Annotated in this window: 56 protein-coding genes and 1 riboswitch (2 of these 57 only partly in view); of the genes, 19 read left to right on the top strand and 37 right to left on the bottom strand. The window is 70.9% G+C overall.

Going from position 1 to position 56,186, the window contains the following annotated elements:
* From ACVGV2_RS05730 to hemW, 15 genes are all read right to left on the bottom strand, one after another.
* On the bottom strand, positions 1 to 652 hold the 5' portion of the coding sequence (locus ACVGV2_RS05730) for an isoprenyl transferase (RefSeq protein ID WP_459165005.1). 230 nt of this gene lie to the left of the window's left edge; only the first 652 of its 882 coding nucleotides appear in the window; its start codon is at positions 650 to 652; its stop codon lies off the left edge, out of view.
* 37 nt (positions 653 to 689) lie between these two features.
* Positions 690 to 1,532 (bottom strand): DNA repair protein RecO, encoded by an 843-nt coding sequence (recO, locus tag ACVGV2_RS05725; RefSeq protein ID WP_459165004.1) that lies wholly within the window; start codon positions 1,530 to 1,532, stop codon positions 690 to 692.
* Between the two features lie 40 nt (positions 1,533 to 1,572).
* Complete coding sequence (locus tag ACVGV2_RS05720; protein ID WP_459165885.1) at positions 1,573 to 1,713, bottom strand: hypothetical protein; 141 nt, start codon at positions 1,711 to 1,713, stop codon at positions 1,573 to 1,575.
* A gap of 109 nt (positions 1,714 to 1,822) precedes the next feature.
* Positions 1,823 to 2,251 carry a DUF2752 domain-containing protein gene (locus tag ACVGV2_RS05715; protein ID WP_459165003.1) on the bottom strand — a complete coding sequence of 143 codons (429 nt, stop codon included), beginning with the start codon at positions 2,249 to 2,251 and terminating at the stop codon, positions 1,823 to 1,825.
* Positions 2,252 to 2,397: 146 nt separating this feature from the next.
* Complete coding sequence (locus ACVGV2_RS05710) at positions 2,398 to 2,871, bottom strand: CD225/dispanin family protein (protein WP_459165002.1); 474 nt, start codon at positions 2,869 to 2,871, stop codon at positions 2,398 to 2,400.
* 116 nt (positions 2,872 to 2,987) lie between these two features.
* A complete protein-coding gene (gene era / locus ACVGV2_RS05705) occupies positions 2,988 to 3,917 on the bottom strand; it encodes a GTPase Era (protein ID WP_459165001.1) in 930 nt (309 codons plus the stop codon).
* Between the two features lie 101 nt (positions 3,918 to 4,018).
* Positions 4,019 to 4,384: a cytidine deaminase gene (locus ACVGV2_RS05700; protein ID WP_459165000.1), complete on the bottom strand. Its 366-nt coding sequence runs from the start codon at positions 4,382 to 4,384 to the stop codon at positions 4,019 to 4,021.
* The gene (locus tag ACVGV2_RS05695; RefSeq protein ID WP_459164999.1) at positions 4,377 to 5,735 is read right to left on the bottom strand and encodes a hemolysin family protein; all 1,359 of its coding nucleotides are present in this window, start codon (positions 5,733 to 5,735) and stop codon (positions 4,377 to 4,379) included. The genes ACVGV2_RS05700 and ACVGV2_RS05695 overlap by 8 nt, the downstream gene beginning before the upstream one ends.
* 71 nt (positions 5,736 to 5,806) lie before the next feature.
* The gene (ybeY, locus tag ACVGV2_RS05690) at positions 5,807 to 6,361 is read right to left on the bottom strand and encodes an rRNA maturation RNase YbeY (protein WP_459164998.1); all 555 of its coding nucleotides are present in this window, start codon (positions 6,359 to 6,361) and stop codon (positions 5,807 to 5,809) included.
* The gene (locus tag ACVGV2_RS05685) at positions 6,358 to 7,431 is read right to left on the bottom strand and encodes a PhoH family protein (RefSeq protein ID WP_459164997.1); all 1,074 of its coding nucleotides are present in this window, start codon (positions 7,429 to 7,431) and stop codon (positions 6,358 to 6,360) included. The genes ybeY and ACVGV2_RS05685 overlap by 4 nt, the downstream gene beginning before the upstream one ends.
* Positions 7,432 to 7,780: 349 nt before the next feature.
* A complete protein-coding gene (locus tag ACVGV2_RS05680) occupies positions 7,781 to 8,146 on the bottom strand; it encodes a histidine triad nucleotide-binding protein (RefSeq protein WP_459164996.1) in 366 nt (121 codons plus the stop codon).
* Between the two features lie 513 nt (positions 8,147 to 8,659).
* The gene (locus tag ACVGV2_RS05675; protein ID WP_459164995.1) at positions 8,660 to 9,400 is read right to left on the bottom strand and encodes a 16S rRNA (uracil(1498)-N(3))-methyltransferase; all 741 of its coding nucleotides are present in this window, start codon (positions 9,398 to 9,400) and stop codon (positions 8,660 to 8,662) included.
* A 3-nt stretch (positions 9,401 to 9,403) separates the two neighbouring features.
* Positions 9,404 to 10,576 carry a molecular chaperone DnaJ gene (dnaJ, locus tag ACVGV2_RS05670; RefSeq protein ID WP_459164994.1) on the bottom strand — a complete coding sequence of 391 codons (1,173 nt, stop codon included), beginning with the start codon at positions 10,574 to 10,576 and terminating at the stop codon, positions 9,404 to 9,406.
* A gap of 105 nt (positions 10,577 to 10,681) precedes the next feature.
* On the bottom strand, positions 10,682 to 11,725 hold the full coding sequence (gene hrcA / locus ACVGV2_RS05665) for a heat-inducible transcriptional repressor HrcA (RefSeq protein ID WP_459164993.1): 1,044 nt from the start codon (positions 11,723 to 11,725) through the stop codon (positions 10,682 to 10,684).
* Positions 11,726 to 12,075: 350 nt separating this feature from the next.
* On the bottom strand, positions 12,076 to 13,305 hold the full coding sequence (hemW, locus tag ACVGV2_RS05660; RefSeq protein ID WP_459164992.1) for a radical SAM family heme chaperone HemW: 1,230 nt from the start codon (positions 13,303 to 13,305) through the stop codon (positions 12,076 to 12,078).
* Positions 13,306 to 13,371: 66 nt separating this feature from the next.
* Between hemW and ACVGV2_RS05655 the strand changes: the two genes are divergently transcribed.
* The 9 genes from ACVGV2_RS05655 to ACVGV2_RS05615 all read left to right on the top strand — a co-directional run bounded on the left by ACVGV2_RS05655 (position 13,372) and on the right by ACVGV2_RS05615 (position 25,669).
* Positions 13,372 to 13,470, top strand: a complete 99-nt coding sequence (locus ACVGV2_RS05655; protein WP_459164991.1) for a putative leader peptide — start codon at positions 13,372 to 13,374, stop codon at positions 13,468 to 13,470.
* 187 nt (positions 13,471 to 13,657) lie between these two features.
* Positions 13,658 to 15,355, top strand: coding sequence for a nitrite/sulfite reductase (locus tag ACVGV2_RS05650; RefSeq protein WP_459164990.1), 1,698 nt, complete (start codon positions 13,658 to 13,660; stop codon positions 15,353 to 15,355).
* Complete coding sequence (locus ACVGV2_RS05645; RefSeq protein WP_459164989.1) at positions 15,352 to 15,543, top strand: hypothetical protein; 192 nt, start codon at positions 15,352 to 15,354, stop codon at positions 15,541 to 15,543. The genes ACVGV2_RS05650 and ACVGV2_RS05645 overlap by 4 nt, the downstream gene beginning before the upstream one ends.
* Positions 15,540 to 16,271: a phosphoadenylyl-sulfate reductase gene (locus ACVGV2_RS05640; RefSeq protein ID WP_459164988.1), complete on the top strand. Its 732-nt coding sequence runs from the start codon at positions 15,540 to 15,542 to the stop codon at positions 16,269 to 16,271. Before ACVGV2_RS05645 ends, ACVGV2_RS05640 begins: the two co-directional genes overlap by 4 nt.
* A gap of 41 nt (positions 16,272 to 16,312) precedes the next feature.
* The gene (cysD, locus tag ACVGV2_RS05635; protein ID WP_459164987.1) at positions 16,313 to 17,263 is read left to right on the top strand and encodes a sulfate adenylyltransferase subunit CysD; all 951 of its coding nucleotides are present in this window, start codon (positions 16,313 to 16,315) and stop codon (positions 17,261 to 17,263) included.
* 35 nt (positions 17,264 to 17,298) lie between these two features.
* Positions 17,299 to 18,639, top strand: coding sequence for a sulfate adenylyltransferase subunit 1 (locus ACVGV2_RS05630; RefSeq protein ID WP_459164986.1), 1,341 nt, complete (start codon positions 17,299 to 17,301; stop codon positions 18,637 to 18,639).
* 5 nt (positions 18,640 to 18,644) lie between these two features.
* Positions 18,645 to 19,415: a sirohydrochlorin chelatase gene (locus ACVGV2_RS05625; protein ID WP_459164985.1), complete on the top strand. Its 771-nt coding sequence runs from the start codon at positions 18,645 to 18,647 to the stop codon at positions 19,413 to 19,415.
* 214 nt (positions 19,416 to 19,629) lie between these two features.
* The gene (locus ACVGV2_RS05620; RefSeq protein WP_459164984.1) at positions 19,630 to 24,747 is read left to right on the top strand and encodes a type VII secretion system-associated protein; all 5,118 of its coding nucleotides are present in this window, start codon (positions 19,630 to 19,632) and stop codon (positions 24,745 to 24,747) included.
* Positions 24,748 to 24,889: 142 nt separating this feature from the next.
* Positions 24,890 to 25,669 (top strand): enoyl-CoA hydratase-related protein, encoded by a 780-nt coding sequence (locus ACVGV2_RS05615; protein WP_459164983.1) that lies wholly within the window; start codon positions 24,890 to 24,892, stop codon positions 25,667 to 25,669.
* 70 nt (positions 25,670 to 25,739) lie between these two features.
* On the opposite strand, the gene ACVGV2_RS05610 is transcribed toward ACVGV2_RS05615, so the two are convergent.
* The 6 genes from ACVGV2_RS05610 to ACVGV2_RS05585 form a co-directional block, all read right to left on the bottom strand.
* Positions 25,740 to 26,147 carry a barstar family protein gene (locus tag ACVGV2_RS05610; RefSeq protein ID WP_459164982.1) on the bottom strand — a complete coding sequence of 136 codons (408 nt, stop codon included), beginning with the start codon at positions 26,145 to 26,147 and terminating at the stop codon, positions 25,740 to 25,742.
* A 241-nt stretch (positions 26,148 to 26,388) separates the two neighbouring features.
* Entirely contained in the window at positions 26,389 to 26,610 is a 222-nt protein-coding gene (locus ACVGV2_RS05605; protein WP_459164981.1) for a hypothetical protein, read from the bottom strand.
* 71 nt (positions 26,611 to 26,681) lie between these two features.
* Positions 26,682 to 27,569 carry a 3-hydroxyisobutyrate dehydrogenase gene (gene mmsB / locus ACVGV2_RS05600; RefSeq protein ID WP_459164980.1) on the bottom strand — a complete coding sequence of 296 codons (888 nt, stop codon included), beginning with the start codon at positions 27,567 to 27,569 and terminating at the stop codon, positions 26,682 to 26,684.
* Positions 27,570 to 27,720: 151 nt separating this feature from the next.
* A complete protein-coding gene (locus tag ACVGV2_RS05595) occupies positions 27,721 to 28,752 on the bottom strand; it encodes an enoyl-CoA hydratase/isomerase family protein (RefSeq protein WP_459164979.1) in 1,032 nt (343 codons plus the stop codon).
* A complete protein-coding gene (locus ACVGV2_RS05590; protein ID WP_459164978.1) occupies positions 28,749 to 29,942 on the bottom strand; it encodes an acyl-CoA dehydrogenase family protein in 1,194 nt (397 codons plus the stop codon). Before ACVGV2_RS05590 ends, ACVGV2_RS05595 begins: the two co-directional genes overlap by 4 nt.
* A gap of 524 nt (positions 29,943 to 30,466) precedes the next feature.
* Complete coding sequence (locus ACVGV2_RS05585) at positions 30,467 to 31,960, bottom strand: CoA-acylating methylmalonate-semialdehyde dehydrogenase (RefSeq protein WP_459164977.1); 1,494 nt, start codon at positions 31,958 to 31,960, stop codon at positions 30,467 to 30,469.
* 223 nt (positions 31,961 to 32,183) lie between these two features.
* Between ACVGV2_RS05585 and ACVGV2_RS05580 the strand changes: the two genes are divergently transcribed.
* The 3 genes from ACVGV2_RS05580 to ACVGV2_RS05570 are packed head-to-tail and all read left to right on the top strand — an operon-like array spanning position 32,184 to position 34,110.
* Positions 32,184 to 33,221, top strand: a complete 1,038-nt coding sequence (locus tag ACVGV2_RS05580) for a methyltransferase (RefSeq protein ID WP_459164976.1) — start codon at positions 32,184 to 32,186, stop codon at positions 33,219 to 33,221.
* A gap of 14 nt (positions 33,222 to 33,235) precedes the next feature.
* Positions 33,236 to 33,556 (top strand): hypothetical protein, encoded by a 321-nt coding sequence (locus ACVGV2_RS05575; protein WP_459164975.1) that lies wholly within the window; start codon positions 33,236 to 33,238, stop codon positions 33,554 to 33,556.
* The gene (locus ACVGV2_RS05570; RefSeq protein WP_459164974.1) at positions 33,556 to 34,110 is read left to right on the top strand and encodes a hypothetical protein; all 555 of its coding nucleotides are present in this window, start codon (positions 33,556 to 33,558) and stop codon (positions 34,108 to 34,110) included. Before ACVGV2_RS05575 ends, ACVGV2_RS05570 begins: the two co-directional genes overlap by 1 nt.
* A 263-nt stretch (positions 34,111 to 34,373) precedes the next feature.
* On the opposite strand, the gene aceA is transcribed toward ACVGV2_RS05570, so the two are convergent.
* Positions 34,374 to 35,690 (bottom strand): isocitrate lyase, encoded by a 1,317-nt coding sequence (gene aceA, locus ACVGV2_RS05565; protein WP_459164973.1) that lies wholly within the window; start codon positions 35,688 to 35,690, stop codon positions 34,374 to 34,376.
* A gap of 116 nt (positions 35,691 to 35,806) precedes the next feature.
* On the opposite strand from aceA, the gene ACVGV2_RS05560 reads away from it, so the two are divergent.
* Positions 35,807 to 37,273: a helix-turn-helix domain-containing protein gene (locus tag ACVGV2_RS05560; RefSeq protein ID WP_459164972.1), complete on the top strand. Its 1,467-nt coding sequence runs from the start codon at positions 35,807 to 35,809 to the stop codon at positions 37,271 to 37,273.
* A 40-nt stretch (positions 37,274 to 37,313) separates the two neighbouring features.
* On the opposite strand, the gene ACVGV2_RS05555 is transcribed toward ACVGV2_RS05560, so the two are convergent.
* The 4 genes from ACVGV2_RS05555 to ACVGV2_RS05540 form a co-directional block, all read right to left on the bottom strand.
* Complete coding sequence (locus ACVGV2_RS05555) at positions 37,314 to 37,721, bottom strand: type II toxin-antitoxin system death-on-curing family toxin (protein ID WP_459164971.1); 408 nt, start codon at positions 37,719 to 37,721, stop codon at positions 37,314 to 37,316.
* Between the two features lie 13 nt (positions 37,722 to 37,734).
* The gene (locus ACVGV2_RS05550) at positions 37,735 to 37,917 is read right to left on the bottom strand and encodes a hypothetical protein (RefSeq protein ID WP_459164970.1); all 183 of its coding nucleotides are present in this window, start codon (positions 37,915 to 37,917) and stop codon (positions 37,735 to 37,737) included.
* 94 nt (positions 37,918 to 38,011) lie between these two features.
* On the bottom strand, positions 38,012 to 39,874 hold the full coding sequence (gene lepA / locus ACVGV2_RS05545) for a translation elongation factor 4 (RefSeq protein ID WP_459164969.1): 1,863 nt from the start codon (positions 39,872 to 39,874) through the stop codon (positions 38,012 to 38,014).
* Positions 39,875 to 40,145: 271 nt separating this feature from the next.
* Entirely contained in the window at positions 40,146 to 40,535 is a 390-nt protein-coding gene (locus tag ACVGV2_RS05540; RefSeq protein WP_459164968.1) for a VOC family protein, read from the bottom strand.
* 342 nt (positions 40,536 to 40,877) lie between these two features.
* On the opposite strand from ACVGV2_RS05540, the gene rpsT reads away from it, so the two are divergent.
* On the top strand, positions 40,878 to 41,138 hold the full coding sequence (gene rpsT, locus ACVGV2_RS05535; protein WP_459164967.1) for a 30S ribosomal protein S20: 261 nt from the start codon (positions 40,878 to 40,880) through the stop codon (positions 41,136 to 41,138).
* 129 nt (positions 41,139 to 41,267) lie between these two features.
* Here the strand turns inward: rpsT and holA are convergent, their stop codons facing one another.
* On the bottom strand, positions 41,268 to 42,251 hold the full coding sequence (gene holA / locus ACVGV2_RS05530) for a DNA polymerase III subunit delta (RefSeq protein ID WP_459164966.1): 984 nt from the start codon (positions 42,249 to 42,251) through the stop codon (positions 41,268 to 41,270).
* A gap of 101 nt (positions 42,252 to 42,352) precedes the next feature.
* A riboswitch (SAM riboswitch) is annotated at positions 42,353 to 42,479 on the top strand.
* A gap of 12 nt (positions 42,480 to 42,491) precedes the next feature.
* On the opposite strand from holA, the gene thrC reads away from it, so the two are divergent.
* Positions 42,492 to 43,760, top strand: coding sequence for a threonine synthase (gene thrC, locus ACVGV2_RS05525; RefSeq protein WP_459164965.1), 1,269 nt, complete (start codon positions 42,492 to 42,494; stop codon positions 43,758 to 43,760).
* 66 nt (positions 43,761 to 43,826) lie between these two features.
* Here thrC and ACVGV2_RS05520 read toward each other — a convergent pair whose 3' ends face one another.
* From ACVGV2_RS05520 to rsfS, 5 genes are all read right to left on the bottom strand, one after another.
* Positions 43,827 to 46,160, bottom strand: coding sequence for a DNA internalization-related competence protein ComEC/Rec2 (locus tag ACVGV2_RS05520; protein WP_459165884.1), 2,334 nt, complete (start codon positions 46,158 to 46,160; stop codon positions 43,827 to 43,829).
* A 53-nt stretch (positions 46,161 to 46,213) separates the two neighbouring features.
* Positions 46,214 to 47,215, bottom strand: coding sequence for a helix-hairpin-helix domain-containing protein (locus ACVGV2_RS05515; protein WP_459164964.1), 1,002 nt, complete (start codon positions 47,213 to 47,215; stop codon positions 46,214 to 46,216).
* A 115-nt stretch (positions 47,216 to 47,330) separates the two neighbouring features.
* Positions 47,331 to 48,230, bottom strand: coding sequence for a DegV family protein (locus tag ACVGV2_RS05510; RefSeq protein ID WP_459164963.1), 900 nt, complete (start codon positions 48,228 to 48,230; stop codon positions 47,331 to 47,333).
* A gap of 68 nt (positions 48,231 to 48,298) precedes the next feature.
* Positions 48,299 to 48,916, bottom strand: a complete 618-nt coding sequence (locus ACVGV2_RS05505; RefSeq protein ID WP_459164962.1) for a histidine phosphatase family protein — start codon at positions 48,914 to 48,916, stop codon at positions 48,299 to 48,301.
* Complete coding sequence (gene rsfS, locus ACVGV2_RS05500; protein ID WP_459164961.1) at positions 48,913 to 49,314, bottom strand: ribosome silencing factor; 402 nt, start codon at positions 49,312 to 49,314, stop codon at positions 48,913 to 48,915. The genes ACVGV2_RS05505 and rsfS overlap by 4 nt, the downstream gene beginning before the upstream one ends.
* A 239-nt stretch (positions 49,315 to 49,553) precedes the next feature.
* Between rsfS and ACVGV2_RS05495 the strand changes: the two genes are divergently transcribed.
* Positions 49,554 to 50,021 (top strand): cupin domain-containing protein, encoded by a 468-nt coding sequence (locus ACVGV2_RS05495; protein ID WP_459164960.1) that lies wholly within the window; start codon positions 49,554 to 49,556, stop codon positions 50,019 to 50,021.
* 126 nt (positions 50,022 to 50,147) lie between these two features.
* Here ACVGV2_RS05495 and ACVGV2_RS05490 read toward each other — a convergent pair whose 3' ends face one another.
* Both ACVGV2_RS05490 and ACVGV2_RS05485 read right to left on the bottom strand, forming a co-directional pair.
* Positions 50,148 to 50,792: an NUDIX hydrolase gene (locus ACVGV2_RS05490; protein ID WP_459164959.1), complete on the bottom strand. Its 645-nt coding sequence runs from the start codon at positions 50,790 to 50,792 to the stop codon at positions 50,148 to 50,150.
* A 129-nt stretch (positions 50,793 to 50,921) separates the two neighbouring features.
* A complete protein-coding gene (locus tag ACVGV2_RS05485; protein ID WP_459165883.1) occupies positions 50,922 to 51,377 on the bottom strand; it encodes a nitroreductase family deazaflavin-dependent oxidoreductase in 456 nt (151 codons plus the stop codon).
* A gap of 29 nt (positions 51,378 to 51,406) precedes the next feature.
* On the opposite strand from ACVGV2_RS05485, the gene ACVGV2_RS05480 reads away from it, so the two are divergent.
* Positions 51,407 to 51,880, top strand: coding sequence for a GNAT family N-acetyltransferase (locus tag ACVGV2_RS05480; protein WP_459164958.1), 474 nt, complete (start codon positions 51,407 to 51,409; stop codon positions 51,878 to 51,880).
* 143 nt (positions 51,881 to 52,023) lie between these two features.
* On the opposite strand, the gene ACVGV2_RS05475 is transcribed toward ACVGV2_RS05480, so the two are convergent.
* Complete coding sequence (locus ACVGV2_RS05475; protein ID WP_459164957.1) at positions 52,024 to 53,271, bottom strand: FAD-binding oxidoreductase; 1,248 nt, start codon at positions 53,269 to 53,271, stop codon at positions 52,024 to 52,026.
* Between the two features lie 173 nt (positions 53,272 to 53,444).
* Between ACVGV2_RS05475 and ACVGV2_RS05470 the strand changes: the two genes are divergently transcribed.
* Positions 53,445 to 54,452, top strand: a complete 1,008-nt coding sequence (locus ACVGV2_RS05470) for a helix-turn-helix transcriptional regulator (protein WP_459164956.1) — start codon at positions 53,445 to 53,447, stop codon at positions 54,450 to 54,452.
* A gap of 85 nt (positions 54,453 to 54,537) precedes the next feature.
* Complete coding sequence (locus tag ACVGV2_RS05465) at positions 54,538 to 55,068, top strand: GNAT family N-acetyltransferase (protein ID WP_459164955.1); 531 nt, start codon at positions 54,538 to 54,540, stop codon at positions 55,066 to 55,068.
* Between the two features lie 88 nt (positions 55,069 to 55,156).
* On the opposite strand, the gene ACVGV2_RS05460 is transcribed toward ACVGV2_RS05465, so the two are convergent.
* Entirely contained in the window at positions 55,157 to 55,675 is a 519-nt protein-coding gene (locus ACVGV2_RS05460; RefSeq protein ID WP_459164954.1) for a class IV adenylate cyclase, read from the bottom strand.
* A gap of 258 nt (positions 55,676 to 55,933) precedes the next feature.
* A protein-coding gene (gene nadD, locus ACVGV2_RS05455) for a nicotinate-nucleotide adenylyltransferase (RefSeq protein WP_459164953.1) crosses the window boundary here: on the bottom strand, positions 55,934 to 56,186 show its final stretch. 371 nt of this gene lie beyond the right edge of the window; 253 of the gene's 624 nt are visible here — the last part of the coding sequence; the start codon falls outside the window, past its right edge; the stop codon is at positions 55,934 to 55,936.

Below are 56,186 nucleotides of genomic sequence, written 5' to 3'. Positions count from 1 at the left end.
TGCGCTGCTCCCCCGAGGGCCGGATGAACAGGTCCACGTCGGGCATCCGCGGCTGGTACAGGTGCTTGGCCACGGTGCGTTCGTCCACCCGGTTCGGGTTGATCTTCCCCTCGGCAGCCAGCTGCGCGATCCGCCGGGCGGCGTCGCCGACCTCGGCGCGGCCGCCGTAGTTCACGCACATCGTCAGGTTGAGCCGGTCGTTGTCCCTGGTGCGTTCCTCGGCCGACTGCAACTCGTTGATGACGCTGCGCCACAGCTTGGGCTTGCGCCCGGACCACCGGACCCGCACGCCCAGTCCGTCGAGCTCGTCGACGCGGCGCCGGATCACGTCGCGGTTGAACCCGAGCAGGAACCGCACCTCCTCCGGGCTGCGCTTCCAGTTCTCGGTGGAGAAGGCGTACAGCGACAGCCAGTTCACGCCGATCTCGATCGCGCCCTTGGCCAGTTCGAGCACGACGGCCTCGCCGCGCTTGTGGCCTTCGACGCGCGGCAGCCCGCGCTCGTTGGCCCAGCGCCCGTTGCCGTCCATGACCACGGCGATGTGGTTCGGGACGAGTTCCTGCGGCAGTTCCGGCGGCCGGGCGCCGCTCTCGTGGGGTTCGGGAGGACGCACCTGCACATCGTCCCTGCCCTGCCCGCGGCGTCGCAGCATGGCTGTAGTTCTCCTTCGAGCTGCTGAGGGGACCGCCTCATTGTCCCGACGGTGCTCGACCGGGTGAGCACCGGTCCGTCCCGGCGACTTCGGCGGTCTCCTCGTCCTCCTCGTCGAACGGGGTGGCCCGCTCGCGGATGAATTCGGGTGCGGTGCGCTCCACCAGCGGCAGCGAGCGCAGCTGCCGTTCCATGTGCCACTGCAGGTGCGCGGCCACCAGGCCGCTGGCCTCCCGGCGCACCGGTTCGGACGCCGCCTCGGCGGTGTCCCAGTCGCCGTGCAGCAGCGCGGCCATGAGCGGCATGGTGCGCTCCGAGGGGTGCACCGAGCCCGCGGGGCGGCAGGGCACGCAGACCGCTCCGCCGGCGGCCACGTGGAACGCGGCGTGCGGCCCGGGCAGGCCGCAGCGGGCGCACGCGTCGACGGCCGGAGCCCATCCGGCGAAGGCCATGGCGCGCAGCACGAACGCGTCCAGCACGAGCGACGGGTCGCGCCGGCCCTCGGCGAGCGCACGCAGCGCGCCGACCACCAGCAGGTACAGCCGCAGCACGGGTTCGCCCTCTTCGGCCGCCAGCCTGTCCACGGTTTCCAGCGCCGCGCAGCCCGTGGTGTAGCGCCGGTAGTCGGACACGATGCGCATGCCGAACGCGTCCAGGGTCTGCACCTGCGTGATGACGTCGAGGGTGCGTCCGGTGTGGAACTGCACGTCGACGTGGCCGAACGGCTCCACCCGGGCCCCGAAGCGCGAGTTGGTGCGGCGCACGCCCTTGGCCACCGCGCGCACCTTACCGTGGCGGCGGGTGAGCAGGGTGACGATGCGGTCGGCTTCGCCGAGCTTCTGCACGCGCAGCACGACCCCGGTGTCCCGGTAGAAACTCACGCCGCCATCATCGCACCCGCCGCGGACGCCCCGGTGGCAGTCACGAACCCGCCATGAGGGCCACCGTCACAAAACCACCGAGCAGGATCCAGAGCCCGCAGACGCTCCAGCCGACGATCACGCCCGTCAACGCCGCACCACGTCCTTCGTAGCGGTGCGGCTGCTTCTTGATCTGCCTCAGGGCGATGTGGCCTCAGCAAGCTCCGATGCGCCGACAGGACCGACCGCGGAAGATATCAACTCTCGGCCCCCGCGGGCAGGTTCCGCCGGTGCGCGTCCCGCACGGCACCTCAGGTGTCGGAAGCGAGGGCGGTGAACGGCGCGAACGGTAGATTCCGCGCCAGCGTCCACAGCAGGATCAGGACCAGCGCCGTCACCGGCGCCCACCGCCACTGCTCCCAGGTGCTGTAGCGCCGGTCGTTCCAGCGACCGACCACCCACGCGGTCCAGGTCCACAGGAAGAACGGCAGGAACAGCACGAGACCGGTGTTGTAGTCGAGCGCGGCGAGCACGTCTCCGTGCAGCAGGCTGTACAGCACCCGCGTCGAACCGCAACCGGGGCAATCGAAGCCGGTCAGGAACCTCACCGGGCACGGCGGCAGCGGGATTCCCGCATCCGGAGAAGTCGGGGCAGCGAGCACCACCACCACCGCGGCGGCGCACGCCGCACCCGTGGTCATCGCGGGCAGCGCCATGCGCCGAGCCGTCTGCGCGGTCACGCCGCGAATTCTCCGGACATGTGGAAAACCCCGCTGAAGAACACCACATGAGTGATCACGAGCAGCTCGGACATTTCCGGGTTTTCAGCCCCCGCACGAGGACGGTGGCTCGCCCGCTCCCGCGAGCGGGCGAGCCACCGGAGGATTCAGTAGGTACTGCTGCTGCTGGCAGCGAACACGCTGATCAGGATCACGGCGATGTAGAGGAGAATGAGCAGTCCCCAGCCGCAGGCGCCGACGATGATGCCGATCTTGCCCCACTTCTTGGCGTCGGCACCGGCTTGGTGGGCCTCCATGACCTGGCCTTGCTGCCACAGGCTCTGCACGGAGGTCGCCTTGATCAACGCCGCGATCGCGAAGGGCCAGCACAGGAAGATCGAACCGATCGCCCACCCCAGGTTGTTGTTCGGCGGCGCACCACCGGGCTGCGGCTGGCCGTACGGGGGAGGCGCTCCGTACGGCTGCTGGCCGTACGGCTGCTGTTGCTGCTGCGGCATCGGCCCGGACTGCGCGTACGGGCCGGCCTGTCCGTACGGCTGCTGGGGTTGCGGCCCGGAGTGCGGATAGCCGCCGCCTTGCTGAGGCTGCTGCCCCGGGTGCTGCCCATAGGGGTTAGTCACGAATGGTCCCTTTTGCTCAAGTCTATTTCCCTCGGCGGCCGCGGGTGATCACGTTCCGCGGGCTCGGGCAATCTACCGCACGGGAGCGCCGCACCGTGCCGGCTCCGCGGAACCGCTCAAAAACCCAACCGGTTCAGCTGCTTCGCGTCGCGCTGCCATTCCTTGGCGACCTTGACGTGCAGGTCTAGGTAGATCTTGTTGCCGAGCAGCCGGCGGATGTGCCGGCGCGCCTGGGAACCGACCTCGCGCAGGCGCTGGCCGCCGCGACCGATGACGATGGCCTTCTGGCTCTGCCGCTCCACGTAGATCGTGGCGTACACGTCGAGCATGTCGTCGCGGTCCTCGCGCTGCTGCATCTCCTCGACGGTCACGGCCAGCGAATGCGGCAGTTCGTCGCGCACGCCCTCGAGCGCGGCCTCCCGGATCAGCTCGGCCATGACCGTGGTCTCCGGCTCGTCCGTCAACTCGCCGTCCGGGTACAGCTGCGGACCTTCCGGCAGCTGCTTGCAGAGCACGTCCGAGAGCACGTCCAGCTGCACCGTCTCCTGCGCCGAGACCGGGACGATCTCGGCGAAGTCCATCAGCTCCTGCACCGCCAGCAGCTGGTCGACGACCTGCTTGCGGCTCGCCGCGTCGGTCTTGGTGACGATGCCCACGACGGGGGTCTCCGCCGCCACCTTGCGCAGCTGTTCCGCGATGTAGCGGTCGCCCGGCCCGATGGCCTGGTCGGCCGGCATGCAGAAGCCGACCACGTCGACTTCCGACCAGGTGTCGTAGACGAGGTCGTTGAGCCGCTGCCCCAGCAGCGTCCGCGGGCGGTGCAACCCGGGCGTGTCGACGATGATCAACTGCGCGTCGGGGCGGTGCACGATGCCGCGGATCGCGTGCCGCGTGGTCTGCGGCTTGCTGGAGGTGATGGCCACCTTCGTGCCCACGAGCGCGTTCGTCAGCGTGGACTTGCCCGCGTTCGGGCGACCGACGAAGGACGCGAAACCGGAACGGTGTTCGGCGACGGACTGGGACGACTCGGACTCGTTGCTGCTCACCGCCCCATTGTGCCCAGCGGCCGCGCCCGCCACCACGCCCGGTCCCCGCACGGCGGACGGCGGTGCACCGGCCGTCGGTGCACCGCGCCCGCACGAGCGCCTCAGGAGTGCACGACGCCCTGCACCGCGCCCTGGGAGTCGGCGCGCAGCACGGGGGCCCCGGCCGCGAGGTCGCGCACCGCAGCGAGGGACTCCTCGGAGACCTCGGTGGCGTCGGTCACCACGGCCGCGGCCTCCAGCCCCGGGGCGCCGCTGGAGGCGGCAGCGCTGACAGCCGCCTGCAGCGCCGACAGCCGCAGCGAGTCCAGCTCGACCGTGCACGCCGCGTAGGTGCGCCCGTCGACGTCGCGAACGGCGGCACCCTCCGCGGCGCCGGTCCGAGCCCGCGCCGAGCGGGCCAGGGTCACGATCTTGGCGTCCTCGCCGCCCAGCTCGGCCGGTGCAGCGGTTTCCACCCGTTCAGCCACGTGTATCGCTTCCTTCCTGTTGTGCGCCGGTTCCGTCCCCGGACCGCTCGGCAACCGCCTGCTCGGAGCCCTCGGCCGGTTCGACCCGCCGCACCAGCAGTGCGTTGATCCGAATCCTGCCGCGGTGGTCCTTGCCGCCTTCGGCGCGCAGCCGCAGCCCGGCCACCTCGGCTTCCGCACCGGGCAGCGGCACGCGCCCGAGCCGCTGCGCCAGCAGTCCGCCGACGGTTTCGACATCGCCGGCGTCGATCTCCGCCTGGAACAGCTCGGCCAGGTCCTGCACGGGCAACCGGGAAATGACGCGGACGGTTCCGTCGGAGAACTCCTCGACGGGGCGGTGTTCCTCGCGGTCCGACTCGTCGGTGATCTCCCCGACGATCTCCTCGATGATGTCCTCGATGGTCAGCAGCCCCGCCGTGCCCCCGTACTCGTCGACGGCGATGGCGAGGTGGCTGCGCGAACGCTGCATCTCGCGCAGCAACCCGTCCAGCCGCTTCGTGTCGGGGACGAAGCTCGCCGTCCGCATGAGCTCACCCACCGCCGGCGAGGTGCGGTCGCCCTCGGACCGCTCCATCACCGCGCGGGTGAGTTCTTTGAGGGTGACCACGCCGACGATGTCGTCGACGCTGCTGCCGATCACGGGCAGGCGGGAGAAACCGGACCGCAGGCACAGCGCGAGCGCCTGCCGCGCGGACTTGCCGCGTTCGATCCAGATGATCTCGGTGCGCGGCACCATGACCTCCCGCGCGAGCGTGTCGCCGAGGTCGAACACGGAGTGGATCATCTTGCGCTCGCCGGCGGCGACGACGCCGCTCTCACCGGCGATGTCGACGAGCTCGCGCAGTTCCACCTCGGTGGAGAACGGTCCTTCGCGGAACCCGCGGCCCGGCGTGATGAGGTTCCCGATGAGGATCAGCAGGCGGGTGAGCGGGGTGAGCACGCGCGCCACGGCGCGCACCGGCCCGGCGACTTTCGCGCCTACGCCGTAGGGGTGTTGGCGTCCGATGGTGCGCGGACCGACGCCGACGAGCACGTACGAGGCCAGCAGCATGATCAGCGCGGCGGCGACGACCGCCCAGGCGTCCGAGTCCGCCAGTCGCAGCGCCAGCACGGTGACGAGCACGGTGGCACCGAGCTCGCAGGCCAGGCGCAGCAGCAACAGCAGGTTGACGTGCCGCGGACGGTCGGCGAGCACGGCGGAGAGCTGCCGCGCCCCGCTGCTGCCCTGGCGCACGAGTTCGTCCACCCGCGCGCGGGAGACCGCGGTGATCGCCGCTTCCGAGGCCGCGAACAGGCCGGCGGCGAGCACCAGCAGCACCGCCCACCCGAGCAGCGCGGTACTACCGGACATCGCCGCCGTTCCCTGGAGCTCGCAACACCACTGCCTTCATCGCATCGCTGCTGGCCGCACTCCTCCGCCGGTCACCCTCGCGGGCGCTCGTCCTGCGGGTCGTCCAGGCCGACGGTGCCCAGCAGGCGTTCGTCGGCGCTGCGCTGCTGCTCCTCCTGCCGCGCGGTTTCCTGCTCGTGGCGGTAGTCGGCGAGGATGCGGTTCTGCAGACCGAACATCTCCCGCTCCTCCTCCGGCTCGGCGTGGTCGTAGCCGAGCAGGTGCAGCACGCCGTGCACGGTGAGCAGGTGCAGTTCGTCGAACAGCCCGTGGCCGGCCTTGGCCGCCTGGTCCTCGGCGAACTCGGGGCAGAGCACGATGTCGCCGAGCAGCGCGGGGCCGGAACCGGCCGTGTCCGGACGGCGCGTCGTGTCGTACTCGTCCATGGGGAACGCCATCACGTCGGTGGGACCGGGCAGGTCCATCCACCGCTCGTGCAGATCCGCCATCACGTCCTGTTCGACCATGATGACGGACAGCTCGGCGAGCTGGCTGACGCTCATCTTGTCCAGTGCGAACCGGGCCGCGGAGACGATCGAGTCCCCGGGCAGGTCGGCACTCGTCTCGTTGGCGAATTCGATGCTCATCCGTGTCCCCGCCGGCCTCGGCCGTTGCCGGGCCGGCCGTTCTCGTTGTTGTCGCGCTGCGCTTCTTCCGCGGCCTGCCACCTGTCGTAGGCGTCGACGATGTCGGTCACCAGCTGGTGGCGCACCACGTCCTGGCTGTCGAGGTGGGCGAAGTGCACGTCGGAGAGGCCACCGAGGATGTCCTGCACCACCTTCAGGCCGCTGCGCTGACCACCCGGCAGGTCGATCTGCGTGATGTCGCCGGTGACCACGATCTGCGATCCGAACCCGAGGCGGGTGAGGAACATCTTCATCTGTTCCAGCGTGGTGTTCTGCGCCTCGTCGAGGATGATGAACGCGTCGTTGAGCGTGCGCCCGCGCATGTAGGCCAGCGGGGCGATCTCGATGGTTCCGGACTGGGTCAGGCGCGGCACCGACTCCGGATCGATCATGTCGTGCAGCGCGTCGTACAGCGGACGCAGGTACGGGTCGATCTTCTCGTACAGCGACCCGGGCAGGTAGCCCAACCGCTCGCCCGCTTCCACCGCGGGACGCGTGAGGATGATCCGGTTGACCTCCTTCGCGCGCAGCGCCTGCACCGCCTTGGCCATGGCCATGTAGGTCTTGCCGGTACCGGCCGGGCCGATGCCGAACACGACGGTGTTCTGGTCGATCGCTTCGACGTAGCGCTTCTGGTTGAGCGTCTTCGGGCGGATCGTCCGGCCGCGGCGCGAGAGGATGTCGAGGCTGAGCACTTCTGCCGGTGACTCGTTGTTGCCCTCGGAGAGCATCGACACGCTGCGGCGGACGGCGTCGGGCGTGACGGTGCCCTTGCTCGCCAGGGTGATGAGCTCGGCGAGGACGCGTTCGGCGAAGGCCACCTCCGCCGACTCGCCCGAAAGAGTGACTTCGTTGCCGCGGACGTGCACGTCCGCGGCGAGGAGATCCTCCGCGACGCGGAGGTTCGCGTCCCGCGAGCCGAGCAAGGTCAGCACGAGCTCGTCCGGGACGGTCACTGTCGATTGCGCGGAGAAGTTCCGCGACTGTTCTCCGGACTCGGCGGCGGCACCGCCGGTGGGGATTCCGGCCACGTGGTTTCGGGCCCTGCTTTCTGCGCTCGCTGCGCTGCTCGACGGACAGTTCCAACGCCCTCGCGAGCGAACTCGCCGCCCGGCGGGGTCGTACCACCGATGGTAGAACACTCGACAATTCGCGCCCGGCTGCGCGTGCACCGCCGCGTGCGGCGGGCGGGCGAGCGCGGAGCCGCCGCACACCCGGAGTCACCGCACGCCCCGGGACCACCGCACGCCCGGAGTCACCGCACGCCCCGGGACCACCGCACGCCCGGAGTCACCGCACGACCCGGTCACGTGCGCACCGGATCGCCGGCAGCCGTGCTGCTCGGCCCGGCGCGCCGCGCAGCCGGGACGGCCGGTCGGCTCAGCCCTTGATCGGCCCGCCGGTCATCCCGCCGAGGTTCTCCCCGCCGAGCAGGTGCAGGTGCACGTGGAAGATGGTCTGGCCGGCGTCGGCGTTGGTGTTGAACAGCAGCCGGTAGCCGGACTCGACGATGTCGTCGTCCGCGGCGATGGCGTGGGCGGTTTCGATCAGTTCGGCCAGCAGGCCGGGGTCGCCGGCCGCGAGCTCGGCGGCGTTGCGGTAGGGGCTCTTGGGGATGACCAGCGCGTGGGTCGGCGCCTGCGGGTTGATGTCCCGGATGGCGATGAGCCGGTCGTTCTCCCGCACGATGTCGGCGGGGATTTCGCGGTCGATGATCCGCTGGAACAGCGAGTCCGTGTCACTCATGCCCGGAGATTATCGCCGAGCGCCACCGGCCCCGCGCGCCACCACCCGTGATCCGCGGGGGTCGTCAAAGCCAGAGCGCACTGCCGGACACGACAAGCCGCGACCCGCAGCCACCATTTCGACGCGAAGCGTCGAGCACCCAGCAAGCAACGCACCAGCCGCAGGTTCTCCAGTGCGTCTCTCGTGAGGAAGGTCCGACGCTGCGTAGGCGGACTACTCAAGGAGGGCACCCGGAACGAGAGACGTGCTGGAGGTTCTGCCACAGGGGCCTTGCGCAACGGAACCCACCACTGTTTTCGACGCCGTGCCGCAGGAATGGATCTGGGGGTCATCCACCTGCGGCACGGCTCCCGCCGGACCGAGGGGGGAGGTGTCCGGCGGGCGGAAGGGTCCGATCGGCAACCCGTTCGGCCGCGACGCTACCGCCCCTCGGAGGAGTGACACCAGCACCCCGGCGCAGAATTGATCTCGGTCCCATCCGGCCGCGCGCGCACAACCGAACGGGCGGTGTGGTCAACACCACCGTTCGGTGCGGACGCCGAGCGCCCCCAGGGCCACGGCCGGCGCGGTGGAGGCGCGCAGCACGCTCGGCCCGAGCCGGACCGGCCGCGCTCCGGCCGCCGCCAACTGCTCCACCTCCGCGGGGGCGATCCCGCCCTCCGGGCCGACGATCAGCAGCACTTCCCCGGAACCGGGCAGCTCCACCGAGCGCAGCGCCGTGCTCCCGGCCTCGTGCAGCACGAGCGCGGCGTCGGCCTCGCCGACGAGCCGCGCCAGCTCGCGCGTGCCCACCGGGCCCGCGACTTCGGGGGTCCACGCGCGCCGCGCCTGCTTGGCCGACTCGCGCGCCGTTTCCCGCCACCGGCCGAGGGCTTTCGCGCCGCGCGGCCCGTCGTCCCATTTCGCGACGCACCGCGCGGCCTGCCACGGCACGACCGCGTCCACGCCCGCTTCGGTCGCGACCTCCACGGGCAGCTGGCTGCGGTCGCCCTTGACGAGGGCTTGGGCCAGCCGCACCCGCAGCCGCGGCTGCGGCACGTGCCAGGTCTCGGTCACCTCGAGCGCGAGTTCGTCCTTGCCGACCCCGGCAACCGAGCACTTCGCCATCCCCCCGCGCCCGTCGGCGAGCAGGAGGTCCTCCCCCTCGCGCAGGCGCCGGACGGTCGCGGCGTGCTTGCCTTCCGCACCGCCCAGCGCGGTGCGGGCATCACCGGGCAGCTCGTCGACGTGGAAGACCGGCAGCCCGTCCGGCACGGCTCAGCGGTTCCCGAACGACTTGAACCGGGAGAAGATCCCGCTGCGGTGTCCGTTGCCGTTGGCCGACACGGTCGGTTCCGGCTGCTCCTCCCCGCGCAGAGCGGCGAGTTGGCGCAGCAGCTCGGCCTGCTGGTCGTCGAGCTTCGCGGGCACTTCGACGTTGAGGTGCACGTGCAGGTTGCCGTGCCCGCTGACCTTGCCGTTGGAACGCAGCTTCGGCAGCCCGCGGCCGGTGAAGACCTGCTCGGTACCGGACTGCGTGCCGGCCTCGACGCTGATCTCCTCCTCCTCGCCGTCGAGGGTGCGCAGCGTCAGCACGGTGCCCAGCGCCGCGGCGGTCATGGGCAGGTCGATCGTGCAGTGCAGGTCGGCGCCGTCCCGGGTGAACCGCTCGTGCGGCTGCTCCTCGACCTCGACGAACAGGTCGCCCGCCGGGCCGCCACCCGGACCGACCTCGCCCTCCCCGGCGAGGCGCACGCGCATCCCGTCGCCGACACCGCCGGGGATCTTGACCGTGATCGTGCGCCGCGCGCGGATCCGGCCCTCACCGCCGCACTGCTGGCACGGTTCGGGGATGACCTCGCCGAAGCCGTGGCAGACGGGGCACGGCCGCGAGGTCATGACCTGCCCCAGGAAGGAGCGCTGCACCGACTGGATCTCGCCGCGACCGCCGCAGTTGTCGCAGGTGGACGGGGCCGTACCGGCCTTGCACCCACCGCCGTCGCAGGTGTCGCACAGCACCGCGGTGTCCACGGTGATGTCCCGGTCGATGCCGCTGGCGCACTCCTCGAGGGTCATCTCCAGGCGCAGCAGCGCGTCGGAACCGGCCTGCGCCCGGCTCTTCGGTCCGCGGCCGCCACCGCCCATGCCGCCGCCGAAGAAGGCATCCATGATGTCGCCGAGGCCGCCGAATCCGGCGAACGGATCGCCACCGCCGCCTCCGGCACCGCCGCCGCTGTCCATGGGGTCGCCGCCCATGTCCACGACCTGCCGCTTCTGCGGGTCGGACAGCACCTCATAAGCGGTGGTCACTTCCCGGAACCGCTCCTGCGCGTCCTCTTCCGGGTTGACATCCGGGTGCAGCTCCCGCGCGAGCTTGCGGTACGCACGTTTGATCTGCTCCGCGGTCGCGTCCTTGGACACTCCGAGGATCGCGTAGTAGTCCCTGGCCACCTTGTCCGTACTTCCTCTGGTCGATCAACAGGTTCACGTATCGGTCGCACCGACGCCGCGGCTGTCGCCGCCGGCTCGTGCGCAGGCGGGCGCGCGCCGGAACGGTCACCGGCCCCGCAGGATCTCACCCACGTACGTGGCGACCGCACGCACCGCCGCCATCGTCCCGGGGTAGTCCATGCGCGTGGGGCCGACCACGCCCAGCCCGCCGAGCACGGTCCCATCCGCCCCGTACCCGGTGGACACCACCGAGGTGGTCTGCATCTCCTCCGCTTCGTTCTCCGCCCCGATCCGCACGTGCACCGTACGCGAGTCGCGTGCGGCGGCGAGCAGCTTGAGCACCACCACCTGCTCCTCCAGGGCTTCCAGCACCTGGCGCAACGAGTCGGAGAAGTCCGCGACGTTGCGCGTGAGGTTCGAGGTCCCTCCCAGGACCATACGCTCGTCGGGGTGCTCGACCAGCGACTCGATGAGCACGCTGCTCACCCGCACGAGGACCGGGCGCAGCTCGTCCGGGCCGTGCTCGGGCAGGTCGGCGACCGCCGCGGAGGCGTCGGCGAGCCGCTTCTCGGACATCGCGTTGTTCAGCACGGTGCGCAGCTGCGCGACGTCGTCCTCGGAGATGACGTCACCGAGGTCCACCATGCGCTGGTCGACCCGTCCGGTGTTGGTGATGAGCACGAGCATCAGCCGGGCGGGGGTGATGGTGACGACTTCGACGTGCCGCACCGTGGAGCGCGTCAACGTGGGGTACTGCACCACGGCGACCTGCTGGGTCAGCTGCGCCAGCAGGCGCACGCTGCGCCGCATCACGTCGTCGAGGTCCACCGCGCTTTCCAGGAAGGTGTAGATCGCGCGGCGTTCGGCGGCGGTCAGCGGCTTCACCTCGTGCAGCCGGTCGACGAACATGCGGTAGCCCTTGTCGGTGGGCACCCGCCCGGCGCTGGTGTGCGGCTGGGCGATGTAGCCGTCCTCTTCGAGGGAGGCCATGTCGTTGCGCACGGTGGCGCTGGACACGCCGAGGTTGTGGCGATCGACGAGCGCTTTCGAGCCGATGGGTTCCTGGCTGGAGACGTAGTCGGCGACGATGGCCCGCAGCACCTCGAAACGGCGGTCGTCGGTGTTCACTCGCCACCTCCCACTCGGCATCGACCTCCACGGCCCGGCACCGCCGGGCCGCACGCCCACGATTGCCGGCCCTGCTCCGAACAGCGCCGCACGTGGACCACGACGACGTGCCCGCGGCGTCCGCTCCCGCACCGCGACGGATGGGCACCGCAACGGGCACCGCGGCGGGTGAGCAGCGCAGCGGGACCACCGGTGCTCCCCACCACCCAGTTTACGGGTGCAGCACCACGCCCGGGCACGCGAACGAGGATCACAGCTGCGCCCCGCTGCGGGCGAGCCCGGTCCAGCGCGGCGCAGGTGCGCTACCAGCCACGGCGCAACAGCCGCGCCGCGTCCGCGCGGGCCGGACCGGTGCGACGGGTGCGGGCGCCTCATCCGAGCAGCCGGGTCACCACTCCGTCGGCCAGCAGCCGTCCGCGCTCGGTGAGCACGGCGCGCCCGTCCTGCCACCGGTCGTGCCGCAGCAGCCCGTCCGCGACGGCCTGCTCGGCTTCCCGCACCCCCTTCTCGTCGAGCACGCCCGGGTCCAACCCGTCGCTCGTGCGCAGCGCGAGCATGATCCGCTCGATGCGGCGGTCCTCGGCGGTGAGCACCTCGCGGCCGGAAGCAGGCGAGAGCCCCTGGGACAGGCTGCGCGCGTACCGGGCGGGGTGTTTGACGTTCCACCAGCGCACACCGCCGATGTGGCTGTGCGCCCCCGGGCCGGCGCCCCACCAGTCGCCGCCGTGCCAGTAGCCGAGGTTGTGCCGGCAGCGCGCGGCCTCGTCCGCGGCCCAGTTGGACACCTCGTACCACCCCAGTCCGGCTTCGGACAGCCGCGCGTCGATGAGCTCGTAGCGGTCGGCCAGCACGTCTTCGTCGGGCACGGGCAGTTCGCCGCGGCGCACCCGGCGCGCCAGCGCGGTGCCGTCCTCGACGATGAGCGAGTACGCCGAGACGTGGTCCACCCCGGCGGAGAGCACCGCTTCGAGGGTGGCGCGCAGGTCGTCGTCGCTCTCGCCCGGCGTGCCGTAGATCAGGTCGAGGCTGACGTGGTCGAACCCGGCTGCACGTGCCTCGCGCGCAGCCTGCACGGCCCGTCCGGGCGTGTGCCGGCGGTCGAGCACCCGCAGGACGTGTTCGGCGGCCGACTGCATGCCGAGCGACACGCGCGTGTAGCCGTGCTCGCGGATGCCGGCGAAGAACTCCGGTGAGGTCGATTCCGGATTGGACTCGGTGGTGACCTCCGCATCGTCGGCCAGTCCGAAGGTGCCGCGCACCGCGGCGAGGACGTCGCCGAGGCGGTCGGCCCCGATCAGCGAGGGGGTGCCGCCGCCGACGAAGACCGTTTCCGCGGGCGGCACCGGACCTCCCGCGCTCGCGGAAACGCGCGCACCCAGTTCGAGTTCGGCGCGCAGGCCGTCGAGCCAGCTGTCGAACCCGGCGTTGTCGCCGAGCTCGTCGGCGGTGTAGGTGTTGAAGTCGCAGTAGCCGCACCGGGTGGCGCAGAACGGCACGTGCACGTACACGCCGAACGGGTGATCCCCCAGTTCGGCGAGCGCAGTTTCCGGCAGCGCCCCGTCCGCGGGAGCCGGTTCGGCGTTCGGCGGTTCCTTGGCCACGTCCCCACTGTCCCACCATGCGGATGCCGCTAGACCGGCAGGTGAGCTGATGGCAGGGTGATCGGCATGGGTATGACCGGGACCGGAACGCTGCTGGTCACCCGCCGCTACATCGACTTGCGCCGGGTTTCCAGCGCACTGTGCCCCTCGCAGCAGGGGCGGTGAACCGCGTCGCACGCGCGCAGTCGCGCCGTCCTCGTTCACCACGTGCCGGGCCCGTCCCCACGTGTGTGACCGCCCACTCCTCTCGTCCCTGTCCACGAGGCGTCGGACGCGCCGTGAGCTTGCGCCGCCTCCGAGTGAGCACACTCACGCAGCGTCGCCGCGCCTGAACGATCCCGGAGGTCGGAGCATGGTCCCCCCGACGGAAACAACCGGTCGCCCCGCCCGAAAACGCAAGGCACGTGGTGAGGGCCAGTGGGCGCTCGGCCACCGCGAACCGTTGAACGCCAACGAGCGGCTCAAGAAGGAGGACAATCCGCTCAACGTCCGCGAGCGCGTCGAGCGGATCTACGCGCACCGCGGTTTCGACTCGATCGACCCGCAGGACCTGCGCGGCCGTTTCCGCTGGCTGGGCCTGTACACGCAGCGCGCCCCGGGCATCCCCGGCGGGCGCACCGGCACGCTGGAGCCGGAGCAGCTCGACGACGACCACTTCATGCTGCGCGTGCGCATCGACGGCGGCGCGATGACCACCGAGCAGCTGCGCACCGTCGGTGAGATCGCCCGGACCTACGCCCGCGACACGGCCGACATCACCGACCGGCAGAACATCCAGCTGCACTGGATCCGCATCGAGGACATGCCGACGATCTGGGAGCGGCTGGAGTCCGTCGGCTTGTCCACCACCGAGGCCTGCGGCGACTGCCCGCGCGTGGTGCTGGGCTCGCCGGTCGCCGGCGTCGCCGCCGACGAGATCATCGACGGCACCCCCGCGGTGCACGAGATCAACGAGCGCTACATCGGCGACCAGTCGCTGGCGAACCTGCCCCGCAAGTACAAAACGGCGATCAGCGGTTCGCCGCGGTGGGACGCCGTGCCGGAGATCAACGACGTCTCCTTCGTCGGGGTCGAACATCCCGAGCACGGCCCGGGCTTCGACGTGTGGGTCGGTGGCGGGCTGTCCACCAACCCGAAGTTCGCGCAACGGCTGGGCGCCTGGGTCCCGGTCTCCGAGGTCGCCGAGGTCTGGCACGCGGTCACCGCGGTCTTCCGCGACTACGGCTACCGGCGGCTGCGGCACCGCGCCCGGATGAAGTTCCTCGTCGACGACTGGGGCGCGGAGGCCTTCCGCAAGGTGGTCGAAGACGAGTACCTGCACCGCGAGCTCCTCGACGGCCCCGCGCCGGAGACGCCGACCGAGGCCCGCGACCACTTGGGCGTGCACCGGCAGCAGGACGGCAACTACTACGTCGGCTTCAAGTCCCCCGCCGGACGCGTGAACGGGTCGAAGCTGGTCCAGGCGGCCGAGGCGGCCGAGCGGGTCGGCTCCTCGCGGGTGCGCACCACGGTGGAGCAGAACCTGCTCGTGCTGGACGTTCCGGAGTCCGAGGTGGACGCGCTCATCTCGGACATGTCCGAACTCGACCTGGACGCGACGCCCTCGCCGTGGCGCCGCGGCGTGATGGCCTGCACCGGCCTCGAGTTCTGCAAGCTGGCGATCGTGGAGACCAAGCAGCGGGCGATCGACCTCGTCGGCGACCTGGAGAAGCGCCTGGGCGACATCCAGGACGGCTTGGAGAACCCGGTGGCGGTCACCCTCAACGGCTGCCCCAACGCCTGCGCCCGCACGCAGGTCGCCGACATCGGCCTGAAGGGCCAGATGGTCACCGACGAGGACGGCAACCAGGTCGAAGGTTTCCAGGTGCACCTCGGCGGCGGGCTGGCGGCCGACACCGGCACCGGCCGCAAGATCCGCGGCCACAAGGTGACTTCGGCCGAGCTCGGGGATTACGTGGAGCGGCTGGTGCGGCGCTACGTCGCGCAGCGCGAGCAGGGTGAGCGGTTCCCCCAGTGGGTGGGCCGCGCTACCGACGAGGACCTGTCATGACGCGAGCCGACAACCGCATGGCGCCGCTGCACTGCCCGTACTGTGGCGATGAGGAACTCGTGCCGCGGGAGGAACCGGCCGGCGCGTGGAAGTGCGCCGCGTGCCTGCGCGTGTTCACCGTGCAGCTGGTCGGACTGGCGCTGCCCGAGCACGAGCGCTTCCGGCAGGAAGGAGCGCAGGACTCATGAGCCCCACGAAGGAGCAGGCCGTGGACATCGGACACCGGCGCGCGGACGAGGAGCTGCACGGCCTCGCCGAGAAGGCTTCGACCGAGCTCGCCGAGGCCACTGCCGACGAGGCCCTGACGTGGGCGGCGGAGACGTTCGGCCGGAACCTGATCGTCGCTTCGAACATGCAGGACGCCTCGCTGATCGACCTGGCCGCGCGCGTGCAGCCCGGTGTGGACGTCCTCTTCCTGGAGACCGGCTACCACTTCGCTGAGACGCTCGGCACACGCGACGCCGTGGCGGCCACCTACGATGTGAACATCGTGGACGCCACGCCCGAGCAGACCGTGGCCGAGCAGGACGGGAGCGAAGGTCCGCGGCTGTACGAGCGTGACCCGAACCGCTGCTGCTTCCTGCGCAAGGTGCTGCCGCTGCGCAACACGCTGGCGCCGTACGAGGCGTGGGTGACCGGTGTGCGCCGGGTGGAGGCGCCCACGCGCGCCAACACACCCATCGTCACCTGGGACGACCGCAACGGGCTGGTGAAGATCAACCCGTTGGCGGCCTGGACGGACGAGGAACTGCAGTCCTACATCGACAGCCGCGACGTGCTGGTGAACCCGCTGGTGCACGCCGGGTACCCCTCGATCGGGTGCGCGCCGTGCACCAGCAAGCCCGCCCCGGGCGCCGATCCGCGCAGCGGCCGTTGGGCAGGCTCGTCCAAGACCGAATGCGGACTGCACGGGTGACGGGCGCGGTACACCGCGAGAACACGGAGGACACCGGAGACATGACCACGACCGATCCCGGCATCGACACGGTGGCGGAGCCGACCCGCGAGGCGCCTCCGCAGGTGAACAATCTGGACGCCCTGGAATCGGAAGCGATCCACATCTTCCGGGAAGTGGCCGGCGAGTTCGACCGCCCGGTCATCCTCTTCTCCGGCGGGAAGGACTCCACGCTGCTGCTGCACCTGGCGCTGAAGGCCTTCCGGCCCGCCCCGGTCCCGTTCGGCCTGCTGCACGTGGACACCGGGCACAACTTCCCCGAGGTCCTCGAGTTCCGCGATCAGCTGTGCGAAAAGCACGGTTTGCGGCTGCACGTCGCCTCCGTGCAGGACTACATCGACGAGGGGCGCCTCGAGGAGCGGCCCGACGGCACGCGGAACCCGTTGCAGACGACGCCGCTGCTGGACGCGATCCGGGACAACAAGTTCGACGCGGTGTTCGGCGGCGGCCGGCGCGACGAGGAGCGTTCGCGCGCCAAGGAGCGGATCTTCAGCCTGCGCAACGCGTTCGGCCAGTGGGAGCCGCGGCGGCAGCGGCCGGAGCTGTGGAACCTGTACAACGGGCGGCACCGCGCCGGTGAGCACGTCCGCGTCTTCCCGCTGTCCAACTGGACGGAGCTGGACGTGTGGCGCTACATCCAGCGGGAGAAGGTCGAGCTGCCGGCGATCTACTACGCCCACGAACGCGAGGTGTTCCTCCGCGACGGCATGTGGCTGACCGCCGGACCCTGGGGCGGTCCCCGCGAGGGCGAGGAGGTGCACCGCAGAACGGTGCGCTACCGCACGGTCGGCGACGGCTCGTGCACCGGGGCGGTGGAGTCCACCGCCCGCACGCTCGACGAGGTCATCGCCGAGGTCGGCGCCAGCCGGTTGACCGAGCGGGGCGCCACGCGGGCCGACGACCGGCTTTCCGAGGCGGCCATGGAGGACCGCAAGCGCGAGGGCTACTTCTAGTCACTTTCCGTCCGGCAACAAGAATGGGTTCACGCATGACCGAGACCACCTCCGAAACGCCATCGGTGGCCGCCGCGTCCGACAGCGGCGTCCTGCCGGAGAGCACCGACTTGCTGCGGCTGGCCACGGCGGGTTCGGTGGACGACGGCAAGAGCACGCTCGTCGGCCGGCTGCTGCACGACACGAAGTCCGTGCTGGCGGACCAGCTGGACGCGGTGTACCAGGCCAGCGAGGAACGCGGACTGTCCACCCCGGACCTTTCGCTGCTCGTCGACGGTCTGCGCGCCGAGCGGGAGCAGGGCATCACCATCGACGTTGCCTACCGCTACTTCGCCACGCCGCGCCGCAGTTTCGTGCTCGCCGACACCCCGGGGCACGTGCAGTACACCCGGAACACGGTCACCGGCGCCTCCACCTCGCAGCTGGCGGTGCTGCTGGTGGACGCGCGCAAGGGCGTGCTCGAGCAGACGCGGCGGCACGCGGCCGTGCTGGCGCTGCTGGGCGTGCCGCGGCTCGTGCTGGCCGTGAACAAGATCGACATGGTGGACTTCGACGAGGCCACGCACACCGAGATCGCCAAGGAGTTCACCGAGCACGCCAAGGCGCTCGGCTACACCGACGACACCGTCGTGACGATCCCGGTTTCCGCGCTGCACGGCGACAACGTGGTCCGGCGTTCCGAACGCACCCCGTGGTACACCGGCCCGGCACTGCTGGAGCACCTGGAAACCGTGCCGGTGGCGCCGGATCCGCACGACGCGCCGTTCCGGATGGCGGTGCAGTGCGTGGTGCGCCCGCGCACCGAGGAGTTGCCCGACTACCGGGGCTACGCCGGCCAGTCCGCCAGCGGCGTGGTCCGCGCCGGCGACGAGGTCGTCGTGCTGCCCGCCGGAAGGCGCACGCGGGTGTCGCAAGTGGACACACCGGACGGAACGGTCGCCAGCGCCGCGGCGGGCCGCCCGATCACGCTGCTGCTGGAGGACGACGTCGACATCGCGCGCGGTGACCTGGTTGCCCACGCCGACCGCCCGCCGCGGCTGAGCGACGAGCTCGACACCACGGTGTGCTGGCTGTCCGAGAAGCCGCTGCGCGGCGGCGACCGCGTGCTGGTCAAGCACGGCACCCGCACGGTGCAGGCGATGGTCACCAAGCTCACCGGCCGCTTCGACGAGCAGGAACTGGCCACCGTGGACACACCGGAGGCGTTGGAGCTCAACGAGATCGGACGGGTGCAGCTGCGCACCTCGGAGCAGCTGGCGATCGACGAGTACGCCGACAACCGCCGCACCGGTGCGTTCCTCGTCCTCGACCCGGCCGACGGCAACACGCTCGGCGCGGGTCTCGTCGGACATCCCCTGGCCGCTGCGACGGCGTGAGCGGCATGGCGGCAGGCAACGTTCCGCTGGTCGCGGTCGCGCACGGCAGCCGGGACCCCCGGTCGGCCGCGGCGATCCACGCGCTGGTGGACGAGGTCCGCAGGCAGCGCCCGGATCTCGACGTCCGCACCGCGTTCCTGGACCTGTCGGCCCCGCGGGTGAGCGATGTGCTGGCGGGGGTGCACGGCGATGGCCACGGGGACGCCGTCGTCGTCCCGCTGCTGCTGGGGCACGCCTTCCACGCGCGGGTGGACATTCCGGGCGTGGTGGCCGATGCGGAACGCCGCCATCCCCGCCTGCAGGCGCGGATCGCCGAGGTGCTCGGCCCCGATCCGCGTTTGGAGCGGGCGGCGTGGCGACGCCTCGCCGAAGCGGGCGCCGATGCCGCCGACCCGGAACTGGGGGTGGTGCTGGCCGGTGCCGGCTCGTCGCACCCACCGGCCAACCGGAGCGTCGCGGAGGTGGCCGAGCGGTGGCGCGCCGCCGCGGCGTGGCCGGATGCGGTCGCGGCGTTCGCCGCGGCCGCCGAGCCCACCGTTGCGCAGGCGGTTACCCGCCTGCGCGCCGCGGGTGCGCGGCGCATCGCGGTAGGTTCCTGGTTTCTCGCGCCCGGGCGGCTGCCGGACCGCGTCCTCGAGCAGGCGCGGGCCGAGGTTCCGCAGGCCCTGCTGGCCGCGCCGATGGCCGATGACGGTGAGGTCGCCGCGCTCGTGCTCGACCGCTACCGCGCCGCGCTCACCGCGCCGAACATGCACGAGTCCGCCCGTTTCGCCTGAATCGCCCGAAAACCTGCTTGATATAACTGCCAGTGTCTGCATCGAACCGCGAGCTTTACTCCGTGTGGGCATGAGAGAGTGCGGAACGGTAACGAACCCTGGGAACTGACTGCGGTACGCGTTCGTCCAACAGTCAGAACCACACGGTCAAGTGAACGGGGGTTTGGGGCGTTCCATGCAGGGCCGGCGGAAAAATCGGGGGCGAGGACGCGCGATGGACACTCAGCAGGCGAACCGACCGGTGATCACAGCAGCGATGCGGGAGCAAGCCCGCAACCAGCCGAACACCTGGCTGTACGTCGTCGACCCGATCTTCACCGACCCGAACGCCGAGGTCCCGCCCTGGGGATTCATCGGCGGTTACCGGGTGGACGAGCGGGGCGAGATCACCGAGGACTTCTCCTCGAACCCGAACTACCGGCCCTCACCGGTCGCGCTGCGCCTGCCGGCACCGAGCAACGACGCCGAACGCGCCTGGCAGCTCGCCGGTACCGGCTACGCGCCCGGACAGGCACTGCTGACGGCGCTGCTCGAGGCCACCCTCATCCTCTCCGCCCAACCGCAGGGCAGCGGTCTGGTCGTGGCCGAGCCCGACGCCACCGGCCGGCGCCAGCTGCAGGTGTTCACCTCCGAGCAGTACCTGCCGCGCACCTCGACCGGCTGGCAGCACCTGACCGGGCGGCAGCTCGCCGCGCACCCGCTGGCCGGGGTGGACCTGCACGTCAACCCGACGAGCCCGATCAAGACCCGCGTACCGGCCGAAGAGCTCCTCCGCGCGGCCGGGACGCACGCCGGCGCGCCCGCGCTCACCGCGGGAGCACCACCCCAACAAGCACCCGCAGGACCGCAAAGCCCCGCCCGCGGCACGCCGGCGGTGGACGGCGGCACCGGCGGCGGCGCGAGCCCCGCCACCGGCAGCGGCGCGGCAACGGCCAGCGCCGCATCGGCCGAGCAGACGGGCAGTGCAGCGACCCCCGCCGGAGAAGCCGCCACCTCCGGTGCGGCCGGGCCGGATGCCCGCACCAGCACCGCGGTCGGCAGCGACCCCGCGCAGCCGGCCGGAGAACCCGCGCAGCCGGTCGAGGCTCCCGCGCAGCCGGTCGAGGCTCCCGCGCAGGCTGCCGAGCAGGTCCCGGAGCAGGTGGACCCCACCTCCGAGGACTTCGGCCGGCGCGTGCTCGGAGCCCTGCTGGGCGGTGCGATCGGCGATGCGCTCGGCGCACCCGTCGAGTTCTACCCCGTCGACCAGATCCGCAGCCGGTTCGGCCCGGAGGGCATCACCGACTACGACCGCAGAGCCGACCACCCGGGCGCGTTCACCGACGACACCCAGCTCACGTTGTTCACCCTGGAAGGACTCGTCCGCGCCCACGCGGGTCGACGCAACGGTGCGGCCACGGAGCCGCTGCCCGCCGTGCAGCTCGCCTACCAGCAGTGGTTGCACACCCAGGGGTACGGCTGGAGCCGCGCCGCCGGACCGTTCGCCGACAGCCAGCCCGAGCCGACCGGCTGGCTCATCGGCCACCGCGAACTGTTCTCCGTGCGCGCTCCCAGCAGCACGTGCATCACCGCGCTGCGCGAGTTCGCCGCGGTCGGTGCTCCCGGCACGTTCGACCGGGCCATCAACGAGTCCGAGGACTGCGGCGGCGTGGTCCGCGCCGCACCGGTGGCCCTGTGGTCGTCCGATCCCCGCGAGGTGTTCGAACTCGCGGCGGCCACCGCGGCGCTGACGTATTCGCATCCGAACGCCTACCTGCCCGCCGCCGTGCACGCCGTGCTGGTGCACCACCTGGTGCGCGGCGCGGAACTCGGCACGGCACTGGCCGAAGCCCGCACCCTGCTGGCCGACTACCGCAACCACGCCGACACCGAGCGGGCGCTGCGGGCGGCTGTCGAACTCAGCGCGCAGGCGCCCACACCGGAGCGCATCCGCGACACCCTCGGGTCCGGCTGGGCCGGGCACGAAGCCCTGGGCATCGCGGTGTGCGCTGCGCTGGCCACGGACACCGTGGCGCAGGCGGTGATGACCGCCGTCAACCACTCCGGCGCCAGCGACACCACCGGCGCGCTGTGCGGCGCGCTCGTCGGTGCCCGTTGCGGCTCCGCGGCCCTGCCCGGTGTGTGGCTGCGCGACCTGCGTCAGCGCCACCTGGTCGAACAGCTGGCCGCGGACGCGCTGCGGGAGTTCGGTCCGACTCCGCCCGAGGACTCGGCTTGGCACGAGCGCTACCCCGCACGACTGGATGCAGTGGACATCGCGTTCGACTCGGAACTGCCCCGCGCGGGCAAGGCTGCGGAGGCAGCGGACGACGGGGATGCGGAAAACGTCCCGGACACCGCAGATGAGAGCACACCCTCCGCAGTGGACGGCAGCTCCTCCGAGGGCGAACCCGAGTCCGGTGTGGACGAATCCCGCCCCGGCACCGCGGAGTTCGCGGACGCCGCACCCGGCGCGCAGGTCGCGGAGGGCACCGGATCAGCGGCGGCCGGCGCAGCCGTGCGCACCGCGCTCACCGCCGCGAACGAGGCCGGGCGCTCGGCCACGCCGGAGCTGCTCGAATCCCGCGTGCTCGGCTTCCTGCTCGGCGGTGCGGTCGGGGACGCGCTCGGCTACCCGGTCGAGGACGACGATCTGCCCGGCATCCGCCGCAAACACGGCGATTCCGGGATCACCGACTTCACCGAGGCGCACCGCGGCGCGATCAGCGACGAGACCCAGTTGACCGTGTTCACCCTCGAAGGGCTCATCCGGGCGAGCATCCGCCGCCGCCTGTTCGGCGAGGCGGAACCGGGCGCACAGGTGCAGCAGGCCTACCAACGATGGCTGCACACGCAGGGTTTCGACTGGCGCGACGCCCGCGGGCCGCTCGCCACCGACGCCCCGGACGGTTGGTTGATCCAGCGCCGGGACCTGTTCATGCGACGCGCGCCCAAGACCACGTGCGTGCAGGCGTTGCACGGCTACGCCAGCGGCATCCCGCGCGGCACGTTCTCCCACCGGGTCAACGACTCGAAGGGCAGCGGCGGCGTCATGCGCGCGGCACCCGCCGGGCTGTGGTCCGCGGACTCCAGTGAGGTCTGCCAGGTCGGGGCGCTGACAGCCGTGCTCACGCACGGCCACCCGAGCGGCTACCTGCCAGCCGGCGCACTGGCCGTCATCGTGCAGCAACTGCTCGGTGGCCGTTCCCTGCCGGAGGCGGTGGACCGGGCGCTGACCGAACTGTCCAGTTGGGACGGTCATGAGGAGACGACGGCGGCGCTGCGGCAGGGCATCGAACTCGCCGCCTCCGGCTCGGCCACCCCCGAGCTGATCGAAAAGCAGCTCGGCAACGGTGAGCACGGGCAGGAGGCCCTGGCCATCGGCGTCTGCGCCGCGCTGAGCCACCCCGAGTCGTTCTCCGACGCGGTGCTGCTGGCCGCCAACCACTCCGGTGCCAGCGACTCCACCGCGGCGATCTGCGGCAACCTCATGGGTGCGGCGCGCACGGTCTCGGCGATTCCGCAGGAGTGGCGCGAGACGGTGGAGCTGCGCGACGTGATCGAGGAGATCGCGCGCGACGCGATCCGCGAGTTCGGCGCGGAACCGCCGCAGGAGGAGGAGTGGCTGCGCCGCTATCCGGTCGGCAGCGGCGCGCCCGCCGCCGAGTCCGCCGGGCAGCAGGCACCGGAGTCGGACATCGCCGCGGCGGAAACGCCCGTGCACTCGGACACGGCCGCGGCGGACGCGGCTGAATCGGCCGCGGCCGAGGTCTCCGCACCAACGGCCGCCGCGCCGGAGAGCCCCGCGTCGGAGAGCCCCGCGGCGGAGGTGATCGTGCCGGAGACCACCAGCGCGGAGGAGGCCACCGCCGTGGAGACGACCTCCGCCGCGGAGGAGGCCACCGCCGCGGAGACGACCTCCGCACGTGCCGGCGATGTCGACTCCGCCGCTGAGGCCGCCCCGGCCGCGGAACCCACCGCCGCGGCTGAGCTCCCCGTGCGCGTTCCGGGCGAGAGCACGCCCGCGCGCAACGAGGAGGACGTCGACGTCCCGATCGCCGCCCCCGCCGGGAGCGCGGAGGACGACCGGCTCTCCGAGGAAGAACTGAGCCTGCTCCTCGCGTGGCGGAAGTTCCGGGACACCGGCTCCGGTGAGTCCGCGGAGCCCACCCGCGGTCTGCGCAAACTCCTCGTGGAAGCGTTCGGGCAGGAGCGGGCCACCCAGCTGCTCGGCGAGCACGAAACGCAGGACGCGGCGGTGCAACCGGCCGCCCCGATCGCGCTCGACCGCGGTGAGCGGATGCGCGGCTGCGTGCTCGGACAGGCCGTGGGCGATGCGCTCGGCGCCCCGTGGATGTTCACCGAACTGCGCGCGCTGCTGCAGGACAACCCGGACGGTGTGCGGGAGATGGCCGAGTTCGCCGGCAGCCGCGGCACGGCGAGCCGGTACGGTCAGCAGGCGGTGTTCCTGCTGGACGGGCTGGTCCGGGCGGAGCTGCACTCGGCCGTCCACGGGGTCAACACGCACTGGCCGAGCATGGTGCGCCGCACGCTGCAGCACTGGCTGCACACCCAGGGCGTGCGGATCACTCCGGAGCTGCCGCCGGGCGAGCTGGCCGGCACCGGCCTGCTGCACGCGCAGCGGTTCCCGGACGACGCCTCGCTGACGGCGCTGGCCGACACCACCGACCAGGCGGCGCTGCCCAGCCCGGCGAACCCGCCGAACGACGCGCGTACCGGCGCCGCGACGGCGCGGGGCTCGGTGGTGGGGCTCATCGCGCCGACACCGCGCCAGGCGATCGCGCTGGGCATCGACATCGCGGTGCTCACCCACGGACATCCGGACGGGTTCCTGCCCGCCGGCGCCGCGGCGGGTCTGGTGTGCGCCCTGCACGAGGGCCGCGACCCGTTGGACGCGGTCGAGGTCGTGCTCGCCGAACTGGACCAGCGCGAGGGCGCGGAGAGCACCGCGACGGCCCTGCGGTCGGCGGTGGAGCTGGCACGGCGCGGTGCGGTCTCCGCGAGCGGACTGGCCGAGCTCGGCGCGGGCAGGCGGGCACCGCAGGCACTGGCGATCGCGGTGGCAGCGGCGCTGACCCACGCGGACTCGTTCGCCGAGGCGGTGTCGTTGGCCGCCACGCACGGCGGTGACAGCGCGGCCTCCGCCGCGATCTGCGGGAGCCTGCTCGGTGCCGCGCGCGGCACCGCGGGCATCCCCGCCGAGTGGTTGTCCACTGTGGAGCTGCACGGGGTGCTGGATCAACTGGCGACCGACTTCTCGCGCGTGGCAACCGAGGTCCGGCCCGAGCGCGAACTCCCCGGGTGGGCGCACCGCTACCGCTCACCCGACTGAGGTCGCACCCCACCTGACCAGGGGTTCGTACATTTCGAGCGAAACGTGCGCACGGCCGGTGGCGGCTGGCTGCACGTGCAGCTCCGGTGTGATCGCGCACCGACGGTTGGAAGCACCGGCGCGAGCCGCTAACGTGCCGCGCATGACAGAGGAACTCGTGCACCGCGCCGATTCCGGCGGCATCGCGACGATCACGTTGGATTCCCCGCACAACCGCAACGCCCTGTCGGCGCAGCTGCGCGACGAGCTGCACGGGCACGTGGCGGACGCGTTCGCCGACGACAGCGTCCGAGTGCTCGTGCTGGACCACACCGGCCCGGTCTTCTGCGCCGGGATGGACCTGAAGGAGTCCCGCTCCGCCTCCGCCGGGGACCAGGGCGTGCAGGCGTTCCCGGCGCTGTTGGAACAGCTGTGGACGAGCCCGAAACCCGTGATCGCGAAACTGGCCGGACCGGCCCGCGCGGGCGGCGTGGGGCTCGTCGCGGCCGCGGACATCGCGGTGGCCGCGGACGAGGCGACGTTCGCCTTCTCCGAGGTGCGCATCGGCGTGGTCCCGGCGGTCATCTCGATGACCGTGTTGCCCCGGCTCGCACCGCGGCAGGCGCACGAGCTGTTCCTCACCGGGGAACGCTTCGACGCCCGCCGGGCGGTGGAGGTCGGCCTGCTCAACAGCGCCGTGCCCGCCGGGGAGCTGGACGCCGAGGCGCGGCGCTACGCCGACATGCTCGCCCGCGGCGCGCCCGGCGCGCTGGCGGCGACGAAGCGACTGCTGCTCGACCCCCCGTCCACGACGACCGGCCGGGAAGCCTCCTACGAACAGCTGCTGGCCCTGTCAGCCGAGCACTTCGCCGGCGAGGAGGGCCAGGAAGGGATGCGCGCGTTCGCGGAGAAGCGCGACCCCTCCTGGGCGCCCGAGGGCTGAACCGTTCAAGCACCGGCGGCGGTGCACAACCGGCGACCAGCAAAAATGCGCCGCGGGCGGCCGCGCAGACCTACTCGCTGGCGAGCACGGCCTGGAAGCGGCGCCCGCACATCGAGTTCTCCGCGGCGTCCCGCAGCACGTCGAGGATGCGCTCGAAGGCGCGCGGGTCGTGCTCGGCCAGTGCCCGGTGCCCGGACCAGACGAGCACGTGCTCGCCTTCCGGAAGCCAGGACAGGTCGGTGAGGCAGTCGTAGAGGGCGTCGAGGTTGCGCCCCGCCCACTCGGGGAAGTTCAGCACGGCCGCGATGCCGTCGAGCGTCGTCCGCTTGTTCGTCAGGTCCGCCCCGTCCAGGACGTGAACCTCGGCGCCTCGGCGTTCCGCTTCCTCCACGGCTTGGCGGGCGTCCACGCGGGGTAGCTGCACCTCGGTCACCGCCGTTCTTCCAGCACGCGCCTGCGTTTGCTTCAACACCTTCATCAGCATCAACCGTCAGCGTCGATAACTGCATCGCGTTCGCCGCGGGCCGTCCCGACGTGTCCGCGGTGATCGTAACTCTCGGTGAAATCCGATGGCACTTCGTACAACGTTCGAACCGCGGGCTCGGATTCCGCGCCGAGCGAGTCGTGCTCGGTCGGCGCACCCGCGCCTCGGACGAACCATCCGACCACGACGAGCAGGACCAGCGCGACCAACGCGAGGGTGATCCGTTTCCGCGGACTCACGTCGACGTGCCCTCCGCTTTCCGGCGCGCCGAACGGCGTCCGGCACGCATCCGGGCCCACTGGTCCTCGACCAGGTCGGCAACCCGGTCCACCACGCGGGTAGCCGCCCAGCACAGCGGGAGGAGAGCGCCCACGATGAGGACGATCTGCACCGGGTAGGGAAGCTGCACGAGCCACAGCTCGATCGCGTTCCACCAGTCGAGGAGCCATGCCATCACGAGCGGACAGCGTACGCCGGTGTTCGGCGATCACCCCGCCGGGGACTGCTCCGTTCGCGCGAACGGTATCGTCACTGCTCAGAGCGTTCGCGGATCCACTTGATGATGGCGCCGAAGTCCTGGTCGCCCCCGCCGGTGTCGTTGAACCGCTCGTACAGGTCGAGGGCGAGCTGCCCGATCTCCGTTTCGGCGCCGCTCTGCTCGGCGGCGGACTTCGCCAGCCGCAGGTCCTTGACCATCAGCGAGGCGGCGAAGCCGGGGGTGTAGTCGCGGTCGGCGCGGCTGGTGGAGACCATTCCCGGTTCGGGGCAGTTGGTGGTCAGCGCCCAGCACTGGCCGGTGGAGACCGACGCCACGTCGTAGAGCGCCTGCGGCGGCAGGCCGAGCCGCTCGCCCAGCACGAACGCCTCGCTCACGGCGACCATCGAGGCGCCGAGGATGAGGTTGTTGCACATCTTCACGACCTGGCCGTTGCCGGGCCCGCCGCAGTGGATGAGCTTCCGCGCGATCGGCTGCAACAGCTGTTCGGCGCGGTGGAAGTCGCTCTCGGAACCGCCGACCATGAACGTCAGCGTGCCCGCTTCCGCACCGGCGGTGCCGCCGGACACCGGCGCGTCGAGCGCGTCGAAGCCGGCCTGCTCCGCCCACTCGTGGGTCTGGCGCGCTTCGGCGACGTCGACGGTGGACGAGTCGACGAGCAGCGTGCCCGGATGTGCCGCGGCGAGGACCTCCGGGTAGCAGGCGTGCACCTGCTTGCCGCCCGGCAGCATGGTGACCACCGCATCGGCACCGGCGGCGGCGTCGGCGACCGATGCGGCCGGGGTGACGCCGTTCGTCCGGGCCTCCTCCAGGATCTGCGGGTCCAGGTCGAAGCCCCGCACCGTGTTGCCGGCCTCGACGAGGTTGGCCGCCATGGGGCCACCCATGTGGCCCAGTCCGATGAAACCGATGACCGCCATGGTCTGGTGTCCCCTTTCGCGTGGTGGGTTGTCGCGGACCGGGCAGACCGGTCGCCGGGAGGGGGCGGAAGCCGGGCCCGGAGTCGTTTCCGCACCCGGCTCCGCCGGGGCCGAGGAAGGCCGTTGCAGGTAGCGACCGGCGCACCGCCGGTTACAGTTCGAGTTCCCCGTCCGGGTCCGGTGCGAAGAACGAGGCGATCCGGTCCTCACCGACCTCGGCCAGCGTGGGCGGGTTCCACCGCGGATCGCGGTCCTTGTCCACGAGCGTCGCCCGCACGCCCTCGACGAACTCGCCGCTGCGCACGGACGACATCGCCGCCCGGTACTCCTGCCGCAGCGCCTCCGCGAGCGAGCCGTACCGCGACCGCACGGCGCGCAGGGTCACGCTGAGGCTGGTGGGTGATTTCTCGGCGATCGCGTCGGCGGCCTCGCGGGCCCGCTGTTCCGGCCGGGCCCGCAGGCGCTCGAGGATCTCGGACACGGTCGACGCCGCGTAGGCCTCGTCGATCCATTCCCGGTCGGTTTCGACCTGCGCCGCCGGTGGCTGTTCGGCGAACTTGCCCAGCGCCTCGTCGGCGGGGGCCTCGGCCAGCGCGTCGGCGAGCCCCGGCAGCGCCGACCGCGGCACGTAGTGGTCGGCGAATCCGGCGTGGATCGCGTCCGCACCGCTGAACGGCACCCCGGTGAGCCCGAAGTGCTCCCCCAGGTGGCCGGGGGTGCGTGCGAGCAGGTAGGTCCCGCCGACGTCGGGGACGAAGCCGATGCCGACCTCCGGCATGCCCACCTTGGAGCGTTCGGTGACGACGCGGTGCGAACCGTGCGCGGTGATGCCGACGCCGCCGCCCATGCAGATGCCGTCCATGAACCCGATGATCGGCTTCGGGTAGTTCCCGATCAGCGCGTTCATCCGATACTCCTCGGCCCAGAAGGTGGCGGCGGTGCTGTAGTCGCCGTCCCGGGCCGCGTCGTGGATGGCGCGCACGTCGCCGCCGGCGCACAGGCCCTTCTCCCCGGCACCTTCGATGAGCACCCTGCGGATGTGGTCGGTGGACTGCCACTGGCGCAGAGCCGCGTCGATCTCGCGCACCATGGTCAACGTGAGCGAGTTGATCGCCTTCGGCCGGTTCAGCGTGATCCGCCCCAGGCCGCCCTGCTCGGCGAGCACGATCTCCGGCTCGCTCATGAGACGTTCTCCAGCAGGTCGCGGGCGATGATGAGTCGCATGATCTCGTTGGTCCCTTCCAGAATCTGGTGCACTCGCAGGTCGCGGACGAGTTTCTCCACGCCGTACTCGGCAAGGTATCCGTATCCACCGTGGATCTGAAGGGCCTCGTTGGCCACGGCGAATCCCGCGTCCGTGGCGAAGCGCTTGGCCATGGCACACCACCGGGTGGACTTCGGGTCGCGCGCGTCGAGGGCGCTGGCGGCGCGCCACAGCATCAGCCGCGCCGCTTCGAGGTCGGTGGCCATGTCGGCCAGTTTGAAGCGCAGTGCTTGGAAATCGGCCAGCGGCGCGTCGAAAGCCGTGCGCTGGCCCGCGTACTCGAGGCTGCGACGCAGCGCGGTCTCCGCGCCGCCGACCGAGCAGGAGGAGATGCCCAACCTGCCCGCGTCGAGTCCGGCCATGGCGATCTTGAAGCCCTCGTTCTCCGCGCCGAGCAGGCGTTCGGCCGGTACGCGGACGCCGTCGAGCACGATTTGGCGGGTGGGCTGGGCGTGCCACCCCATCTTCGCCTCGTTCGGGCCGAACGCGATCCCCGGGGCGTCGCCGTCGACGAGGAACGCGGAGATCCCGCCGGCGCCGGGGTCGCCGGTGCGCGCCATGACCAGGTACAGGTCGGCGGCACCGCTTCCGGAGATGAACTGCTTGACTCCGGTGAGCTCGTACTCGTCGCCGTCGCGCACGGCGCGCGTGCTCAGCGCAGCCGCGTCGGAGCCCGCGCCTGGTTCGGTCAGGCAGTAGCTGGCGAGCCGCCGCATCGAGCACAGCTCGGGCAGCCATTCCTGCCGCTGCTGCGCGGTGCCGAACCGGTCGAGCACGCCGGCGACCATGTTGTGGATGGACAGGTACGCGGTGACGCACGGGTCGCCGGTGGCCAGCGCTTCGTAGACGACGACCGAGTCGAAGCGGCTCAGGCCGCTGCCGCCGACGTCCTCGGACACGCAGATCCCACCCATGCCGAGCGGGCCGGCCGAGCGCAGCGTGTCCACCGGGAAGGTCTTGCTCTGGTCCCACTCGAGGGCGTGCGGTGCGAGCCGTTCGTCGGCGAACTCCTTCGCCGTGTCGCGCAGGGCGCGCTGGTCCGCCGAGAGGTCGAAGCGGGAGGTCGGTTCTGCGGTCGGAGCGGACACGGCTCCTCCTTTCGTGGTCATCTTCCCGGGTGGGACCGGTGTTGCCGGGCCGCACCCGGATCCGCCCGGGCGCGGCGGCCCGGTCACCCCCACCGCGCGGGATCACCGCCGCGGTGGGGTTTCACTGCACCCTGCTCCGGTCCCCTTCCGGGGCAACGCATCGGTGGCCCTGCGCAGCGAGCCACGGAAGTCCTTCTGCACGGCTCTCACCGGGACGCCCGAAGCACTGTTCCGGAGTGTCGGAACACCTTGTCGCAACCGGCTTGCCCGGCATCTCCTGTTCGACGCGCAGCGTCGAGCACTCAACACGCAACCGGACCGGGATTCATGTGCAGTTCTTGTTTTCTCACAACCGGACCCACCGCGGGTTCTCCCGTGCTCCTCTCGCGAGGAAGGCTCGAGGAACAGCTCCATTTCGTTGTCCGGGGCGGGCGGCCGGGGGCAGCTGGGAGTAGGTCGCTACTCGATGTCGAAGCTCCCGGAGCGAGAGGAGTGCGAGAGGTTCCGCCACTGGAGCAACTGCGCAGAGAAAACCGCTCACCCCCTCACGTCGGGATGGTGAAGCTGGCCCCGTCCTTGACCCCCGACGGCCACCGCTGGGTCACCGTCTTTGTCTGGGTGTAGAAGCGGATGGAGTCGGTGCCGTGCTGGTTGAGATCTCCGAATCCGGAGCGCTTCCAGCCGCCGAAGCCGTGGTAGGCGATGGGTACCGGGATGGGGACGTTGACGCCGACCATGCCGGTGTCCACGCGGGTGGTGAAGTCGCGCGCGGCATCGCCGTCGCGGGTGAAGATCGCCACCCCGTTGCCGTATTCGTTCTCGCTGGGCAGACGGGCCGCTTCGGCGTAGTCGCGGGCGCGCACGACCGACAGCACCGGGCCGAAGATCTCCTCGCGGTAGATCCGCATCTCCGGGGTGACCCTGTCGAACAGGGTCGGCCCGAGGAAGAAGCCGTTCTCGTGGCCGGGCACGGTGTGCTGGCGTCCGTCGACGAGGAGCTCGGCGCCTTCCTGCTCGCCGACGCCGATGAGGTCGGTGACGCGGTCGCGTGCCTGCGGGGTGATCAGCGGCCCGAAGTCGGCGTTCTCGTCGAAGCTGGTGCCGACCTGCAGGTCGCGGACGCGTTCGGTGAGGCGTTCGACGAGGGTGTCGGCGGTGCGCTCGCCGACGGGGACGGCGACGGACACGGCCATGCAGCGTTCGCCCGCGGAGCCGTACCCGGCGCCGATGAGGGCGTCGACGGCTTGGTCCATGTCGGCGTCGGGCATGACGACGAGGTGGTTCTTCGCGCCGCCGAAGCACTGGGCGCGTTTGCCGTGCGCGGCGGCGGTGGCGTAGACGTGCTGGGCGATCGGCGTGGAGCCGACGAAGCCGACGGCTTTGACCTCGTCGTCGGTGAGCAGCGCGTCGACGGCGGTGGCGTCGCCGTGCACCACGTTGCACACGCCCGGCGGCAGGCCGGCTTCGACGAGGAGTTCGGCCAGCCGCAGCGGCACGGAGGGGTCGCGTTCGGAGGGCTTGAGGACGAAGGAGTTGCCGCAGGCGATGGCGGGCCCCATCTTCCACAGCGGGATCATCGCGGGGAAGTTGAACGGGGTGATGCCGGCGACGACGCCGAGCGGCTGCCGCATCGAGTAGACGTCGATGCCGGTGCTGACGCTGTCGCTGTACTCGCCCTTGAGCAGGTGCGGGATGCCGGTGGCGAATTCGACCACTTCGACGCCGCGCTGGATGTCGCCGTGGGCGTCGGGGACGGTTTTGCCGTGCTCGGAGGAGAGCAGCCGGGCCAGTTCGTCCTTTTCCTGCTCGACGAGCCGGAGGAAGCGCATCAGCACGCGGGCGCGCTGCTGCGGGTTCCACTTCGCCCATTCCTGCTGCGCCGCGGCCGCGTCGCGCACGGCGGAGCGCACCTCCTCCGTCGTGGCGAGCGGGACGTGGCTCTGCACGGTTCCGGTGTTCGGGTCGAACACCTCGCCCGTGGAGCCGGAACGCCCCGCGACTCGCTTGCCGCCGATGAAGTGCTCCAGTTCGCGGCTCATGCGCCACCACCCATCCACGCGTTTAGTAGGCCTTCAAACCATTGGTACCCCAATATTTTCTGGACTGCCGCGCGAACGCAAGAGCGCGCGGTGAACTCGCCCGGAACGCGCAGTACCCGGCCGGACCGGGCAGTACCCGGCCGAACCGTCCCGCCGCGGGCGTGCGCACCCCGCCCGCGCGCACGCCCGCGCTGATCGCCCGCAGCGCGCTTACCCTGCCCGCATGGCACGCGATCCGCAGGACATCCGGGCGATGGCCGACATCATCACGCCGTTCGCCATCCGCACGGTGGCGACGCTCGGCGTGCCGGACGTCGTGCGGGACGGGCCCGTCCCCCTGGAGTCGATCGCGCAGCAGTGCCACGCGCTGCCCGATCCGCTGGGGCGCGTGCTGCGCTTCCTCGTGCACCACGGGATGTTCACCGAGCCGGAACCGAACATCTTCGGCCCGAACGAGACCTCGCACGCGCTGCGCAGCGACCGGCCGGGCAGTCAGCGCGCATGGCTCGACCTGGACGGCGCCGTGGGGCACGCGGATCTCGCCTTCGTCGAGCTGCTCACGCACGTGCGCGGGCGGGAAAAGGCTTACACGGCGGTGTTCGGACGCGGGTTCTGGCAGGAGCTCGCCGAGGACGAGGAACTCTCCGACTCCTTCGACTCCCTGATGGAGAGCAAGACGCACGGGCTCGCGCCGCTGGTCGCGCAGGCCCGCGCGTGGGATTCCTTCAGCAGCATCGCCGATGTCGGCGGCGGCAAGGGCCTGCTGCTGGCCGAGATCCTCACCGAGCACCCGAACGTGGCCGGACTGCTGGTGGAGCTGCCCGGACCGAGCGCCAACGCGGCGGATTACCTGCGGCAGCGCGACGTGGCCGGACGGGTGCAGATCATCACCGCCGACTTCCTCGAAGCGCTGCCCTGCACGGCGCAGGCCCTGCTGCTGTGCGACGTGCTGGGCGACTGGGACGACGCGGAGGCGACCCGCATCCTCCGCAACTGCGCCGAAGCCGCCGAGCAGGACGGGCGCGTGTTCGTCGTGGAGGTGCTGCCCGACCACGACATCGCCGAGCACCCGAGCGCGGCCGATGCGACCACGATGGACGTGTTCACCGAGCTCGACCTGCGCATGATGGTCTACGTGGGCGGGCGGATGCGGGACCTCGCGGCCGTGCACGGCCTCGCCGAGGAGGCGGGGCTCGAGCTGGGCGGAGTCACCGCGCTGGACAACGGTTACGCGCTGCTGGAATTCCTGCCGCGCGAGTAGCCCGGCTGACGTCGGTGGCCCTGGCGGGCACCGATGATCGCGGGGCGCGCGCGGCTGACCCGCGCAGCACCACCCTCCTGTTAAGCTTTGCCGAAATGACTGAGGGTCGCTGGAGATTCAACGAGGAGCGCCGGGAAAAGCTCCAGAGCGACGACTCCGCAACCGAAAGCGCTGCAGACTTCAGCAAAGGCCTGGCCGCACAGCTGAAGAATCCACTGGCCAAGCTGGGGGACGCGATCGAGAGCACCTGGACGGCGTTTCTGCTGGCTCCCGGCGCATGCGTCATCGCCGTCGTTGCCGCCACCGTCGAGACCGCAGGGGTTCAGGTCAGCTGATGAGCACAGGCCCGTTTCCCTACCTCAGTTTCATACTGGTATCCCCTCCGCTCGAGCAGAAGATCAAGAGTTCCTGCACAGCGGGTGCGGTTCCGTCCTTGGCCACAGCTCCGATCATCGGCCTCATCGTCCTCTTCCTGGACGGCGATCTGCTGTTCGTAAAGCTGCTGCAGGGGTTGTGCGCTCTCTTTCTGCTGGCATCCGGGTTCTACCTTCTGGCGGGACGTTCCTGCGTGGCATCCGGACACTTGAACTTGACGATCGCTGCTCAGGTGCGGCGTCCGCTCCTCGCTCTGACGATCGTCGAAGCGGTGCTGCTGCTGCTGTCGTACGTACCGCTACTGGTGCACCTCACCGAAGCGACGGAGGTCTCATCAACGTCCGTCGTCATCGGAATGCTCCTGCCAGCAGTACTTTTCGGGCTCTCGCTCATGAACTACCGAGTCGCCCGCAAACTGCTGCCGCCGCGGCCCGCGATGCTCCAGCAGCACGGTCTGTCCGGGCAGGTCGTCGGCCCACCACCGCATCCGGCGGACCGTACTGGCGAGCGGTGAACCAGTGAGCTCCTGATCAGGCCCCGCCCGAGACGTGAAAAGGTGGGCGGGAATCCGACGCCAGGATTCCCGCCCACCTGCGCACCATCGCGGTCGACACCCCGCCACAGGGTTACTTTGCTGGTGCGTTCACTCCGGTGCCTTCCCACGGGACACCGGACCCCTCCCCCGGGCCGAGCCGGGTACGGCCGGGGGTGGGACTCGCGCACCCGTTCGCCTCGGCGCCCCGCAGCGTCCTGGCGAACCGGTGCCGAAAACCGGGATCAGAACTGGGCCGACTCGGTGGACTCGGCCAGCGCCGTGGTGGACGCGTCCGGGCTCACGGCGGTGCTGATCAGGTCGAAGTAGCCGGTGCCGGCCTCCCGCTGGTGCCGGGTCGCGGTGTAGCCGTCGGCCTCGGCCGCGAACTCCCGCTGCTGCAGGTCGACGTAGGAGACCATGCCGTCGTTGGCGTAGCCCTTGGCCAGGTCGAACATGCTGTAGTTCAGCGCGTGGAAGCCCGCCAGCGTGATGAACTGGAACTTGTAGCCCATCTGGCCGAGCTCCTTCTGGAACTTCGCGATGGTCGTGTCGTCCAGGTTGCGCTTCCAGTTGAACGACGGCGAGCAGTTGTAGGCCAGCATCTGGTCCGGGTACTGCTCCTTGACCGCCTCGGCGAACCGGCGCGCCTCGTCGAGGTCCGGTGTGGAGGTCTCCATCCAGATCAGGTCCGCGTGCGGCGCGAAGGCCAGTGCCCGGGTGATGCACGGCTCGATGCCGTTGCGCACCTTGTAGAAGCCCTCCGAGGTGCGCTCACCGGTCATGTACTGGATGTCGCGCTCGTCGACGTCGTTGGTGAGCAGCGTGGCGGCCTGAGCATCGGTCCGGGCGATGACCAGGCTCGGCACGTTGGCGACGTCGGCGGCCAGCCGGGCCGCGTTCAGCGTCTTGACGTGCTGGCTGGTGGGGATGAGCACCTTGCCGCCGAGGTGGCCGCACTTCTTCTCGGAGGCGAGCTGATCCTCCCAGTGCACACCGGCGGCGCCCGCGGAGATCATGCCCTTCATCAGCTCGTAGGCGTTGAGCACGCCGCCGAAGCCGGCCTCGGCGTCGGCCACGATCGGCGCCAACCAGTCGACCGGCTCACCCTCGTCGCTGGTGTCCGGGTCCAGCGCCTCGGAGTAGTTGATCTGGTCCTGGCGCAGCAGGGCGTTGTTGATCCGCCGCACGACCTGGGGGACCGAGTTCGCCGGGTACAGGCTCTGGTCCGGGTAGGTCTCACCGGCGAGGTTCGCGTCCGCGGCGACCTGCCAACCGGACAGGTAGATGGCCTTTAGTCCCGCGCGGACCTGCTGCACCGCCTGGTTCCCGGTCAGCGCACCGAGAGCGTTGATGTAGTCGTTCTCGTGCAGCTGCTTCCACAGGCGCTCGGCGCCGTGGCGGGCGAGGGTGTGCTCCTCGGTCACCGAACCGCGCAGCCGGATGACGTCCTCCGCGGAGTAGGTGCGCTCGACTCCCTGCCAGCGGGGGTCGGTGTCCCATTCGCGCTGGAGCTGCTCGGCCGCGTGCTTGGCCTGGGCGCGGATCCCTTCCTGGTTCATCGTTTCACCTTCCGGATCGGTCGCTGCCTGGTGACACCCAGTATTGCTCCGCGCAAGCGCAAAGACGAGGAGATTTCCCTAGAAAGTTTCGATAATTTTCTGCTAGAGTCAAAGCCATGTCGGCCTTCACTTCGGAAGAACACGGGAATTTTTCAACAGAGCATGACCTTCTGGTGTTCGGTCAGCGGCTGCGGCACTTGCGCCGAGCAACCGGACTCACCCTGTCCGACCTCGGCGAGAAGGTGGGCCGGGCCCCTTCGCAGCTGTCCCTGCTGGAGAACGGGCACCGGGAGCCCAAGCTGTCGCTGCTGCGCGCGCTCGCCGAGGCGCTCGGCACCACCACCGACGAACTGCTGTCCGACAAGGCCCCCAACCGCCGCGCCGAGCTGGAGATCGCGGTGGAGAAGGCACAGCAGGACCCGCTGTACCAGCAGCTGAACGTGCCGCAGCTGAAGGTGGGCAAACGCGTGCCCACCGAAGCGCTCGAACACGTGCTCGCGCTGTACGAGGAGCTCAAGCGGCGCGAGACCAAGCAGGTCGCCACCCCGGAGGAGGCCCGCAAGGCCAACGCCGAGCTGCGCTCCATGATGCGCGAGCACGGCAACTACTTCGCCGAGATCGAGAAGCAGGCCACGGAGCTGCTCGAGGGCGTCGGGTACCACGGCGGCGCGCTGTCCGAAGGACTCATCCAGTCCATCGCCACGCACCTCGGCTACGGGCTGCGGTTCGTCACCGACCTGCCCCGCTCAGTGCGCTCGGTGACCGACCTCAAGCACGACCGCATCTTCCTGCGCCGCGAATCCCTGGGCATGCACAGCCCGCGCACGATCCTGCTGCAAACGCTCGGGCACCTCACCCTGGGCCACAAGCAGCCGCGCGACTTCGCCGACTTCCTGCGCCAGCGCGTCGAGGCCAACTACTTCGCCGCCGCCGTGCTCGTGCCGGAGCAGGCCGCCGTGCCCTTCCTTCGCCAGGCCAAGGCCGACCGCGACCTCGCCGTGGAGGACCTGCGCGACGTGTTCTCCGTGTCCTACGAGATGGCCGCGCACCGGTTCACCAACCTCGCCACGCAGTACCTCGACCTGCGCTGCCACTTCGTCCGCAACGACGAGACCGGCATCATCTACAAGGCCTACGAGAACGACGGCCTGGTCTTTCCCACCGACCCGACCGGGGCCATCGAAGGCCAGCGCATGTGCCGCTACTGGGCGGGCCGCCAGGTGTTCAACGCCTCCGACCGGTACTCGACGTACTACCAGTACACCGACAAGCCGGGCGCGACGCACTGGTGCGTCGCCCACGTCGACCCCAGCCGCGGACGGGACTTCGCGATCACCCTCGGCGTGCCGTACACGGAGTCGCGCTGGTTCCGCGGCCGGGACACCACCAACCACGAGCGGTCCGGCTGCCCGCACGGCGAGTGCTGCCAGCGCCCGCCGACGGAACTGGCCAACCGCTGGGAAGGCCTGGTCTGGCCCTCGGCGCGGGCGCACTCGCACGTGCTCACCGCGCTGCCCCCGGACACCTTCCCCGGCGTGGACGAGGCCGACGTGTACGCCTTCGTCGAGGCGCACCAGTCCTGAGGCATCCGAACGAGCTGGACGGGCCGGCTTCCCCGGCCCGTCAGCCACCACCCGACTCGGCGTGCGCGGTGAGCTTGCCCAGCACCGCGGCGATGTGTTCCAGGCCGACCTGGTTCTGCGCGGCCGCGCAGACCATCTCCTCGGCCACCTCGACGTCCTCGCTCTCGAGCGGGTCGATGAGGGAATGGCCGCTGAGGTCGAGGAAGACCAGCGAGCAGTTCCACGCGGCGCGTTCGTTCCCGTCCACCAGGGCGTGATTGCAGGCCAGCGAGTGCAGCAACGCTGCAGCTTTGACGTGCACACCGGTGTAGGCATCGGCGCCGAACAGCGACGCCTGCGGCCGCGCTACCGCGCTCTCCAAGAGCCCGTAGTCGCGGACCTGCGGTGGCTCACCCAACACGACTCGGGTGACCTCGAGGACGTCGGCGACGTCGAGATGCTCCGTCATCCCTGGTCCAGGATCACCGCTGGGCCAGGCGCTCGTTCAGGTCGGACGAGATGCGGCCGACACGCGCGGCGGAGGCGGCGACCTTGCGGCGGTGCAGCTCGGCGAGCACGGCTTCGTTGGCCATCGCCTTCACACTCTTGCCCTCCGCTGCGGCGGCGCGGCGCAGCTGCTCCATCTGATCGTCATCGAAGGTCACGTTAATCGCTGGCACACATCCAGCCCACCTGCGAGGTACCACATTCGGTACCTGGTGTGCGCTGCAAAAACGATTCGAAGCAGCCGGCGACGACCTACTTCTTGCCCTTCTTGTCCTTGTCGTCCTTGCCGCTCTCGCCGCCGTCGGTGGACAGGGCCGCGACGAACGCCTCCTGCGGCACCTCGACGCGACCGATGTTCTTCATCTTCCTCTTGCCTTCCTTCTGCTTCTCCAGCAGTTTGCGCTTGCGGCTGATGTCGCCGCCGTAGCACTTGGAAAGCACGTCCTTGCGCAGCGCGCGGATCGTTTCGCGCGCGATGATGCGCGAACCCACGGCCGCCTGGATCGGCACCTCGAACTGCTGCCGCGGGATGAGCTCGCGCAGCTTGTTCGTCATCTTCGTGCCGTAGGAGTAGGCGAAGTCCTTGTGCACGATCGCGCTGAACGCGTCGACCATCTCGCCCTGCAGCAGGATGTCCACCTTCACCAGGTCGGCGGCCTGCATCCCCGCCTCTTCGTAGTCCATCGAGGCGTAGCCGCGGGTGCGCGACTTGAGCTGGTCGAAGAAGTCGAACACGATCTCGCCCAGCGGCATGGTGTAGCGCAGCTCGACGCGGCTCTCGGACAGGTAGTCCATCCCGTTCATCGTGCCGCGCCGGCTCTGGCACAGCTCCATCACTGCGCCGACGTACTCGGAGGGCACGATGATCGTGCACTTGGCGATCGGCTCGCGCACCTCCAGCGGCTTCCCGCCCGGCCAGTCCGAGGGGTTGGTGACCTCCGTTTCGGTGCCGTCCTCGCAGGTCACCTCGTAGACGACGTTCGGTGCGGTGGAGATCAGGTTGAGGTTGAACTCCCGCTCCAACCGCGCCCGCGTGATCTCCAGATGCAGCAGACCGAGGAAACCGCAGCGGAAGCCGAAGCCCAGCGCGCCCGAGGTCTCCGGCTCGTACGTCAGGGCCGCGTCGTTGAGCAGCAGCTTGTCCAGCGCATCGCGCAGCAGCGGGTAGTCCGAACCGTCCATCGGGTACAGCCCCGAGTAGACCATCGGCAGTGGCTCGCGGTAGCCGGGCAGCGGCTCCGCGGCACCGTCCTTCACCGCGGTGACCGTGTCGCCGACCTTGGACTGGCGGACGTCCTTCACCCCGGTGATCAAGTAGCCGACCTCGCCGACACCGAGACCCTCGCTGGTCTTCGGATCCGGCGAGATGATGCCGACCTCCAGCAGTTCGTGGTTCGCGCCGGTGTACATCATGCGGATGCGCTGCCGCGGCGTGATCTTGCCGTCGACGACGCGGATGTAGGTCACCACGCCGCGGTAGGTGTCGTAGACCGAGTCGAAGATCATCGCGCGCGGCGGGGCATCGGCCTCGCCCTCCGGCGCCGGCATCCGGTTGACCACCGCGTCGAGCACCGAGTCCACGCCGTCGCCGGTCTTGGCCGACACGCGCAGCACGTCGCCCGGATCGCAGCCGATGATGTGCGCCAGCTCGTTGGCGTACTTCTCCGGTTCGGCGGCGGGCAGGTCGATCTTGTTCAGCACCGGCACGATCTCGAGGTCGTGCTCCATCGCGAGGTACAGGTTCGCCAGCGTCTGCGCCTCGATGCCCTGGGACGCGTCGACCAGCAGGATCGCGCCTTCGCAGGCGGCCAGCGAGCGGCTCACCTCGTAGCTGAAGTCCACGTGGCCCGGGGTGTCGATCAGGTGCAGCACGTGGTCGCGGCCGTCCACGGTCCACGGCAGGCGCACGTTCTGCGCCTTGATGGTGATGCCGCGTTCCCGTTCGAGGTCCATCCGGTCCAGGTACTGGTCCCGGTAGGCGCGCTCCTCCAACACTCCGGTCAGCTGCAGCATCCGGTCGGCCAGCGTGGACTTGCCGTGGTCGATGTGCGCGATGATGCAGAAGTTCCGGATGCGCTCCGGACTCGTGAACGTCGTGTCTGCGAAGCTGCTCACTCGTGGTTCCTCGCGTGTCGATACTGGGTTGTCCCCATCGTCCCATGCCGGGGGCCGCCTCCGGAGCCCAACTCCGGAAAGCGCGCGAGCTCCCCGACCCTGCACAGCGACAGTGTTGCTGAGCAGGGAAGACGAGCTCGCAGGGCGCTGCGCGCGGCCAGGGTCACCACCGGGCCGCGGCACTGCCACCCGGGGCGAGCGCGTCGGGCCCGCCGGAGCCGCGATCCGGCAATCGGATTCCGCGGCGGACGCTGGCGCCAACCGCGCGCGCTCAGTCTCCGCTCGGCGGGTTCCGCACGTCCACGCGCAGCGGGTGATCACCGGGGATCTCGACGAGCACGATCGGCAACCCGTCGGGATCGGCGATCCACGCCTCGTCCAGGCCCCAGGGTTTGCGCTCGGCCTCGACCAGCACGTCCACCTGCCCGCGCAGCCGGTTCATCTCCGCGGCGAGGTCCCGCACCTGCAGCCACAGCGACCGGTCCTGGCTCGGTGGTTGCGAGCCCTGGCCGGAGACCTCGAGGTAACCCTGCCCGAGGAAGAACACCGTCCCGCCCGGGAACTCGCGGGCGATCGCGAGCCCGAGCACGTCGCGGTAGAAGGCCACGGAGCGGTCCGGGTCGAGCGGTCGCAGGAGCATGCGGCTGCTGAGAATCTCCATGCCGCGTTTCTACCGCGCAGGTCACCGCTACGCGATGCCGAGCAGCACCACTCCGGCCAGCACGCCACTCCGGCCAGCACGATCGTGGCACCGGCCGCCGGGCGGCCCCGGGCACAACCGGCCGCACGACAGCGGACGGCCGCCGCGCGGACCGGAGCATCACCCGCCCACCGATGTCGCAGGTCAGCCTTGCTACCGTGGCCGCTTGCGCCGTGCGGCGTTCCGCAGGGAGGAAACCGCTCCGCACTCCGCGCACTGACCGGCCGCAGCGCCGGCGAGCGCGCCGGAGCGGTGCCGTACACAGCGCGGCGCGAACAGTCGAGCGACGAGGAAGGCGTACCAGTGGCCAACATCAAGTCCCAGCTCAAGCGGATTCGCACCAACGAGCAGAACCGCCGCCGCAACCAGTCGGTGAAGTCCCACGTGAAAACGGCCATCCGCAAGTTCCGGGAGGCCGCTGCCGCCGGCGAGAAGGACCGCGCCGTCGAACTGCAGCGCGCCGCCGGAAGTGCGCTGGACCGCGCTGTTTCCAAGGGCGTGCTGCACAAGAACCAGGCCGCCAACAAGAAGTCCTCGATGGCCCGGCAGCTCAACAAGATCTGACTCGCGGAGCTGTTTTCCGGAGCTGAATTCCGGTCCACCAGCACCGGGAAAGCCGCCCCTCGCCGTGCGGTGCACGGCGGCGGGCGGCTTTTCGCGTGCCGCCCCGGCGGGTTCGCCGGGCTCAGCTGCTCAGCGCCGGCCGCGCAGGGCGACCACGTCGAGCACGGCCCGCTCCAGGGCGTAGTTCGCGTCCGCGGCGTTGCCCTTGACGTCGGCGTTGAGCGCCGCGACGACGCCGAGCGCGTCGGTGATCCCGGTGCTGTTCCAACCGCGCGACTGCGCCAGGGCCTTCTTCACCTTCCACGGCGGCATGCCCAGCTCGCCGGCCAGCCGGAACGGGTCGCCGCCCTTGCCCGCGGAGGCGACCTTGCCGATCGTGCGCACCGCGTCGGCGAGCGCGTCGGCGATGAGCACGTGCGGCACGCCGAGGTGCAGCGCCCAGCGCAGCGCCTCGATCGCGCCGCCGCGGTCGCCGGTGACGGCCTTCTCCGCGACGACGAACCCGGTCACCTCGGCACGCCCCTGGTGGTAGCGGCGCACGGCCTCGGCGTCGACCGTGCCGCCGGTGTCCGAAACCAGCTGGGTGGCTGCGTTGGACAGCTCGCGCAGCTCCGATCCCACGGCTTCGACGAGCGCGCGCACCCCGTCGGTGTCGATCTTGCCGCCGACCCGGCGGACCTCGTCGCGGACGAACGCCTCCCGGTCGGCCGGTTTGGTGATGCGGGGGCATTCGGCGACCTGGGCGCCGAGCTTCTTCAGCTGGTTGGGCAGATCCTTGGCCTGCTTGGCGCGGCCACCACCGCTGTGCACGATCACCAGCACCACGCCGTCGGCCGGTTCGCGGGCGTGGGTGAGCAGCGCTTCGGCGATCTCCTTGCCGGCGTCCTGGCAGTCCTCCACGGCGAGGATGCGCCCGTCGGCGAACAGCGAGGGGCTGAGCATCTCGTCGAGCTCACCGGTGGTGAGTTCGGTCACCTTCGCCCGGCGCAGTTCCGCCTCCGGATCGGCCGCGCGCGCCGCGGCGACCGCCGCGCGCACCGCGCGCTCAACCAGGAGCTCCTCCTCGCCCACCACGAGGTGCAGCGGGGAGACGACCGTGCTCGGCGAGGTCATGTGCGACATCGTCGCACGCCCCCGGTGATCTTCCGCACCGTGGACGCTCCTGGCGAGATGCCGGGACGGTCCACTAGCGTGTCCGCCATAACCGGATAGCTAGCTCATCCAGAGGGGCAGAGGGACCGGCCCGACGAAGCCCCGGCAACCGGTGTCGGCTTTCCTGTACCGCGGGGGCCGCCGACGACAAAGGTGCCAACTCCGACCCGCCCGCGGGAGAGATGAGGAAAGGACCTCGCAATGACCGCCGCTGCCCAGGCACAGACCCCCTCGCGCTCCGCCCTCGACCTCGGACAGGCCACCGAGCTCGTGTCCAAGGAAGAAGGGCATCGCCAACCGCTGGCGCCGGAGTTCGTCAGCCTCGAGGACTTCTCCCCGCTCGAAGTCGCCTACGATTTCGGGCGCATCACGCGTGCGGAGATCGAGTCCGGACCGCGGTCGATCTGGCGCTACAAGAAACTCCTGCCGGTCCCGTCCACCGTGGACCGGATCGCGAACACCGAACCCGGCTGTACGAGGCTGCTTCGCGCCGACAACCTGGCGAAGGCCCTGGGCGTGAAGCAGATCTGGATCAAGGACGACACCGGCAACCCGACGCACTCGTTCAAGGACCGCGTGGTCGCGGTCGCGCTGGCCGCCGCCCGCGAATTCGGGTTCAAGGTGCTCGCCTGCCCGTCCACCGGCAACCTCGCGAACGCGGTCGCCTCCGCGGCCTCCCGCGCCGGCTGGGACTCGGTCGTGCTCGTTCCGAAGACCCTGGAACAGGCCAAGATCATGATGACCGCGGTCTACGACGGCTCGCTGCTGGCCGTGGACGGCAACTACGACGACGTGAACCGCCTGGCCACCGAACTGGCCGGTGAGCACGAGGACTGGGCGTTCGTCAACGTCAACGTGCGGCCGTACTACTCGGAAGGCTCCAAGACCCTGGCCTTCGAAGTCGCCGAGCAGCTGGGCTGGCGGCTGCCGGAGCAGATCGTGGTACCGATCGCCTCGGGCTCGCAGCTGACGAAGGTGCACAAGGGCTTCAACGAGCTCGGCGAGGTCGGCCTGGTCGAGCCGAGCCCGGTGCGCATCTTCGGCGCGCAGGCCGCCGGGTGCTCGCCCGTGGCCACCGCGTTCAAGGAAGGCACCGACGTGGTGCAGCCGCAGCGGCCGGAGACGATCGCCCGCTCGCTGGCCATCGGCGCCCCGGCGGACGGCCCGTACGTCCTGGACACGGTGCGCAAGACCGGTGGGGCGATCGAGGACGTCACCGACGAGGAAGTCGTCGAGGGCATCCGCCTGCTCGCGCGGACCGAGGGCATCTTCGCCGAAACCGCGGGCGGGGTGACCGTCGCCAACGCCAAGAAGATGTTCGAGAACGGCCAGCTCGACCCGGACCAGGAGACGGTGCTGCTCATCACCGGTGACGGGCTGAAGACCATGGACGCGGTCACCGAGCACGTGGGGCCGAAGGCGACCGTGGCGCCGAACACCGAGGCGGTGGATCAGGCCCTCGGGCTGTGACGGCGCGCCGCCGGCGGTCTCGTGGACGCGGCGCCGGCCGGGGCATCGCGGCCGCACCATCGCTGCTCACCACGCCGGGAGCAGTGCGTCCTCGGCCGCCGCGGTGCTCGGGCCGCGCCGGCCGGCCAGCACGGCGATGTCACCGTCCTCGTCGGTGCGCAGCACCTCCGGCACGCTCGCGAGCATGCCCAGCAGACGCCCGTGCGGGTGCCCGTAGTCGTTGTCCGCGCCGACGCTGATGAGCGCCACCCGCGGATCGACCGCCGCGACGAATCCCGGCAGGCTCGTCCGCGAGCCGTGGTGCGGCACTTTGAGCACATCGGCGCTCAGGTCCGTGCCCGACCACAGCAACTGCTGCTGACCGCGGACCTCCACGTCCCCGGTCAGCAGCACGCTGCCCGCCGGGGTGCGTGCGCGGAGCACGACGGAGGCGTCGTTGGCGGCTTCCTCCCCGGACGCCCGGGTGAGCGAACCGGTGGGGCCGAGCACGTCGAGGGTCAACGCCGGCCATCGCAGCGAACGTCCCGTCTCGGCGCTGAGCACGGGCGTGCCGTTGCGGCGCGCGTGCTCGGCCACCTCCCGCATCGCCCAGGCCGGTTCGCGGTGCGGGCCGACGGCCACGCCACCGACGGGCAGTTCCGCGAGCACCCCGTCCACCCCGCCCACGTGATCGGCGTGCAGGTGGCTGAGCACGAGCAGCGCCACGCGGTCCACGCCGAGGCGCCGCAGGCAGCCGGTCACCGCCTCGGCATCGGGTCCGGTGTCCACGAGCACCACCTCCCCGGGCCGACCGGTGGCCAACACGGTTGCGTCGCCCTGGCCGACGTCGCACACGACGGCGCTCCACCCGCCAGGCGGCCACGGCGACACCACGCTCCGCACCGGGACGAGGCAGGCGGCGAGCACGGCGGCGACGAGGACGACCCGCCGGAACCGCCGGAAGCGCAGTGCGAGCAGCACCAGCAGTGCAGTTCCGGCGAGCAGGAACCCGCCGAAGATCCCGTCCGGCCACGGCAGCAACGCCCCGGGGACGTCCGCCGCGTGCTCGGCCACTCCGATGATCCAGCCGAGGGCCGGAGTGGCCAGCAGCACGCACAGCTCGGCCACCTGCTGCACGCCCGGTGCGGTGATCGTGGCGAGCACGCCGAGCACGGTGGCCGGAGGGACCGCAGGCCCGGCCAGCAGGTTGGCGAGCACCCCGATGAGGCTGATCCCGCCGGACACGGCCGCGATGAGCGGAGCCGTGGCCAGCTGGGCCGCCGCCGGAACGGTGAGCATCTCGGCCAGGCCCACCGGAACACCGCGCTCGTGCAGCCGGGCCGACCAGGCAGGCGCGAGCACCACCAGCGCGGCCGTGGCCGCCACCGACAGGGCGAACCCGACTTCGCCGGCGAGGTTCGGAGCGAGCAGCACCAGGCCCAGCACGCTCGCCGCGAGCACCGGCAGGGTGGAGCGTTCCCGTCCGAGCGCCAGCGCGAGCAACGTGATCGCGCCCATCGCGGCGGCCCGCAACACGCTCGGTTCGGGCCCGCACAGCACCACGAAGCCGCACAGCGCCAGCGCGGCGACACCCGCGCACACCACCGGTCCGCAGCCGACCAGCCGGGCCAGCAGCAGCACCGCACCGCAGACGATGGCGACGTTCGCGCCGGACACGGCAACGAGATGCGTCAGGCCCGCGGTTTCGAAGTCCTGCTCCACCTCCGCTGGCAGCCCGCCGACGTCGCCGATCACCAGCCCCGGCAGCAGTCCCGCCGCTGCGGGCCCGAGCACCTCCGCCGCGGTGTCCCGCAAGCCCTGCCGCAGGTGTTCGGCCACCCGCTGCACCACCGGGACGTCTCCGGTGGTGCGCGGTGCGGAGTACGTGCTCACGGCGGCCACGGTGAGCTCCCCGGACCGCGGCGGGAGGAGATCACCGCGCAGCGCGGCCTCCTGCCCCGCGACGAGATGCTCCCACTCCGCGGTGGGGACGAGCAGCACGACCCGCCCCCGCATCTCCCGCAGCCGCCCGTCCACTTCCGCCGCCCGCAGCCGGGCCGGCACCAGCGCGCGCTCCCCTTCGCGGTGGTTGCCGTAGGAGTCGCCGCGCAGCGCACGGGGAGCATCGGTGAGGGTGACGTGCAGCGACGCGGCCGAGCCGAGGGAATCCTGCAGCGGGTGGTGCTCCACCGCGTGGGCACGCACGCTGATCGACGTGCCGGCGGCCACCACCAGCAGCGCGGCGGCGAGCACCGCCCGGGCGCCCGGACGTCCGCGCCCTCGCCACGCGACGGCGAGCGCGGCCGCAGCGCATCCGGTCGCCACCGCCGCCGGCGACCAGCCGCCGTACAACCCCAGCAGGGTCACCGCCCACACTCCGCACGCCGCGGGAACCAGCCGCAGGTCGAGGACCTCGCCGATCCCCGGAGCGCTTCCGGTGTCCGTTCCGGCATCGGCCGCGCGTACCGCGGAACTCACACCTCGGCCAGCTCCCGCAGCCGCTGCACGGTCTTCTCCCCGATGCCGTCGATGTCCTGCAGCTGGTCGACCGAGCGGAACTCGCCGTGCTCACTCCGCCAGCGCACGATCTGCTGCGCGGTGACTTCCCCCACGCCGGGCAGCTGTTGCAGAGCCTCCTCGTCCGCGCTGTTCAGGTTCACCGCCGAATCCTCCTCCGCGGAGTTCCCGCCCGGTGGAGGTTCCGGTTCGGGGATGCCGACGTGGAGCTGCTCGCCGTCGTCCAGCCGGCGGGCGAGGTTGAGGGCGGTGACGTCGGTGTCCGGCAGCGCCCCGCCCGCTTCGGCCAGCGCATCGGCGACCCGGTCGCCGGACTCGATGGTGACCAGGCCGGGTTCATGCACGCGTCCGACGACGCTGACAACGAGTTCCTCCGGTGTCTCCGCGGTGGCAGAAGGAGCGCTCGCCGCCGGCGGAAGCGGTGGGGCCGCCGCCGGGGAGCGCTGCTCCCCGGCGGCCTGCTGCCGCCACAGCACGGTTGCTGCCACGACGAGGCTGACCAGCGTGAGCCCCGCGAGCACGAGCACGCCGCCGCGTCCGGGATCGAAGCGCGCGGTGAGCAGTGTTTCCGGCACCCACCGGTGCAGCCGCTCGTGCAGTCGGCCGCGCGGCGCGGAAGCCTCCTTCCCGCTCGGGAGCATGCCGCCGCCGGAGGCGGTTCCTCCCTCCACCGCGAGTCCGCTCCCGACGGTTCCCGCCCCTGATGGCGGTTCGTCGAGCGAGTCCGGCGCGGGCCGCGGTTCGTAGCGCGCCCGCAGCTCCGGTGCGGAGTCCCGCGGCAGCACGGCGCTTCCCGCGCCGACCGCGCCCGTCCCGACAGGCTCCGCGCCGGATTCGGCCGCGGAGCTCGGAGCGGACCACGCGACGGGGTCCTGCTGGGGAGCACGGCCGAGCGCCCGCAGCCGCGCCTGCGGAACCGGTTCGGTACGGTGCGCCCGGAACAGCCGGAAGTCGTCCATGCGACGAACATAGAGCGCTGCCAAGGGCTTTCGCTGCTCCGAAATCCGAATCTGTGGAGAACTCGGCCCCTTGTGGACAACTCGCCCCGGTACTTGCCCGCCCGGGCGATGTAGCTCAGCCGTTCCGGGGTCCGCCTTCCGCGGGAGCAAGATCGTCCGCGGGACCGGTCTCCGGAGACCACACGACGACCCCCAGGGCACCCGGACCGATGTGCGCGCCGATCACCGCCCCGACCTCGGTCACCACGCAGTCGGCCACCGGGAGCGCCGCCCGCAAGCGCTCCGCCAGTCCCGCTGCCCGCTCCGGGGCGGCCAAGTGGTGCACCGCCACCCGCACGGACGCGTCACCGCTGCGCGCGGCCCGCTCGGCCCGCTCCACGAGGTGAGTCACCGCCCGCGACATCGTGCGCACCTTCTCCAGCGGGGCGATCCGCCCGGACTCGACGTGCAGCACGGGTTTGATGGACAGCGCCGTGCCGAACACCGCGGCCGCCGCGCCGATGCGCCCACCGCGCCGCAGGTGCTCCAACGTGGGCACTGTGAACAGCGTCTCGGTCCGCGCGCTCGCCCGCGACGCGGCCCGCTCCACCTCGTCCGCGGTGGCACCGCGCGCCGCCTGCTCCGCGGCCGCCAGCGCGGGAAACCCCACGCCCATCGCCGCCGAAGCCGAGTCGACCACGCGCACGCGGTCCGTGCCGACACGCTCGGCGGCCACGCGCGCCGCGTCCCACGTGCCGGAGAGGTGGCGGGACAGGTGCACCGCCACCACCGCGTCCGCCCCGCTGTCCAACGCCGCCGCGTAGGCCGCCGCCAGCTCGTCCGGAGCGGCCCCGGAAGTGGTCACCCGCTGGTGCTTGCCCATGGCGCGGGCCAGCTCCGCCGGCGCCACCGCCGACTCGGCGAGCGGATCGGCCCCGGCGACGGAAACGTGCAGCGGAACCACACCGATGCCGAAGCGGGACGCGGACTCCGCAGGCAGGTACGCCGTCGAATCGGTGACCACCGCGACCGTCACGCGTTCACCCCGCGTCGATCAGCACAGCGCATGTCACTCGGCACAGCCCATGTCACCCACTCGTGTGGTCACTGCGGCAGCACACCCGTGTTGTACGCAGCCAGCCGCCACCGGCGGTCCTGACGAGCGATCCGCACGAGCACGGCCCAGTGGCAGTTGGCGACGCCGCCGAGCCCGGGCCACAGGTGCACCGGCAGCTCCAGCAGCTGCGACGTCAGCGCACCGATCACTCCGCCGTGCGCGCACAGCAGCGCCGTGCCCGAATAGGCCCGGTCCAGTTCCTGCACCACCTGGGCGGCGCGCTCGGCGACGCGCACGCGCGCCTCCCCGCCGGGCGGCGCCCACCGCGGATCGGTGCGCCAGGTCAGCATCGCCCCCGGCCAGTGGTGCTCCACCTCGGCGCCGCTGAGGCCCTGCCACTGTCCGATGTCGGTTTCACGGAGCCGCCGGTCGAGGCTCACCTCGAGCCCGGAAACCTCGGTCAGCACGGCAGCGGTGACCTGCGCCCTGCGCAGATCCGAGCTGACGACGACGTCCGGGGAGTACTCGGCCACCACGGTGGCCGCGCGTTTGGCCTGCTCAACTCCGGTTTCGGTGAGCTCGCTGTCCAGATGTCCCTGCAGCCTGCCGGCGCGGTTGTGCTCGGTCTCACCATGCCGCCACAGCACGAGGCGTTCCAGGCTCACGCCTCAACGTCCCCGGTCTCGCCGTTGTCCGCCGCGGTCACGACCCCTTCGAGCGCCACCCGCGGGCAGTCCTTCCACAGGCGTTCCAACTCGTAGAAGGCGCGCTCCTCGCTGTGCTGGATGTGCACCACGACATCGGTGAAGTCGAGCAGGACCCACCGGCCCTCCCGCTCGCCTTCGCGGCGCACCGGCTTGGTGCCCGCGGCGCGCATCTTCTCCTCGACCGCGTCGACGATCGCGCCGACCTGCCGCTCGTTGGATGCGGAGGCGATGATGAAGCAGTCGGTGATGATCAGCTGCTCGGACACGTCCAAGACGACGACGTCGACGGCCTTCTTGTCCGCGGCGGCCTGCGCGGCCACCCTGGCGAGCTCGCGGGACTGTTCGGTCGCTGCCACGTGACTCCTTTCGACGGGGTACCCAACCCTCCAGGGTAGCCCGTGCGGGCGCGCCGTCGGGGCGGCGCTCGGCGTAGCGGCCGGACCCGATCGAGACCTGGCTGTCCGCGCGGCGTCCGCACCGCTACGGTCGATGTGCACCGACCGCTCCGTGACACCGGTCGTACCCGCGCGGGAGTCCGGCCGCGCCACGCGCGACGGGATCACCCGCGACACGTTCGATCACTGCGAGGCATGCGATGGCAGACGGTTTCCACCCGGACTTCCCCGGCGCCGGCCAGGGTTCCGCGCGCCCCGACCGCACCCGGGTGCACCGCGTGCGCAGCGCCGAGCTGTCGGCCGAGACCGCGCAGTCGGCCGGGATGCGCCGGATCGAGGCGATCAGCGGCAAAACGGTGGGATCCGAGCACCTCTGGACGGGGCAGACGCACGTGGCACCGGCGACGGCCTCGTCGAACCACCACCACGGCGAGTCGGAAACCTCGATCTACGTCGTGACCGGACACCCCCGCTTCGTCCACCACGACGGCGATGAGGAAGTCGCGCTCGACACCGAACCGGGCGACTACATCTACGTACCGCCGTTCGTGCCGCACCGCGAGGAGAACCCCGATCCGGACGAGGAGGCCGTGGTCGTCATCTCGCGGACGACGCAGGAGGCGATCGTGGTGAACCTACCCGCGCTGCACCCGCTCGACGGGGAGTGACGTGGAAACGCCGCCCTCGATCGCCGTGCGCCCCACGAGCGTCCAGTTCGGACACCCGTCGGACGCACTTCCCCGCCGGCCAGAGCCGAACGTCGGTAGCGCCGCCAGGTCACGCGCAGCACGACCTCAGTCGAACTCCGCGGGCAGCGCCGGGTCCTGCCAGTGGGCGTGCAGCAGGTGCAGCTGCGGTTCGAGCACTCGCGAGTGCGACAGCGGCGGGAGCGCGTCGAGGGAGAACCGGTCCACGGCCGAAGTTTCGATCGAATCCTGCGCGACTCGTCCGCGTTCGCGGCACAGGAAGAACAGCTTGTGGACGTGGTGGGCGAAATGCGGGCGGTGGCCCTGCTTCTCACGGTCGAGCGCGGCGACCAGCTTGTCGACGTCGACGGCGACACCGGCTTCTTCCGCCACCTCCTTCGCGACCGCCTCGGAGGGGGATTCCAGCACGTCGCACCAGCCGCCGGGCAGGGTCCAACGGTCGTCGGAACGTTCCCGCACCAGCAGGATCCTCCCGCTCTCGTCGAAGATGCCGCCTCGAACGTCGACTTTCGGGGTCATGTAGCCGGAATCGAGCGCGACGATCCGGTGCAGCTGTCCGATGTCGCCGTCGCTGACGAGTCCCATGAGTTCTTCGGCGCAGCGCCGCACCTGCTCGTACCGCTCCCGGTCGTAAGGGTCGCCGCCGTAGGTGAGGCCGTTCTGCGCGACGGCGAGCAGCGTGAGAGCGTGCTGCCGGATCTGCTCGGCCGCGTCGTCGGAGGGCGTCGCCATGGCCTCGTCACCACCGTCCCGCTGATCGTGTCGTCGCCGGATTCGCGACAGGCCCGGGTTCGCTGGGCATTTGACCTCCGCTGGGCATTTGACCTCCGCTGGGCATTCGGCCGGACCCGACCGTGCGGGTCAGGTGGTTCGACGTGGTTCGAGGACGACCAGCGGGATCTCCCGGGCGGTGCGCTGTTGGTAGCGCTCGTACTGCGAGTAGGTTCCCACGACGTGCGGCCAGAGTCGACGCCGCTCTTCTGGGGTGGCGACGTGCGCATGCACCGGCAGGATCTCGGCCTTGAGTTGCACGGTCGTGTCCGGGTGCGCCCGCAGGTTGTGGTACCAGGCCGGGTGCTTGCTGTAGCCGCCCTTGGACGCGACGAGGACGAGGTTCTCGCCGTCGCGGGTGTAGAGCAGCGGCGTGGTGCGCCGGGTTCCCGACCTGGCGCCGACGTGCTGGAGCAGCAGCATCGTCGGGAGCCCGGGTGCGGAATGCCCGATCTTGCCGTTCGTGGCCCGGTAGGCGGCGATGTGCAGCCCCGTGATCTTGTCGAGGACGGGCCAGGACCGGTCCGCCAGCTTCATCAGATCCATGACCACGGACCTTAGGATACGGTTGTCCGATGACGCCGCCGACGGAGCGCAGCCGCATCGCCACGGCCGCCGATGCAGACGAGGTCGCCGGCCTGCTCGACCGCTTCCAAACCGAGTTCGACGAGTACACGCCGGGAGCCGCGGCGCTCGCTCCCCGCGTTCGCGCGCACATCGCGGGCGGACTCAGCCTGTTCGTGCTGGCCGACCCGCCGCACGCCGGCGTGGCCCAGCTGCGGTTCCGCGAGTACCTGCTCACCGGCACCCCGGTGTGCTACCTGGAGGAGCTGTACGTGGTGCCCGACCGCCGCGAGCGGGGCCACGGCCGGAAGCTGGTGCAGACCGCGCTGGAGATCGCCCGCGAACGCGGAGCCACGACGGTGGAGCTGGGCACCTCCGCCAGCGACACCGCGGCGCGCGGGCTGTACGAGAGCTTCGGGTTCACCAACCTGGAGAAACCGGGCAGGCCGGAGACGCAGATGCTCTGCTACGAACTCGAGTTGTAACGCTGCGTTGGTGGGGCTTGCTCGCGCTCATCTGCACCGGAGTTGTAGCGGGCCGACCCCCTGAAGCCGCACGGGCAGCACCGGGCGGCGGTCCAGGGGCCGCTACTCGACTGCACGCATGAGCCAGCCGGCGGCAGCTCAGCTCAGTCGGTGGCGGGCGGGATCGGGTGGTTGGCCTGTAGTAGTCCGTGCGGGTCGTGCTCGGCCTTGAGCTGGGCGAGTCGCTGGTAGTCGGCGGGTTCGAAGGCGGTGCGCACTCGCTGATGATCGAGGGGACCGAAGGTGAAGTTGAGTGACCGCCCGAGAGCGTGTGGAGCGAACTCCGCGAGAAGCTGATCGTGTAGTGCGGTGACGCTGCCCGTTTCGCTGGTTTCTGTCAGCGACAGCAGCCCCAGGGAGTAGCTGGCGTCGCGGTGACCGAGGGCGTTCGGTGTCTGCGGGGGTCGGGCGAGTGCGCCGCCGAGATGACGAAGCCCGACCACACAGCTACTGGAGGCTGACGGGCCGACCTGGTGGACCAATGTGCTCAGCTCCTGCGGGTCGAGGTCGTCGAGCAAGAGGCTGGTTCCGCGGTAGCCACTGGGTTGGTCGGGTTCGTCGAATACGGCTCCGGATTCGGAGTAGGACAACTCACGCAGGGTGTCCTGCAGCAGCGGTCCGAGCGCTCGGAGCGGCTCGACGAGCTGTTGCCCCTGTTCGGCCGGGCCGGCGTAGCTGATCTGTAGTTGTGCGACATGGCGACCACGCATCGGCTCGGGGACCATGGGCAGGTCCGGGAACGGGATCACCGACACGGCCGAGGTCATCTCGTCGGGGACTGAGTCGGTCCACTCCCGCCAGGCGTGCAACACGTTGGGAACCTGCGCGAGGTCGACGAACAGGCAGCCACCATAGAGTCGGGCGACTGGCATCAGGGCTATCTCCATGCCGGTGACGACGCCGAAGTTCCCGCCGCCGCCACGCAGTGCCCAGAACAGGTGCGGCTCGTCGGTGGCGGTCACTCGGCGAAGGCGACCATCGGGGGTTGCCACTTCCAGGCGGTGCACGTGGTCAGCAGCGAAGCCATACCGCCGCGCCAGCAGCCCGACCCCGCCGCCGAGCGTGTAGGACACCGCGCCCACGCCCGGCAAGCTGCCGGACAGCGGCGCCAACCCGTGCACAGTCGCGGCGTCGATCACGTGTTGCCAGCTGGCACCGGCCTCGACCCAGGCGGTCTCGGCCTGCGGGTCCACGTCGACGCCGCACATGCGGCGTGTGCTGATCAGCACGCCGCCGTGCATGGCGCTGCTGCGTCCGTGACCGGTCGCCTGCACCGCCACCGGCATGCCACGGGTGGTAGCGAACTCGACCACCGTGCGCACGTCCTGCTCGTCGGCGGCCTCGACCACCATCGCGGGCTGGTGCGGCTCGAGCAGCTGGAACCCGGTGCTGTCCTGGTCGTATCCGTCGCTTCCCGCGGTGAGTACCGAGCCGTGGACACGACTGGCCAGCTGACTGGCCGTGCTCTCTTGATCCTGTGTTGTTCCAGTCATGCCGCCACGCTAGAAACTCTTCCGGTCAGGGAATGTCCTCAAGGAGTGGCAATCTGGTGTGCGTGGGTGACGAACCGACGCGCAGGGACACGCCGGGGCGGATGCTGCGCCTGCTGTCGCTGCTGCAAAGCAGACGCGCGTGGTCCGGCGCAGAGCTCGCCGAGCGACTCGGGATCACGGAACGGACCCTGCGCCGGGACATCGAGCGGTTGCGTGCGCTCGACTACCCGGTGATCGGTACCACCGGCACCGATGGCGGGTACCGACTCACCCCCGGCAACAACCTGCCTCCGCTGCTGCTGGCCGACGACGAAGCCCTCGCCGTCGCCGCCGGGTTGGTGCATGCCGCCAGCGGCAGCATCGCCGGTATCGACGACAGCTCGCTACGCGCACTGGTCAAGCTCGAACAAGTGCTGCCACCCCGCCTGCGCCCGCAATTGGCCGCCCTGGCGGGCGCAATCACTGCCGTGGCCAACCGCGATACCCCGCAGGTCGATCCCACCGTGCTGGCCGTGCTCGCCGCATGCAGCCGCGAGCAGAAGATCACCTCATTCGACTACCACGACCGGGACGACCAGCCCAGCAGCCGCCGGGTCGAACCGCACAGCCTGGTCACCATGCGCGGATTGTGGTACCTGCTCGCCTACGACCCCGACCGCGACGACTGGCGCACCTTCCGCGTAGACCGGATCCACCGGCCCAGCCGCACCCACCGCCCCAACACCCCGCGCGAACTGCCCGCACCGGACGCGGCCAGCTACCTCACCCGTTCGTTCGCCACCGCCTCGTACCGGTACACGGCACAGATGACGGTGCAGCTGCCCGCCGACGTCGTGCGCGCCGGCGTCTTCGGCCCCATCCCCGGCGATCTCGACGACCACGCGCCGGACCGGTGCACCGTCCGGCTCAGCGCCAACTCCCCACAGCTGGTGACCCAGTACGTAGCTGCGATCGCCGCACTCGACGCTCAATTCAGCCTCGAAGCCCCCGCCGAGATCACCGCCCGCCTACGCCACGTGGGACGGCGACTCACCGAGTAACTCACCACGAGCAGAGCATCTCAGTGAGCGATCCCGCGCCGTACAACGGTGCGGGCGCAGCTTCTTCCGGGCATACTGAGAGTTCGTGACCTGGAGTGTGCGTAAAGCCGCGCTCGCCGACGCCGACGAGATCGCCAGGATCAACGTCAACGGCTGGCGGGCCTTCTATCCCGGCCTCGTGCCCGACGACGCGCTGACCGCGCTCGATGTCGACCGCTGCACCACCGAATACCGCGAGGTGCTCACCCTGCCCGACCCAGTCGCGGTATTTCTCGCTGTGTCCCAGAACCAGATTGGCGCCTTCTGCGGGGCCTGCCCGGCCCGCAACCCGGATCGCGACGCCCACCCGCAGCTCCGCACCGGAGAGATCGCCGCGTTGTACGTCGACCCACCGGAACAAGGCACCGGTGCAGGACACGCGGCACACGACGCCGCACTCGCCCACTTGGCCGAAACTGGATTCGAGCACGCCGTGCTCTGGGTGCTGGAAGCCAACGATCTAGCTCGGCGCTTCTACCAGCGTCATGGCTGGGGCTGTGACGAGACCCGCGAACAGCGCAGCATGGCCGATCTCGGCACCGTGCCCGCGCTTCGCTACAGCCGATCGCTGGGTTAACCAGCGCCAGCACCCACAGCACCCACACGCGTCCGTAGCGGGATCCCCTTGCGTACGCACGAGAGGAGGTTTCGTGGCGCGTTGACTTTCACGTCCCAGTGCGCAGCATGTCGCTGTAGGAGCGGGCCTCGAGCTCGTCGGTGCCGACCCCGAGCACGTGCATGTACTCGTGGCACTGGGCCTGCAGGGTGTCGCGACTGCGGTCGCCGTCGTAGTCGATCGCTTCGACCTCGAGGAAGGAACCGAGCTCGGCGACGGTGTCAACGTGGAACTTGACGTTGCCCAGCCACAAGATGTGCCGCTGCTTGTGCACCACGACATCCCGCTCGAGCGCGGCGTCGAGGACGTCATCCAGCGCCCGCTCCGAGCCGACGGCGACCATGCTCACCTGTGACTCCTTCGGTGCGTGATCGTCAGGTCTGTCGTAGTGGATCAGATTGTTTTCGATCTCGCCGCGCCGGAGCTTCAACCGGCCTGTGGCCGCCCGGTAGTACACGTCGGTTTGCGCATCAACGCCCTGCGACTGCGCTCCGAGCTCGAGCAGTCGTTGCACGATCCCATCGGGCTCGGAACAGCGGGCCTTGAGTTCCACGTTGAGATGAGCCATGGGCGCATGATCGCAACGGCATCCCCACGGACTCACCAGACGCCACGGCGTCCCTCAGCGCGACTACCGGAAAGTCCGGTCACACGGAAACCGACCGCTCTGCGGAGGGACGTCGGCATCGCACGACGACGCTGGAGACCTACGCCCACGAGTGGCCCGAAGCGATCGAGCGCACCCGGTCGTTGGTCGACGAGTCGTTGGGATCGACGTAGCAGCGCCGTTGCTCGCGCGATGTGTGCCCACGTTGTACCGCCCGGGTCACGGACCCCACTCCGGTGCAGGTGAGAGGCCGTCCCCGCGGTAGAGCCCGCGTTTGGCGATGTACTGCACGATCCCGTCGGGCACGAGGTACCAGACCGGCAGGCCCCCGCGCACTCGGTCGCGGCAGCCGGTGGAGGAGATCGCCATCGCGGGGATTTCCACCAGCGACACCGAGCCTTCCGGCAGGTGCGCCCCGTTGAGCGAGTAGCCGGGCCGGGTCACGCCGATGAAGTGCGCCAGGTCGAACGCT

It is taken from the genome of Bounagaea algeriensis (assembly GCF_054491375.1).
This window is presented reverse-complemented; position numbering and strand designations above follow the sequence as displayed.

Coding starts and splice junctions, on each gene's coding strand:
- holA (WP_459164966.1), bottom strand. CDS start 42,251: ATGACCTCGCCGAGCACGGTCGTCTCCCCGCTGCACCTCGTGGTGGGC.
- ACVGV2_RS05570 (WP_459164974.1), top strand. CDS start 33,556: ATGAGCACAGGCCCGTTTCCCTACCTCAGTTTCATACTGGTATCCCCT.
- cysD (WP_459164987.1), top strand. CDS start 16,313: ATGACCACGACCGATCCCGGCATCGACACGGTGGCGGAGCCGACCCGC.
- ACVGV2_RS05555 (WP_459164971.1), bottom strand. CDS start 37,721: ATGACGGAGCATCTCGACGTCGCCGACGTCCTCGAGGTCACCCGAGTC.
- aceA (WP_459164973.1), bottom strand. CDS start 35,690: ATGAACCAGGAAGGGATCCGCGCCCAGGCCAAGCACGCGGCCGAGCAG.
- ACVGV2_RS05580 (WP_459164976.1), top strand. CDS start 32,184: ATGGCACGCGATCCGCAGGACATCCGGGCGATGGCCGACATCATCACG.
- ACVGV2_RS05590 (WP_459164978.1), bottom strand. CDS start 29,942: ATGACCACGAAAGGAGGAGCCGTGTCCGCTCCGACCGCAGAACCGACC.
- ACVGV2_RS05585 (WP_459164977.1), bottom strand. CDS start 31,960: ATGAGCCGCGAACTGGAGCACTTCATCGGCGGCAAGCGAGTCGCGGGG.
- ACVGV2_RS05560 (WP_459164972.1), top strand. CDS start 35,807: ATGTCGGCCTTCACTTCGGAAGAACACGGGAATTTTTCAACAGAGCAT.
- ACVGV2_RS05640 (WP_459164988.1), top strand. CDS start 15,540: ATGAGCCCCACGAAGGAGCAGGCCGTGGACATCGGACACCGGCGCGCG.
- ACVGV2_RS05620 (WP_459164984.1), top strand. CDS start 19,630: ATGGACACTCAGCAGGCGAACCGACCGGTGATCACAGCAGCGATGCGG.
- ACVGV2_RS05495 (WP_459164960.1), top strand. CDS start 49,554: ATGGCAGACGGTTTCCACCCGGACTTCCCCGGCGCCGGCCAGGGTTCC.
- hrcA (WP_459164993.1), bottom strand. CDS start 11,725: ATGCCGAGTGGGAGGTGGCGAGTGAACACCGACGACCGCCGTTTCGAG.
- ACVGV2_RS05475 (WP_459164957.1), bottom strand. CDS start 53,271: ATGGTGGTCGAGGCCGCCGACGAGCAGGACGTGCGCACGGTGGTCGAG.
- ACVGV2_RS05680 (WP_459164996.1), bottom strand. CDS start 8,146: ATGAGTGACACGGACTCGCTGTTCCAGCGGATCATCGACCGCGAAATC.
- thrC (WP_459164965.1), top strand. CDS start 42,492: ATGACCGCCGCTGCCCAGGCACAGACCCCCTCGCGCTCCGCCCTCGAC.
- ACVGV2_RS05625 (WP_459164985.1), top strand. CDS start 18,645: ATGGCGGCAGGCAACGTTCCGCTGGTCGCGGTCGCGCACGGCAGCCGG.
- ACVGV2_RS05470 (WP_459164956.1), top strand. CDS start 53,445: ATGTCCTCAAGGAGTGGCAATCTGGTGTGCGTGGGTGACGAACCGACG.
- ACVGV2_RS05480 (WP_459164958.1), top strand. CDS start 51,407: ATGACGCCGCCGACGGAGCGCAGCCGCATCGCCACGGCCGCCGATGCA.
- ACVGV2_RS05595 (WP_459164979.1), bottom strand. CDS start 28,752: ATGAGCGAGCCGGAGATCGTGCTCGCCGAGCAGGGCGGCCTGGGGCGG.
- ACVGV2_RS05650 (WP_459164990.1), top strand. CDS start 13,658: ATGGTCCCCCCGACGGAAACAACCGGTCGCCCCGCCCGAAAACGCAAG.
- ybeY (WP_459164998.1), bottom strand. CDS start 6,361: ATGAGCATCGAATTCGCCAACGAGACGAGTGCCGACCTGCCCGGGGAC.
- ACVGV2_RS05630 (WP_459164986.1), top strand. CDS start 17,299: ATGACCGAGACCACCTCCGAAACGCCATCGGTGGCCGCCGCGTCCGAC.
- mmsB (WP_459164980.1), bottom strand. CDS start 27,569: ATGGCGGTCATCGGTTTCATCGGACTGGGCCACATGGGTGGCCCCATG.
- ACVGV2_RS05615 (WP_459164983.1), top strand. CDS start 24,890: ATGACAGAGGAACTCGTGCACCGCGCCGATTCCGGCGGCATCGCGACG.
- ACVGV2_RS05645 (WP_459164989.1), top strand. CDS start 15,352: ATGACGCGAGCCGACAACCGCATGGCGCCGCTGCACTGCCCGTACTGT.
- ACVGV2_RS05655 (WP_459164991.1), top strand. CDS start 13,372: ATGGGTATGACCGGGACCGGAACGCTGCTGGTCACCCGCCGCTACATC.
- ACVGV2_RS05695 (WP_459164999.1), bottom strand. CDS start 5,735: ATGTCCGGTAGTACCGCGCTGCTCGGGTGGGCGGTGCTGCTGGTGCTC.
- ACVGV2_RS05610 (WP_459164982.1), bottom strand. CDS start 26,147: ATGAAGGTGTTGAAGCAAACGCAGGCGCGTGCTGGAAGAACGGCGGTG.
- ACVGV2_RS05540 (WP_459164968.1), bottom strand. CDS start 40,535: ATGGAGATTCTCAGCAGCCGCATGCTCCTGCGACCGCTCGACCCGGAC.
- ACVGV2_RS05460 (WP_459164954.1), bottom strand. CDS start 55,675: ATGGCTCATCTCAACGTGGAACTCAAGGCCCGCTGTTCCGAGCCCGAT.
- ACVGV2_RS05515 (WP_459164964.1), bottom strand. CDS start 47,215: ATGGACGACTTCCGGCTGTTCCGGGCGCACCGTACCGAACCGGTTCCG.
- ACVGV2_RS05485 (WP_459165883.1), bottom strand. CDS start 51,377: ATGGATCTGATGAAGCTGGCGGACCGGTCCTGGCCCGTCCTCGACAAG.
- ACVGV2_RS05490 (WP_459164959.1), bottom strand. CDS start 50,792: ATGGCGACGCCCTCCGACGACGCGGCCGAGCAGATCCGGCAGCACGCT.